This is a genomic window from Parageobacillus sp. G301 (assembly GCF_030268025.1).
GTDB classification, from domain to species: Bacteria; Bacillota; Bacilli; order Bacillales; family Anoxybacillaceae; genus Parageobacillus_B; species Parageobacillus_B toebii.
In genome coordinates this window covers 230,685-283,500 of record NZ_BSDB01000003.1, presented here as the reverse complement: position 1 = coordinate 283,500, position 52,816 = coordinate 230,685, and the positions used below count along the sequence as shown (strand labels likewise).

The following is a 52,816-nucleotide window of genomic DNA, read 5'->3' as shown; positions in this document are numbered from 1 at the left end:
GGTCAAATTTATACAGGATTATATCGCTATAACGGCGTACAACTAGAGTGTATAGAAAGTGACCGAATCGTTTTGGCCGATGAATGGGCGCACAAACTGCAGGAAAGGCAGGAGAAAGTGTTATTTATCGGAGCCGATATCGCCTTATATAAAGAAACGTTTCAGCAACGACTTGGCGATTTTGCGGAATTTGCGCCGTCTTCGTTACAATTGCCTCGCCCAGGTGAGTTAGCGCTGCTTGGAAAAAATAAAGAAAAAGAGAATATTCATACTTTTGTGCCTAATTACGTTCGCCTTGCCGAGGCAGAAGCAAAATGGCTTGCCAAGCAAAAAGGGGAAAACAAATATGGGGATGAAAATTCGATTTCGCTCAATGACCTTAAATGATATTGATGCAGTATTGCAAGTGGAGCATGCTTCTTTTACGTCTCCTTGGAACAGAGAAGCATTTTATAATGAGCTTGTTTATAATCGTTATGCCAAATATATCGTAATGGAACATAACGGCCGCATCATTGGCTATGCGGGAATGTGGGTCGTCATTGATGAAGCGCATATTACAAATGTAGCTGTATTGCCTGAATATCGCGGCAAAAAATTAGGGGAAGCGCTAATGCGCAAATTAATGGAAACAGCAAAACAACTTGGGGCTGTCACTATGACATTGGAAGTTCGTGTTTCTAATCATGTAGCCCAATCTTTATATCGAAAATTAGGATTTCTTAATGGCGGTATCCGCAGACATTATTATCCAGATAATTTAGAAGATGCTCTTGTAATGTGGGTGAAATTATCATGAATCATGACATATATGTTCTTGGAATTGAAACGAGCTGCGATGAAACCGCGGCGGCAGTTGTGAAAAATGGAACGGAAATTTTGTCTAATATTGTGGCTTCCCAAATGGAAAGCCATAAACGCTTTGGAGGAGTCGTGCCAGAAATCGCCTCGCGCCACCATGTCGAGCAGATTACGCTTGTTATTGAAGAAGCGATGCGTAAGGCGGATGTTTCGTTTCAACAGTTGAGTGCTATTGCAGTGACGCAAGGTCCAGGATTAGTCGGCGCTCTTTTGATTGGTGTGAACGCGGCGAAAGCGTTAGCGTTTGCCCATGGTCTTCCGCTTGTAGGCGTTCATCATATCGCCGGGCATATTTACGCGAATCAGCTTGTTACGGAAATGAAATTTCCGTTGTTATCTCTTGTTGTTTCAGGAGGACATACGGAACTTGTGTACATGGAGGAGCATGGCAAGTTTCAAGTCATCGGCGAAACGAGAGACGATGCGGCGGGAGAAGCGTATGACAAGGTGGCGAGGGCATTAAACCTTCCTTATCCGGGCGGACCGCATATTGACCGTCTTGCACAGGAAGGAAAGGTGACTATTGATTTGCCTCGTGCATGGCTAGAAGAAGGGTCATATGATTTTAGTTTCAGCGGGTTGAAATCAGCGGTATTAAACACGCTTCATAACGCGAATCAGCGTGGAGAAATCATCGACCCGAAAGATATGGCAGCCAGCTTTCAAGCGAGCGTAATCGATGTGCTTGTGACCAAAACCGTCAACGCAGCAAAAGAATATAATGTCCGTCAGGTGCTGCTTGCGGGCGGAGTCGCCGCAAACAGAGGATTACGAGCGGAGTTGGAGCGAAAAATGGCTGAATTAAACCATATCGAATTGGTTATTCCGCCTTTATCGCTTTGTACCGACAATGCGGCGATGATTGCGGCGGCAGGAACTGTTTTATTCGCACAAGGAAAACTTGCCGACATGGCATTGAACGCAGATCCAAGTTTAGAACTAGAGTAAACGTTAGTGAAAGGACTTTCTTTCAAGATATGTCTTGAAGGAAGTTCTTTTTTTATATAAAAAATATGTAACTTTTTTCGGCTCAACGGAGTGAAAGGAAGAGAGATAAAGTATCTTTGAACAGATTAGCTATGAGCGTTTGGCATGGTAGAAAAAAGAAAAACCAATTTTTTATTGAAAAAATAATCATGTGAATATATTTATCCACAAATTGTGGATATTGTGGAAAAAGAGAAAGAATCTTATTTTATTAGGGATGAAATAACCACAAATTTTTTCACATAAAAACGGATTTTTTTGTGGATAATGTGGAAAAATCCGTGAATAACTTAAATTGTGGGAAAAAAATTGGGGATAAGTTTGTGGGTATGTGACTAACTAAAAAACATCCACGGGTATGCACAACCGTGGATGTTTTTTCGCAATTATTATTGTAATGTATGAAGTGTTTCCCATTCTTCTAGTAATTTTTCTAATTTTTCCTTCATTTCGTCATTCTCTTTTGTCAATTTTTGTACTTTCTCATGATCTTGATAAATTTCTGGATCGCATAATTGTTCGTCGATGTATGCGATTTGCTGTTCTAATTCGCTAATTTCTGTTTCAATTTCTTCAATGCGCCGCTTGCTCTGTCGTTCTAGTTTTTTCGCCTCTTTTTCCTGTTCGTAGCTAAGTTTCGATGATGCCTCTTCATGAGAACGGCCTGTTTGTTTCTCGGAAGCGAGACGTTCTAGCTCCAGCATTTCCGCCTTTTTTGCGACATAGTAGTCATAATCGCCTAAATACTCGGTAATTCCGTCACTAGAAAGCTCATATACTTTCGTGGCAATTCGATTAATAAAATAGCGGTCGTGAGAAACGAATAAAATAGTTCCGGGATATTCGATTAAGGCGTTTTCGAGCACTTCTTTACTGTCTAAATCAAGATGGTTTGTCGGTTCGTCTAAAATAAGGAAATTGGCTTTTTGCATCATCAGTTTGGCAAGCGCCAGTCTCGCTTTTTCACCGCCGCTTAAGGCCGATACAGGTTTTAATACATCGTCTCCAGAGAATAAGAAACTTCCGAGCACGGTGCGGATTTCTTTTTCCGTTTTGTCAGGGTATTCATCCCAAAGTTCATCGAGCACTCGCTTATTCGAGGACAAATCGGCCTGGTTTTGGTCGTAATAGCCGATTTGCACGTTCGAACCGTAACGGAAATGTCCTGATTGCAGCGGAAGTTTGTTTACAATCGCTTTTAACAACGTTGATTTTCCGATTCCGTTCGGTCCGACCAAGGCGATGCTTTCACCGCGCGTGATGCGGAAACGAATATTGCGAATGAGCGGCTTGTTCTCATCATATCCGACTGCGACATCTTCAGCGATTAATACGTCATTTCCGCTTTGCCGTTCGATGTCAAAAGAAAAGGAAGCAACTTTTTCGTCTCCTGCTGGTTTTTCCATTCTCTCCATTTTTTCTAACTGTTTTCTCCGGCTTTGTGCACGTCTTGTTGTGGAGGCACGGGCAATATTGCGTTGAATAAAGTCTTGGAGTTTTGCGATTTCTTCTTGTTGTTTTTCATACAGTTTTCGTTCTCGTTCATATTCGGCTGCTTTTTGTTCTAAGTAACGGCTATAATTTCCTGTGTATCGTTTCAATGTTGTCCGTGACAGCTCATATACTTGGGTGACAACTTTATCAAGAAAGTAGCGGTCGTGGGATACGATAAGAATAGCGCCAGGATATGTTTGCAAGTATTGTTCGAGCCATGTTAATGTTTCAAGGTCTAAATGGTTTGTCGGTTCGTCCAAAATAAGCAAATCAGGCTTCATTAAAAGCAGTTTTCCAAGCGCCAGACGAGTTCGTTGTCCGCCGCTTAACGATTGAACGGGAGTCGTCATATAGTCATATTTCGCAAATTGTAAGCCGTGTAAAATCGAACGAATATCCGCTTCGTATTGATAACCGCCTTGTTCTTTATAGCGTTCTTGCAATGCATCATAATCTTTCAATAATTTTTCATAGCGGGAAGAATCAGCGATTAGATCAGGGTCTCCCATTTGCAGCTCCATCTGGCGCAATTGTTTTTCTATTGTTTTTAGAGGAGCAAATACTGTCATCATTTCTTCCCAAATGGATAAAGAGGAGTGTAGACCGCTATCTTGAGCAAGATATCCGATCGATACTTCTTTTGGTTTGATGATTTCTCCACTATCGTAAGACATCTCACCAGCAATAATTTTTAACAGTGTCGATTTTCCTGCTCCGTTTCTTCCGACGAGCGCAATCCTATCTTTGGATTGTATTTCTAATTTTATATTCGATAAAATAAGGTCAGCACCGAAATATTTTGTCAGTTGATTGACTTGTAAAATAATCATTGTTGTTCACCTCTCGTTTAACAATAATAGTGTAGCGTAATTTGTTTTCTTATCGCAATAAAACAAAACGATAAAAGACAGATGCCCAAAAATAGTGTATAGTTTATAAATGGGGGAGATATGCGTGTCATCATTTACACATTTTAATGAACAAGGCCGTGCAAAAATGGTCGATATTACGGAAAAAGAGGATACCATTCGAGTAGCGGTAGCACAAACGAGCGTGACCGTAAATAAAGAAATTTACGAGAAAATGACAAATCGCATGATTGAAAAAGGGGATGTGCTTGCTGTTGCGCAAGTAGCTGGCATTATGGCCGCAAAAAAAACGTCTGATTTAATTCCAATGTGCCACCCTCTTATGTTAAAAGGTGTCGACATCCAATTTGCATGGCATGTCGAGGAAGAAAAAGCGCTTTACCAATTACTGATCACCGTAACGGTAAAAACAAAAGGAAGTACAGGTGTGGAGATGGAAGCGCTAACGGCTGCTTCTGTTTGTGCACTGACCGTGTATGATATGTGTAAGGCGCTAGATAAAGGGATGGTGATTGGCCCAACCTATTTAGTGGAAAAATCAGGTGGGAAATCAGGCCATTATCAACGAGAAAACAGTAGTGTTGGGGGATTTGCGAATGAACAATGAACAACCAAAAATTCCGCAAGCAACTGCAAAACGTTTGCCACTATATTACCGTTTTTTGAAAAATTTACATGCTTCAGGAAAACAACGAGTTTCTTCCGCGGAATTAAGTGAGGCAGTAAAAGTTGATCCCGCGACCATTCGTCGTGATTTTTCCTATTTCGGTGCGCTTGGCAAAAAAGGATACGGATATAATGTCAATTATTTATTATCTTTTTTTCGCAAGACGCTTGATCAAGATGAAATTACCGAAGTGGCGTTATTTGGAGTCGGGAACTTAGGGACAGCGTTTTTAAATTATAATTTTACAAAAAATAATAATACAAAAATTGTGATGGCATTTGATGTCGATCAAAAGAAAGTAGGAAAAGAAGTTGGCGGTGTGCCAGTATATCATTTGGATGAATTGGAAAATCGCCTTCACGAAGGAATTCCTGTTGCGATTTTGACCGTACCGGCTCCTGCCGCTCAATGGATTACGGACCGTCTCGTTCAAAAAGGGATTAAAGGAATTTTAAACTTTACACCCGCTCGATTGAACGTACCGAAACATATTCGTGTCCATCATATTGATTTAGCGGTTGAATTGCAATCATTAGTCTATTTCTTAAAAAATTATCCGGCCGATAAAGGAGAGAATCAAAAGTGAAATATTTGTTAATTGTGCTTGTTATTTTATTATTGTTTGGAACGAAAAAACTTCCGGAGCTGGGCAAATCGCTCGGTCAATCGCTGCGGGAATTTAAGGATGCCACTAAAGGATTAACAGACGAGGATGAAAAAAAACCAGACCAATTATGATTTGTTAGGATGATTGAAGTATGGACGATAAAGAAATGTCGGTGTACGAACACCTGGGAGAATTACGAAAGCGACTTATTATTGTTCTTGTGTTTTTTGTCATTGCCCTTATTGCTAGTTTCTTTTTCGTGGAGCCCGTCATTTTATATTTGCAGCGAACGGACGAAGCGAAGGAATTAACGATGAACGCCTTTCGTTTAACAGATCCAATAAAAATTTATGTTCAATTTGCGTTTGTTCTTGCGTTTGTTCTTACCGCGCCAGTTCTGCTTTATCAAATTTGGGCGTTTGTCAGTCCTGGGCTGTATGAAAAGGAACGAAGAGTCACGTTAAGCTACATTCCGATTTCGATCTTTCTCTTTTTAGCTGGCATTAGTTTTGCGTATTTCATCTTATTTCCTTTCGTCGTTCGTTTTATGCAAAATTTAGCGTCCCGTCTCGGCATTCATCAGGTGATAGGGATTAATGAATACTTTGAATTTTTGCTTCACCTGATCTTGCCATTTGGAATTGTATTTCAGCTTCCGGTAGTTGTAATGTTTTTAACAAGGCTTGGCTTGATTACACCGATGTTATTAATCAAGGTGCGCAAATATGCTTATTTAGCGCTATTGATTTTAGCGGCGGCCATTACGCCGCCAGATGTGCTGTCACAAGTCATTGTTATGATTCCGCTTTCGATTTTATATGAAGTGAGCATTTGGATTTCGAAAATAGCTTATCGCAAAGCGCTATTGGCGCAGACGGAACAAGAAAACCTCCCGTGAATGCGGCGGGAGGTTCATTTTTTAAAGTAAAGTACTAACAGACGTATCGCAGTTCCAAAATCAAGCGTAGCTATTATCGCAAGAACGATCGTGAAAAAATTCCAAATGGTTTCATCCGCACTTTGAATCGACAAGTAAGTGAATAAGATGCCCATAAGGAAATAGAAAAAAGCGAATTGTAATGGTGACCTTTTCATCGTACTAAAAGCCTCCAATAATGAGTTGTATCTGTTCTGTTTGCCGCATCATTTTTTCTATCTCATCCGCAAATATCGTTTGTATTAATACGACGAACGTATTCATAGTGACGTGGGCAAAAATCGGAACGAAAATACGCTTTGTTTTCGCGTAAAGAAACGCAAAGGTAAATCCCATTGTCGCATACAGCAGCAGGTGTTCGAACTCCATGTGGACAACCGCAAATAAAAGAGAACTAACTAGTGCGGAAATGAAGAAATTATATTTTTGATATAGTGTTCCGAAAATAATTTTGCGAAAGATAATTTCTTCTAAAATCGGTCCGATGACAGAAGTAACGACCATCAATAATGGGGTGACTCGAATAATCTCGACAATTCGTTTTGTATTTTCTGAACCGGGCTCGATGCCGAGCAAGCGCCATTCAATATTAGCGGCAATGCTTTGGGTAAACAAGGCTAAAAAGACGCCGCCAATGGCCCACATCCATGCCGTAGACAACGGAACGCTATAACGGGTGTGCCGCTGTTTTATATCTTCACGTAAGAAAATGAGAATGATGAGAAAGGCGATGGAAAAGCTGATAACCGCCCAATAGCCAGAGGCGATCTCTGTTGCAACAAAGTCATTTTTTGCATGTTTTCCAACACCAAGAAAATGCAACAATGGGACCCCTGCAATGCCTGATAGCTGCATGATGACATACGTAATAATGACATACCAGTAGCGTCGTTTCAATGAAACTTACCCCTTTATCGAAAAAATTATAGTGATACTTTTTCGTTATTGTAGCACATCTTCTATAAAAAATGATAAAAAAGAGTTGGTGACGGTTGTTTAAGCTTTGTAGAAATGTGAAATAATTAAAAAGGGCAGGAAACGAGAAAAAACATATTATTTTTTGGTGTTTCCCACTTGCAAAAAAAAGAGAAGTTCATTAATATTATAAGTGTGTTAGCACTCAGTTAAGACGAGTGCTAATAAGAACGGAGAAAATTATTATCAAGGAGGTTGTTTTCCGTGTTAAAGCCATTAGGTGATCGCGTTGTCATTGAAGTGATTGAAACAGAAGAAAAAACTGCAAGCGGCATCGTATTGCCAGACACTGCGAAAGAAAAACCACAAGAAGGCAGAGTAGTTGCTGTTGGTAAAGGTCGCGTGCTTGACAGCGGTGAACGTGTAGCTCCAGAAGTAGAAGTTGGCGATCGTATTATCTTCTCGAAATATGCTGGTACAGAAGTAAAATATGATGGCAAAGAATACTTAATTTTACGTGAAAGCGATATTTTAGCTGTTATTGGTTAATATAGCGTTGATAACATAGATATGCAAAAATAATACTTAACAAAATACTTAACCAAAATACTTAACGATTCTATTTCATAAGGAGGTAACGGGGTATGGCAAAAGAAATTAAATTCAGCGAAGAAGCTCGTCGTGCGATGTTACGTGGTGTGGACAAATTAGCTGATGCGGTAAAAGTAACGTTAGGTCCAAAAGGCCGTAACGTTGTATTAGAGAAAAAATTCGGTTCTCCATTAATTACGAATGACGGTGTAACGATCGCGAAAGAAATCGAATTAGAAGATCCATTTGAAAACATGGGTGCGAAGCTTGTTGCTGAAGTTGCAAGCAAAACAAACGATGTTGCTGGGGACGGTACAACAACGGCAACAGTTTTAGCGCAAGCAATGATCCGCGAAGGATTGAAAAACGTTACAGCTGGCGCTAACCCAATGGGCATCCGTAAAGGTATTGAAAAAGCGGTCGCTGTGGCAGTAGAAGAATTAAAAGCAATCTCCAAACCAATCAAAGGAAAAGAATCGATTGCTCAAGTTGCGGCTATCTCTGCAGCTGACGAAGAAGTTGGCCAATTAATCGCAGAAGCAATGGAACGCGTTGGTAACGACGGTGTTATCACATTAGAAGAATCAAAAGGCTTCACAACAGAATTAGATGTTGTGGAAGGTATGCAATTTGACCGCGGTTATGCGTCTCCATACATGATTACAGATACTGAAAAAATGGAAGCAGTGCTTGAAAATCCATATATCTTAATCACAGACAAGAAAATCTCTAACATCCAAGACATCTTGCCTATCTTAGAACAAGTAGTTCAACAAGGCAAACCATTATTAATCATCGCAGAAGATGTCGAAGGCGAAGCACTTGCGACATTAGTAGTGAACAAACTTCGCGGTACATTCACTGCCGTAGCAGTTAAAGCTCCTGGCTTCGGTGATCGTCGTAAAGCAATGCTTGAAGACATTGCAATCTTAACTGGCGGTGAAGTCATCTCCGAAGAGCTAGGACGTGAATTAAAATCTGCAACAATCGCATCACTTGGCCGCGCTTCAAAAGTTGTTGTAACAAAAGAAAATACAACAATCGTAGAAGGCGCTGGCGATTCTGAACGCATTAAAGCCCGCATCAACCAAATCCGTGCGCAATTAGAAGAAACTACTTCGGAATTCGACCGCGAAAAATTGCAAGAACGTCTAGCAAAATTAGCTGGCGGCGTAGCGGTAATCAAAGTTGGTGCGGCTACAGAAACAGAATTGAAAGAACGCAAATTGCGCATTGAAGACGCGCTTAACTCTACTCGTGCCGCTGTCGAAGAAGGTATCGTAGCCGGCGGTGGTACAGCATTAATGAACGTATACAACAAAGTTGCTGCGATTGAAGCAGAAGGCGATGAAGCAACTGGTGTGAAAATCGTTCTTCGCGCAATTGAAGAGCCAGTTCGCCAAATCGCGCAAAACGCTGGTTTGGAAGGCTCTGTCATTGTTGAACGCTTAAAAACAGAAAAACCTGGTATCGGCTTCAACGCTGCTACTGGTGAATGGGTAGACATGATTGAAGCTGGTATCGTTGACCCAACAAAAGTAACTCGTTCCGCACTTCAAAACGCAGCTTCTGTTGCCGCTATGTTCTTAACAACTGAAGCAGTTGTCGCTGACAAACCAGAAGAAAACAAAGGCGGCAACAACGGAATGCCTGACATGGGCGGAATGATGTAATAACTAGCCGCAGATAAACACAAGGACTGCCTCCGATAAAAAGGAGGTAGTCCTTTTTTGTTGCTGGAATTTGTATATCAATATCTTATACCAAATTTTGATTTATTAATTAGTTTAAAAATATTTGATATTATATTAAAATAAAATACATTGATTTGCCCCCGTGGAATTGATCTATCAAGCAGCCTTTTGTCTCCCTATGGTTACTACATACTTATGAAAGGGGTAAAATGGATGAATACTATGCACCGAAAGATGGGAACTTTCGCGCTTATGATGACGGGGCTCGGCTCCATCATAGGATCTGGCTGGTTATTTGGCGCCTGGAAGGCCGCCGAAATCGCCGGTCCAGCGGCTATTTTTTCTTGGGTTATTGGTATGGTTGTTATCCTATGCATCGCTCTTTCTTATAGTGAACTAGGTGCCATGTTTCCCGAAGCCGGGGGAATGGTAAAGTATACACAGTATTCTCATGGATCTTTTGTGGGATTTCTTGCTGCCTGGGCGAACTGGATTGCTATTGTTTCCGTTATTCCGGTGGAGGCAATCGCTTCTGTGCAATATATGAGCTCGTGGCCATGGGATTGGGCAAAATGGACACATAGTTTAGTAGAAAACGGAACGCTTACGCCAAAAGGTCTTGCTATTGCTTCTGTGTTAATGCTTATTTATTTTTTCCTCAATTACTGGACTGTAAGTTTGTTTGCAAAAGCAAACTCACTGATAACCGTATTTAAAATTATCATCCCGGGATTAACCATTGGTGCGCTCTTGTTTGTTGGCTTTCACGGAGAAAACTTTACCTATGGTCATAGTGTGGCGCCTTATGGATGGTCAAGTGTGTTGACGGCGGTGGCTACGTCCGGTATTGTGTTTGCGTTTAATGGATTTCAAAGTCCAGTTAATATGGCGGGGGAAGCTAAAAAACCGGGCCGCTCCATTCCTATTGCGGTAGTGGGTTCTGTTCTCATTGCGACGGTTATATACGTCCTGTTGCAGGCTGCCTTTATCGGTTCTGTCGATCCTTCCATGCTTGCGCGCGGTTGGCATAACTTAAACTTTAACTCTCCGTTTGCTGATTTAGCAATTGCTTTAAATATAAATTGGCTAGTAATCTTATTATACCTTGATGCTTTTGTTTCTCCTTCCGGCACAGGAACAACTTATACTGCTACAACAGCGCGTATGATTTACGGTATGCAAAAGAATGGATATTTGCCGAATGTTTTAGGCAAGCTGCATCCTATTTACGGAGTTCCACGTCCAGCTATGTTTTTTAATTTGGCCGTATCTTTTTTATTTTTGTTCTTATTTAGAGGCTGGGGAGTATTGGCAGAGGTTATTTCTGTTGCTACCTTAATTTCTTATATTACTGGTCCTGTTACCGTCATGACATTAAGACGAACAGGAAAGCATCTGTACCGTCCTCTTCGTCTCAAAGGGCTGCGTATTATTGCGCCATGTGGATTTATTTTTGCTTCTTTAACACTATATTGGGCGCGTTGGCCGCTTACAGGACAAGTATTGTTCATTATGATCATCGGGCTTCCTATTTATTTTTACTATCAAGCAAAAATGAAATGGAAGGGTTTTCACCAAGATTTCCGGGCAGGTATTTGGATGGTGGTCTACTTGTTATCCATGATGTGTATCTCCTATTTGGGCAGTGAAAAGTTCGGGGGTATAAACGTCATCCCATATGGTTGGGATATGATCATTATTGCATGCTTATCTCTCGGTTTTTATGTTTGGGCCGTAAAAAGCGGGTTTGAAACAGAATACCTAGAAGAAGCTAATAAAGTAAATAAAGAGATGAGAGACAGAGACATGGTAATGATGGCTGATTCCAAACAGAAAGCAGCTTTGTAAAAAAGCCCTTAATCCATAGTTGTGACGAATCATAGTACCAATGCTTCGGATATTTCAGGATATGGAAAGAAAAGCCGGTGTTCAGCCGGCTTTTTCCTATAGAAAAGGAAATTTTTCAATTGAACGTATTTAAGCGGGTTATTCTGTATAATGCGATGCAGTCGCTGCAACTGTTAGGCGACGCCATTCATACTTTTGATATTCACTGCTCGAAAGGCCTTGAAGCGAATGAAGACAAAATGAAGGAATATGTCGACCGCTCACTCATGCTGGTGACCGCCTTAAGCCAGCACATTGGTTATGATCGAGCGGCTGAACAGCGAAACTGGCGTTTAACGAGGGATTGGCGCTAAAAGAAGCGGCGCTGAAAATGGGATATGTCATCGCCGCGCAATACGATCAGTGGGTGAAAATGGAGAACATGGTGGACGATAGAAAAAAACATCCTGGTAGCTCCAGGATGTTTTTTATTCAGGCAAAAAGGTTGCGCAGTTCGTTCACCGCCAATACGGCAAACAAGACGAGGCAAAGAATCAACAATAAGTTGGACAGCCAATGGTTGCGTCTTCCTTCCGGTAGCTCTTTTTTCGAATTTAAAAGCCACAGTAGCGTAATCGCCAAAAACGGCATAAATAATGCTCCTAACGCACCGTAGACGATAATTAATCCAACCGGTTTGCCGATAAAATGCAAAAGCATCGGTGGAAATGTGAGCCAAAAGACGTAAAAGCGGAATGCTTTTGTTTGATTGAGTTTTTCTTTATCAATGTTCAATTTTCGTACATTACGGATAAAATCGGCGAACAAATATGATACTCCGTTCCATACGCCGATTACCGACGTAAAGGAGGCAGACCAAAATCCAAGCAAAAACAGCCAGCGCGCTGCCGGATGCAGCTCATTGCCCATAATGGAGGCGAAGGAGACAAGCCCTTGCTCGCCGCTGATGCTTGTGTCTGTTCCGTATAACAAGGCGGCACCAAGCACAAGTAGCGACAACGTAAAGATAGCTGTTACAATGTAAGCGATAGCGGAATCATAGCGCATCGGCGAAATGTAGGAGGGTCCTTTCCAGCCGTTTTCTTGAATCCAATAGCCGTATGATGCCATTGTAATCGAGCCGCCGACGCCGCCGATTAATCCGAGCGCGTAAAGGAGGGATCCTTTCGGCAGGTCAGGAACGGCCGTATGCCATAGTCCGTTCAGCTGCGGAAGAACGAGAATGGCCGAGCCGACTACAGTAATAAACATGAGACCGACTAGTACGTTCATGACACGCTCAAATAGTTGAAAACGGCCCGACCAAGTGATCGCAAACCCAGCGATTCCATGGATAATTGCCCAAGCCCAGAGAGGAATGGCCGGAACCATCGCTGACATCGCCAAGGCGCACGAAGATGTACCGGCGGCGCCGTATACAAAGCCCCAAATAAGCGCATAGACGCCAAAATAGCCGGAGGCCCATTTCCCCATCGACTGCCAGCCTTCAAAAATGGTTTTGCCGCTCAGCAAATGCCAGCGTCCTACCCCTTCATTTAACACAAATTTAAAGATAGCTCCAACGATGATTGCCCATGCGAACACAAGAGCGTAATTCGTGCCAGCGACAAGCGCGGCGACGAGGTCCCCTGCCCCGACACCGGTAGCCGCGACAATGAGACCGGGACCAATAATGGTCCATTTTTTCTTGTTGGTTTGGCTATTTGATGTTTTCATCTCCATCCTCCTTAATAATAAAAATTATTTCAAAAATTATGTATATTAGTTATTATAATATTAAATAAATATTGAGGAAATGAAATGTCCACAGCCAAAAGTTTTATCATCATAACAATATGACTGCCATCCTAAAAGTAAAGGAGCTTCATTCATGACGGTAAAAGAAATGTTACAACCTTCTATAGAACAAGTTGTAGAAAATATTGAGAAAGTGATTGTGGGGAAAAGAAACGTAGCGATATTAAGCCTTGTTGCACTGCTGGCCAAAGGGCATGTGCTTTTGGAAGACGTTCCCGGCGTCGGCAAAACGATGCTGGTGCGTGCGCTGGCCAAATCGATCAACGCGCAGTTTAAGCGGATTCAATTCACCCCTGACTTGCTTCCGAGCGATGTGACAGGCGTGTCTATTTATAACCCGAGAGAGAGGCAATTTGAATACAAGCCTGGGCCAATTATGGGGAACATCGTGCTGGCCGATGAAATCAACCGTACGTCGCCGAAAACGCAATCGGCGCTTTTGGAAGCGATGGAAGAGGGAAGTGTTACCGTGGATGGGGCGACAAGACCGTTGCCGCGTCCGTTTTTCGTCATGGCAACGCAAAACCCGATTGAATATGAAGGAACATATCCGCTCCCGGAAGCCCAGTTAGACCGCTTTTTATTGAAGCTAAACATGGGATATCCATCCCCTGAGGAAGAGGTGGGAATATTAAGCCGAGTGGAAAAATTGCCGCCTATTGAGGGAATTCGCCCTGTAATGGCTTTGGATGAGCTGCTGGAGCTGCAGCGGCAGGTGACGAAAGTATACGTTAGCGATCCTATTAAGCGTTACATCGTTGACATCGTGCAACGAAGCCGTTCGAACGCGTCCGTTTACCTAGGAGTAAGTCCGCGGGGGTCTGTTGCGCTGATGAAAGCGGCACAAGCGTATGCGTTTATGCATGGACGGGAATTCGTTGTCCCTGATGATGTGCAGTTTTTAGCGCCATATGTATTGTCTCATCGCATGATCATTAAATCAGAAGCAAAGTTTGACGGGCTCACAGCGGAAGAGATTGTCGCCCAAATTATCGCTAGAACTCCTGTTCCAATTCAAAGGTAGTGAAACGGATGAGAAAACGAACGCGCTTTATTCGGCAAGTTTTTGGTTTATTTAGTTTATTTGTGATCCTTTTTTCGTATGCGATGTTTCAGGGAGGCTTTGTCAGTTGGTTTTTGTTTTATAGTTTTCTTCCATTTGGTCTTTATTCACTAGCAATTGCCGTCTATCCGTTTCATCGCGTCATTGTGAGGCGAGTGATTCATCAGCGGCAGTTTCATGCCGGCGATTCGCTTACGGCAACGGTCGAAGTGCGTTTTCCGATTTGGTTTCCATTTGTGGCGTTGACGATGGAGGAAGCCGCTGTTCCTTTACTTAAGATGGAACAGACAAAAGCAACGATTCCATTTATTTGGAAACGAACGTTTTCTTACACGTATGAATTGCGCGAGCTGCCGCGAGGGGAACATGTATTTTCCGCGCTTCGCCTTACCGCTACGGACTTTTTCGGACTAATAGAAAAGAATTCGCTCCATTTCGCAGAAGAAACGATTTTAGTATATCCTCGCTATATCGATATCATGTACCGAAAAGTGGGACAACAGTTTGACCAAGGAATGGCCGCTTCCTTGCTACAGATTCATCGAGATATGACGATGGCTGTCGGGGTTCGTGAATACGCGCCAGGCGACCGCTTTTCATGGGTTCATTGGAAAGCATCTGCCCGCAAGCAACGGTTGATGACAAAAGAGTTTGAAGAACGGCAGCGGGATGATTTGATCGTTGTACTTGATCGTACACCAACATCATTGTTTGAAGAGATCGTGACATTTGTTGCTTCTTTTTTGCGGGCCGCTATTAAACAAGGGGTGCAGACAGGGCTTGTATCCGTTGGCAGCGACCGCACCATCTTTCCTGCTCGAAATGGTCAGGAGCATCTACAGCGCTTGTTTTATCATCTGGCAAAAGTAGCTTGTGATAGTCATGAGCCATTTGCGCGCGTTATTTCCAATGAAAGAGCAAACTGGAGAGCGGCCGTTGCTTTTTGCTATGTTACTTCTTATTTACAGAAAGAGCTGGTTTTCACGTTAGGCGAAATGTCTGCACGCCGCCATGAGGGAACCGTGTTTCTTATCAAGGATGATTTGACGAAAGAGGAGCGGAATTGGATGGAAGCGCTGCGCCATAAAGGAATCCATGTTGTGGTCGTATCGCCGCGAAATATAATGACGACCTTGCATAAAGGCAGGGATGAATGATGAATTCAATTAAAAATCTCGGGAAGAATCTGCTTATATATGGGTTGGCTTGCTGGCTGCTGATCGAATGGCTTCTTCCGCTAGAAACGGTGTCTGATACCGGGAATGTGCAAGTCTTTATTTGGTTTGTGTCTGTCTGTTTTCTTTTTTATTTGTTGCGGATTCCAGTGTGGCTTTCTGCTTTTATAAAGATTGCATATATGGTCTGTGTGTTAAACACATTGTTTTACCATGTTTCTTATCTGCAGGTGCTGAAGCTGCTTGTTCGGGAAATTGTTGATCACGTCCCTATTTTATTTTCGATGCATTGGGCGGAACTGACCAACTCGTTTCGCAGCTTTCTTTTTTTTCTTTTGCTATGGATGATGGCGTATTTACTGCATTATTGGCTATTTACGCAAAAACGGCTGTTTTTCTTTTATGTCCTGACTGTTACGTACATTACGGTACTAGATACGTTTACCATGTTTCATGGAAACGGTGCGATTATTCGTTTAGTCGTCTTTGGTTTTTTCTTCTTAAGCTTCCTCCATATGGAACGGTGGCGTGGAAAGGCGTCGATTGCAGGCGGAATCAGAAAATGGACGGTTTTCTGCTTATGCCTAATTGGACTAGCTTTCATCTGCGGATATTTTAGTCCCAAACTGCCGCCTAAATGGCCGGATCCGGTAGCGTTTGTGAAAAGCTATGCAGCCCCGCAAGAAGAAAAAAGGAATGATCCTGCTTTAGCGAAGGTGAAAAAAATCGGCTATGGGCAAAATGATTCGCGACTTGGCGGTCCGTTTATTGCCGATGATACGGTAGTTTTTATTGCCGAAGACAAAAAGCGGCATTATTGGCGTGTCGAAACGAAAGATATTTATACAGGAAAAGGATGGGAAATCCCGGATAGTGTGCAAGTAAAAACATTTGAGGAAAACACGGATATCGGTTATTCTTGGTGGAATCCATCGGTGAAAAAACAAACGATGACAGCTAGCATCCATATAAAGGAGCCTTATTTCCATATTGTTTATCCTCTTGGGCTAAAGACAATAGATACGCCTGAAGATATTGTGCTTCGTTTGGACACGGCAACGGAAAAAATGTATGCAACTGATCGTTCGGCTTATGCGATTATGTTAAGGACATATAATATTACTTATGAATATCCGACGTTTTCCATTGATAAATTAAACGCCGCGCCGCCAGTGCAAGATGAGGGGTTAAAAAAGCGATATACGCAGCTTCCTGAAAGCTTGCCGAAACGAGTACGAGATTTGGCGAAGCAAATCGTAAAAGGAAAGCAAACACAGTATGAACAAGTAAAAGCAATTGAGCAATATTTTCACATGAACGGATATGTGTATGAAACGAGTGATGTTGCTATTCCAGGGGAAAAAGATGACTACGTCGATCAGTTTTTATTTGAAACAAAAAAAGGATATTGTGATAATTTTTCCACTTCGATGGTTGTGCTCCTACGTTCTCTTGGTATTCCAGCACGTTGGGTGAAGGGATATACGTCGGGGCAACTAATAGAAGGAGCAACTTTGGGAGAGGAAGAAGGAAAAAATGTATATCAAGTGACGAACAAGGATGCGCATTCATGGGTGGAAGTGTATTTTTCCGGAATCGGCTGGGTTCCGTTTGAGCCAACGCAAGGGTTTGCGAACCCATATGAGTTTACCGATTTGCAATCTACGCCGGAAACAGTGTCGGTTCCTCGACAGCGTAGGCTCGAGCAAAACCGTGTTCCTATAAAAGATGTGATGGAGCAAGATCGTTCTTCTTCATCAAGTGTGAAAGAAACATTCGCCAGCTTTTTGGACATTTTGTCGTGGAAGCGCATCACGATTGTAGTGTTCATATTGCTTGTTTGTGTATTGGTGTTGTACAAAACGAGACGGAAATGGTGGCCGTATGTTACATTGTTTCTATTCAAATATAAGCGGGGGAATGACCGATTTACGAAAGCGTATCTTTCTTTACTCCGTCACTTGGATGATTATGGATTAAAACGGAAACAAGATCAAACGCTAAGACAATACGCCGCATATGTCGACGATTGGTTTCAAACAAAGGAAATGACGAAGTTGACATTGTTATATGAAAAGGTGATTTATCAACAAGAAACCGTTCGGGTTGAATGGGCGGAAGTGAAAGAATTATGGGAAAATTTAATTAAAAAAACGGCATCTTGACCGCTGATAGATAGAGTTGATAGAATGGATTAAAATTTAATGAAATCATCATATGTACCTTCATATATCCTCGGTAATATGGTCCGAGAGTCTCTACCGGGTCGCCGTAAACGACCCGACTATGAAGGCGGAATTAACTAGAATTTTGCCTTTATAGTTGTCGGGGGCGATTCTAGTTTTTTATTTTGCGATGAGGTGATGACATGGAACAAAAACAGGAAATGATTATTGTTCTAGATTTTGGAAGCCAGTATAACCAATTAATTACTCGCCGCATTCGCGAGTTTGGGGTATACAGCGAATTGCATCCACATACGATTACAGCGGAAAAAATTCAAGAAATGAATGTAAAAGGAATCATTTTTTCTGGCGGTCCAAACAGCGTATATGATGATAATGCGTTTACGTGTGATCCGAAAATTTTTGAGCTTGGTTTGCCGATTTTAGGAATTTGTTATGGCATGCAGTTAATGACCCATCATTTGGGTGGAAAAGTAGAAAAAGCAACACATCGTGAGTACGGAAAAGCAATGATTCAAGTAAAGAACGCTTCCGCCCTTTTTGAACGTCTCCCAGACGAGCAAGTGGTCTGGATGAGCCACGGCGATTTAGTCACTGCTCCGCCAGAGGGATTTACTGTAGATGCTGTTAGCGCTTCTTGTCCAATTGCGGCAATGAGCAATGAGGCGAAAAAGTTTTACGCGGTGCAATTCCATCCAGAAGTGCGCCATTCCGTTTACGGAAACGATATCTTAAGAAATTTCGTATTTGACGTGTGCCAATGTAAAGGCGATTGGACAATGGAAAGCTTTATCGATAGCGAAGTGCGCAAAATTCGCGAGCTTGTTGGAGATAAAAAAGTGCTTTGCGCGTTAAGCGGCGGTGTCGATTCTTCCGTGGCGGCTGTGCTTGTGCATCGCGCCATCGGCGATCAACTCACATGTATTTTTGTCGATCACGGACTCCTTCGCAAAGGGGAAGCGGAAAGCGTCATGAAAACATTCCGCGAAGGATTCCATATGAACGTTATTAAAGTGGATGCGAAAGAGCGCTTTTTATCAAAATTAAAAGGGGTAACCGACCCGGAACAAAAACGCAAAATCATCGGCAACGAATTTATTTATGTGTTTGATGATGAAGCGGCAAAATTAGAAGGAATAGAGTTTTTAGTACAAGGGACGCTTTATACGGATATTATCGAAAGCGGCACGGCGACAGCACAGACGATCAAGTCTCATCATAACGTCGGCGGATTGCCGGAAGATATGAAATTCAAACTCATCGAACCGCTTAATACGCTGTTTAAAGATGAAGTACGCGCGCTTGGAACGGAATTAGGCCTTCCAGATGAAATTGTTTGGCGGCAGCCGTTCCCAGGTCCAGGATTAGGCATTCGCGTGCTTGGCGAAGTGACAGAAGAAAAATTAGAAATCGTCCGTGAATCGGACGCGATTTTACGGGAAGAAATTAAAAAAGCGGGACTTGATCGGGAAATTTGGCAATATTTCACGGTGCTTCCGGACATTCGCAGCGTCGGTGTGATGGGTGATGCCCGCACATATGACTATACGGTCGGCATTCGCGCTGTTACATCGGTGGATGGCATGACAGCGGATTGGGCGCGCATTCCTTGGGAAGTGCTCGAGAAAATTTCTACGCGTATCGTCAATGAAGTGCCGCATGTCAATCGAGTCGTATACGATATTACAAGTAAGCCGCCGGCAACGATTGAATGGGAATGATTCCTGTAAAACGAACAAAAGACGGACATTTATCGTTAAATGTTCGTCTTTTTTATTGACATAAAGCGATCGTGCTGATACAATGTACCTAGATCGCGAATATTGTCAAAATACGTCGTATAATCCCGGGAATATGGCTCGGGAGTTTCTACCAAGCTACCGTAAATAGCTTGACTACGAGGTATAATGGGGTAGAGAGTGCATTTTTTTGTCCTCTCTATATTCATTATCCCTCTTTAGTCAACGCTTCTGGTAGCTTACTAGAAGCGTTTTTATTTTTATAGGGGGGACATTAAGTGAAAAAGTATTTCCAATTTGAAGAGCTCGGCACGAATTACCGTACGGAGATCATCGCTGGGATTACAACGTTTTTGTCGATGGCGTATATTTTGTTCGTTAACCCGTTTACCCTGTCATTAGGAGCGGTAAAAGATTTTCCTAATGAGCTGCGGATTGACCAAGGTGCGGTATTTGTTGCGACCGCGCTTGCTGCGGCGTATGGATGTATTTTAATGGGTATTTTAGCACGTTACCCGATTGCGCTAGCGCCAGGGATGGGGCTAAATGCGTTCTTTGCATTCACAGTTGTTTTGCATATGCACATCCCATGGCAGACGGCATTAGCGGGAGTGTTCGTATCAGGGGTTATTTTTACGATTTTATCTTTAACAGGCATCCGCGAAAAAATTATTGATGCGATTCCGGTAGAGTTGAAGTACGCCGTTGGATCGGGAATCGGGCTATTTATCACATTTATCGGCTTGCAAAATGCAAAAATCATTGTCGATAATCCGGCAACGTTAGTAGGTTTAAGCGATTTAAAAGACGGAAATACGCTATTAGCTATTTTTGGTTTGTTTGTGACGATAATATTAATGGTAAGAAAAGTAAATGGCAGCGTATTTTACGGTATGGTCATTACAGCGATTGTCGGAATGATTTTTGGTTTAATCAAAGTACCAGATAAAATCGTCGGAGCTGTTCCGGATATTTCTCCGACATTTGGCGTTGCGCTTCAGCATTTACCGGACATTTTCTCGTTAAAAATGCTTGGAGTAGTGTTAACTTTCTTCATCGTCGACTTTTTTGACGCAACAGGGACGCTATTAGCAGTAGCGAATCAAGCAGGGCTGTTAAAGGATAATAAACTGCCTCGCGCGGGGAAAGCATTGCTTGTTGATGCAACGGCGGTCATGGTTGGCGCCGTGCTTGGAACATCGACGACGACTTCTTATGTCGAATCATCGGCAGGGGTCGCAGCTGGCGGACGTTCCGGTTTTTCTGCGGTAGTAACAGGAATTTTGTTTTTGCTGTCGCTATTTTTCTCGCCGTTATTAAGTGTTGTTACCGCGCCTGTCACCGCCCCAGCGCTGATTATTGTTGGCGTGTTAATGGTATCTTCCATTGGAGAAATCGATTGGAAAAAACTCGAAGTAGCGATTCCGGCATTTTTCACGTTAATTACGATGCCGCTTTCGTATAGCATTGCGACAGGGATTGCGGTTGGATTCATCTTTTATCCGATTACGATGATTTTAAGAGGACGCGGTAAAGAAGTTCATCCGATTTTATATGTGTTGTTTGTCATCTTTATCTTATACTTTCTCTTTTTAAGAGAATAGAAAAAGTCCGCCAAAACGGCGGGCTTTTTTATTTGGATTTGGTATAATAGTAGGAAAATTTATAAAACTGGGAGAGGAACGCTATGTTTATCCACCGCCTGGATGAAGAATCGTGGCTGAAGTTGCTTACAGTGGAAGATGCAGAACGGTTATTTGCATTAGTTGATTCATGCCGTCCGCATTTGCGGAAGTGGCTTCCGTGGGTGGATTCAACAAAAATAGTAGAGGATTCGAAAGCGTTTATCGCAGGGGGATTGCAGAAATTTGCCGCTGGAAACGGCTTTGAAGCAGGGATTTGGCATAAAGGACAATTAGCGGGAGTCATTGGACTTCATTATATTGATCGCGCTAATAAAAAAACAAGCATTGGCTACTGGCTGGGGGAGCAGTTTCAAGGGCTTGGATTAATGACGAAAGCGTGCAAAGCGTGTATCGACTATGCTTTTGGTGAATTGAAATTGCATCGGTTGGAAATCCGTTGCGCAGTGGAAAATAAAAAAAGCAGGGCAATTCCTGAGCGATTAGGGTTTACAAACGAAGGGACGATCCGGGAAGCAGAGTGGCTTTACGACCATTTCGTTGACCACGTTGTTTATGGAATGTTGGAGAGAGAATGGAAACGTTAAAGCGAACTAGAGGGTGCCATACGAATGATCTTTTGTGGCATCTTTCTTTTTGTTTATACTAGAGATTTGACGGCTAAATATATTGCAAACACAAAGAAAAAGTTATTTACCTAATAGTGTTAGGTTGAGGTTATAAACGAAGGTATTGCCGCTAATATTGTACTTGGCGGCTATATAAGGATAAAACGCATGTGCTGTTTGTTTGGCTGTATGTGTGATCGTGGTGAATATAGAATATAGAGTACAGAAAGTGTTGTTTGGTTGGATAAAAATACCTATGGTAAATGGTTGACATTTAATAAGCGATGATGTTATATTAGTAAAGCCGCTTTGATGCGGACGAAAAAAATTAAAAAAACATATTGACATGTTAAATTGAAAGTGATATATTATAAGAGTCGCTTTTAAAGAACAAAACAAATGTTCCTTGAAAACTGAACAAAACGAAGCGTCCAAATAGAAAAGCGAAGGCAAGCGGATAACGCCGAAAGGAAAATGTTCTTCCGACGAGACATGCTTGCATGTCGACGGAGGAAGGTTATTTTCCGCAAGGCGTTGCGAGCCGGAGCTGGACAATAAGAAATGCTGAAGCGCCGCGATCAGCTCTCGAAGCCAAATGTTCTTCACCCGTTGAAGTGCTTGCACTTCGAGGGGGAAGGTTATTTGGCACAAGAGAGCTAGGCGCTGAAGCTGGACAATAAGAAAAGCGAAGGCGGCTTGACACCTTCGGTGTCAGTGCCGAAAATTAAATAAGCCAATCAACTTTCTTTTTGGAGAGTTTGATCCTGGCTCAGGACGAACGCTGGCGGCGTGCCTAATACATGCAAGTCGAGCGGACCGAACGGAAGCTTGCTTCTGTTCGGTTAGCGGCGGACGGGTGAGTAACACGTGGGTAACCTGCCCGTAAGACCGGGATAACTCCGGGAAACCGGGGCTAATACCGGATAACACCGAAGACCGCATGGTCTTCGGTTGAAAGGTGGCTTTTGCTACCACTTACGGATGGGCCCGCGGCGCATTAGCTAGTTGGTGAGGTAACGGCTCACCAAGGCGACGATGCGTAGCCGGCCTGAGAGGGTGACCGGCCACACTGGGACTGAGACACGGCCCAGACTCCTACGGGAGGCAGCAGTAGGGAATCTTCCGCAATGGACGAAAGTCTGACGGAGCGACGCCGCGTGAGCGAAGAAGGTCTTCGGATCGTAAAGCTCTGTTGTTAGGGAAGAAGAAGTACCGTTCGAATAGGGCGGTACGGTGACGGTACCTAACGAGAAAGCCCCGGCTAACTACGTGCCAGCAGCCGCGGTAATACGTAGGGGGCGAGCGTTGTCCGGAATTATTGGGCGTAAAGCGCGCGCAGGCGGTCCCTTAAGTCTGATGTGAAAGCCCACGGCTCAACCGTGGAGGGTCATTGGAAACTGGGGGACTTGAGTGCAGAAGAGGAGAGCGGAATTCCACGTGTAGCGGTGAAATGCGTAGAGATGTGGAGGAACACCAGTGGCGAAGGCGGCTCTCTGGTCTGTAACTGACGCTGAGGCGCGAAAGCGTGGGGAGCAAACAGGATTAGATACCCTGGTAGTCCACGCCGTAAACGATGAGTGCTAAGTGTTAGAGGGGTTAAACCCTTTAGTGCTGTAGCTAACGCGTTAAGCACTCCGCCTGGGGAGTACGGCCGCAAGGCTGAAACTCAAAGGAATTGACGGGGGCCCGCACAAGCGGTGGAGCATGTGGTTTAATTCGAAGCAACGCGAAGAACCTTACCAGGTCTTGACATCCCCTGACAACCCTGGAGACAGGGCGTTCCCCCTTCGGGGGGACAGGGTGACAGGTGGTGCATGGTTGTCGTCAGCTCGTGTCGTGAGATGTTGGGTTAAGTCCCGCAACGAGCGCAACCCTCGCCCCTAGTTGCCAGCATTCAGTTGGGCACTCTAGGGGGACTGCCGGTGACAAACCGGAGGAAGGTGGGGATGACGTCAAATCATCATGCCCCTTATGACCTGGGCTACACACGTGCTACAATGGGCGGTACAAAGGGCTGCGAACCCGCGAGGGGGAGCGAATCCCAAAAAGCCGCTCTCAGTTCGGATTGCAGGCTGCAACTCGCCTGCATGAAGCCGGAATCGCTAGTAATCGCGGATCAGCATGCCGCGGTGAATACGTTCCCGGGCCTTGTACACACCGCCCGTCACACCACGAGAGCTTGCAACACCCGAAGTCGGTGAGGTAACCCTTTAAGGGAGCCAGCCGCCGAAGGTGGGGCAAGTGATTGGGGTGAAGTCGTAACAAGGTAGCCGTACCGGAAGGTGCGGCTGGATCACCTCCTTTCTAAGGATGATATCGTACTGATAGAAAGTGGGCGCTTCGAGTTTGTTCAGTTTTGAGAGAACATGCTATATGTTCTTTCAAATAAATGTTGTTCCTTGAAAACTAGATAACCGAAAAGAAAAGCGGAGGCGCCGCGGTTAGCTCTCGAAGCCAAATGTTCTTCACCCACAGAAGTGCTTGCACTTCGAGGGGGAAGGTTATTTGGCACAAGAGAGCTAGGCGCCGAAGCTAGACATAGGAAGAAGCCGAGAAGCGAAGGCGGCAAGCGTGAAGCTGTTTTCGCATGGTTAAGTTAGAAAGGGCGCACGGTGGATGCCTTGGCACTAGGAGCCGATGAAGGACGGGGCAAACGCCGAAACGCTTCGGGGAGCTGTAAGCAAGCGTTGATCCGGAGATGTCCGAATGGGGAAACCCACTGCCCGTAATGGGGCAGTATCCATACCTGAATCCATAGGGTATGGAGGGCACACCCGGGGAACTGAAACATCTAAGTACCCGGAGGAGAAGAAAGCAACCGCGATTCCCTGAGTAGCGGCGAGCGAAACGGGAACAGCCCAAACCAAGAGGCTTGCCTCTTGGGGTTGTAGGACCACTCATGATGGGAGTTACAAAGGAACGGGGTAGACGAAGCGGTCTGGAAAGGCCCGCCAGAGAAGGTGACAGCCCTGTAGTCGAAACTTCGTTCCCTCCCGAGTGGATCCTGAGTACGGCGGGACACGGGGAATCCCGTCGGAAGCAGGGAGGACCATCTCCCAAGGCTAAATACTCCCTAGTGACCGATAGTGAACCAGTACCGTGAGGGAAAGGTGAAAAGCACCCCGGAAGGGGAGTGAAAGAGAACCTGAAACCGTGTGCCTACAAGTAGTCAGAGCCCGTTTATGGGTGATGGCGTGCCTTTTGTAGAATGAACCGGCGAGTTACGATGACGTGCGAGGTTAAGTCGAAGAGACGGAGCCGCAGCGAAAGCGAGTCTGAATAGGGCGTTAAGTACGTCGTCGTAGACCCGAAACCAGGTGATCTACCCATGTCCAGGGTGAAGGTAGGGTAACACCTACTGGAGGCCCGAACCCACGCACGTTGAAAAGTGCGGGGATGAGGTGTGGGTAGGGGTGAAATGCCAATCGAACCTGGAGATAGCTGGTTCTCCCCGAAATAGCTTTAGGGCTAGCCTCAAGGGAAGAGTCTTGGAGGTAGAGCACTGATTGAGCTAGGGGCCCTCATCGGGTTACCGAACTCAGTCAAACTCCGAATGCCAATGACTTATCCTTGGGAGTCAGACTACGAGTGATAAGATCCGTGGTCGAGAGGGAAACAGCCCAGACCACCAGCTAAGGTCCCAAAGTGCACGTTAAGTGGAAAAGGATGTGGAGTTGCCCAGACAACCAGGATGTTGGCTTAGAAGCAGCCATCATTTAAAGAGTGCGTAATAGCTCACTGGTCGAGTGACTCTGCGCCGAAAATGTACCGGGGCTAAACGTGCCACCGAAGCTGTGGGATGACCGCCCGTCATCGGTAGGGGAGCGTTCTAAGCGCGCCGAAGCGAGACCGGAAGGACTCGTGGAGCGCTTAGAAGTGAGAATGCCGGTGTGAGTAGCGAAAACAGAGGTGAGAATCCTCTGCACCGAAAGCCTAAGGTTTCCTGAGGAAGGTTCGTCCGCTCAGGGTTAGTCGGGACCTAAGCCGAGGCCGAAAGGCGTAGGTGATGGGCAACAGGTTGAGATTCCTGTACCACCTCCTCACCGTTTGAGCAATGGGGGGACGCAGGAAGGTAGGGCGAGCAGGCTGCTGGAATAGCCTGTCCAAGCGGTTAGGCTGCCAGATAGGCAAATCCGTCTGGCGCAAAGGCTGAGCCGTGATGGCGAAGGGACCATCGGTCCCGAAGTCCCCGATCCTACACTGCCAAGAAAAGCCTCTAGCGAGGTGAGAGGTGCCCGTACCGCAAACCGACACAGGTAGGCGAGGAGAGAATCCTAAGGTGCGCGGGAGAACTCTCGTTAAGGAACTCGGCAAAATGACCCCGTAACTTCGGGAGAAGGGGTGCTCTCTTGGGTGATGAGCCCGAGAGAGCCGCAGTGAAAAGGCCCAAGCGACTGTTTATCAAAAACACAGGTCTCTGCGAAGCCGAAAGGCGAAGTATAGGGGCTGACACCTGCCCGGTGCTGGAAGGTTAAGGGGAGCGCTTAAGCCGCAAGGCTGAAGGTGCGAACCGAAGCCCCAGTAAACGGCGGCCGTAACTATAACGGTCCTAAGGTAGCGAAATTCCTTGTCGGGTAAGTTCCGACCCGCACGAAAGGTGTAACGACTTGGGCACTGTCTCAACGAGAGACCCGGTGAAATCATACTACCTGTGAAGATGCAGGTTACCCGCGACAGGACGGAAAGACCCCGTGGAGCTTTACTGCAGCCTGATATGGAATTTTGGTATCGCTTGTACAGGATAGGTGGGAGCCTGAGAAGCCGGAGCGCCAGCTTCGGTGGAGGCGCCGGTGGGATACCACCCTGGCGGTATTGAAATTCTAACCCGCACCCCTTATCGGGGTGGGAGACAGTGTCAGGTGGGCAGTTTGACTGGGGCGGTCGCCTCCCAAAAGGTAACGGAGGCGCCCAAAGGTTCCCTCAGAATGGTTGGAAATCATTCGTAGAGTGCAAAGGCACAAGGGAGCTTGACTGCGAGACGGACAGGTCGAGCAGGGACGAAAGTCGGGCTTAGTGATCCGGTGGTTCCGTATGGAAGGGCCATCGCTCAACGGATAAAAGCTACCCCGGGGATAACAGGCTGATCTCCCCCAAGAGTCCACATCGACGGGGAGGTTTGGCACCTCGATGTCGGCTCATCGCATCCTGGGGCTGTAGTCGGTCCCAAGGGTTGGGCTGTTCGCCCATTAAAGCGGTACGCGAGCTGGGTTCAGAACGTCGTGAGACAGTTCGGTCCCTATCCGTCGCGGGCGCAGGAAATTTGAGAGGAGCTGTCCTTAGTACGAGAGGACCGGGATGGACGCACCGCTGGTGTACCAGTTGTCCCGCCAGGGGCACTGCTGGGTAGCTATGTGCGGAAGGGATAAGCGCTGAAAGCATCTAAGCGTGAAGCCCCCCTCAAGATGAGATTTCCCATCGCGTCAAGCGAGTAAGATCCCTCGAAGATGACGAGGTCGATAGGTCCGAGGTGGAAGCGTGGCGACACGTGGAGCTGACGGATACTAATCGATCGAGGACTTAACCAAGCGAAAAGCGGAGGTGCCGCGCTTAGCTCTCGAAGCCAAATGTTCTTCGCCCGTAGAGGTGCTTGCACCTCAAGGGAGAAGGTTATTTGGCGCAAGAGAGCTAGGCACCGGAGCTAGACAACGGAAAAGCGGAAGCCGCCTATGCAAAACGGCTTCTTCCAAACAGACGGTTATCTAGTTTTGAGGGAACGAAATCCCTCTTGACAAACGTGATGATTGGAATATAATAATATGTGGCCAATTGAAGTGCTTGCCTAGTGACAATAGCGGAGAGGAAACACCCGTTCCCATCCCGAACACGGAAGTTAAGCTCTCCAGCGCCGATGGTAGTTGGGGCCAGCGCCCCTGCAAGAGTAGGTCGTTGCTAGGCAGGCAAAAAATTAGAGAGCTGACAAGTTCTCTAATTTTTTTGCCCAGCTTATATAAAACCATTGAGTTTTTAATGACGCCATTTAAATCCTCTCCCCCAAAACTAGAAGCGTTATCATCGTTTCCTAGACCCCCTTTTTGATTTAGTATAGGAAACGGAAGCTGTGAAAAGAGGGTGTCCCAAAAATTTGTGGACACCCTCCCTTTTTTATATTTAGAAGGAGAAAGGAGTGATCACTTGCAGGGAAAGCGATGTACTGTAACCCATTTTTATCATACATATTTTCTTACCAATGATTGGTTTGTTTTTGAATGATCATGTTTTTATTGCGCTTTTACGGTAGTTGAAAACATGTCGAATGTAAAAAACTATTCTCCTTTTTTGATTTCGATTTTCTTTTTTGTCCCATCAGGGATTAGGCGATGAAGATGAATAAACAATAGACCATTGTGATATGTTGCCTCAATTCGATCTTCCTTTACTGCAAAGGGAAGCGGGATCGTTGTTTCCCATTCTCCTTGAAAAATTCCTTCTTCGATTAATTCGAACCCTTTGAATTGTAAATTAATATTTGCTTTAATTTCTAATGTTTTATAGTACACATAAAGTTCAACATCTTCCATTTTTTCTAATCCCGGTAAACTGACAACGATTAATAGCTCGTTGTCCTTTTTGTATATATTTATGCCAGATTGCTTTTTCGTTGTCGGTAAGAATGATTGGAAATTCCCCCAAAAATCTCCTTGAAAAAACTGTTCCCATTGTTTTGTCCATTCGGGAAACGGGTTAAACGGGTTTGACTTCACGGCAACTCCCTCCTCCGCTATTTCATCATATGTTTTCTACACCGTTTTGTGAGAATGAATAGAAAACACGAACATTAATAGTATAAATAAATTAAATGTTCGATTTTATATTGACATCTTCTGAAAAAGGTTGGTAAGATAATAGTAACTTCATAAAGTGAATCACCCTCATATAATTTTGGGAATATGGCCCAAAAGTCTCTACCCAATAACCGTAAATTATTGGACTATGAGGGAAAGGATCGTATTGGCTTTTTTCGTCACCTTATAGCCGAGGTATGCCCAGAACGATGCTTTCCCTTATCAATAGAGGGAACGTTCGTTCTGGTTTTTTATATAAAGAGAATCAAAGAGGTGAATGCCACATGCAGCCGCTTGTTGGTGTGATTATGGGAAGTCAATCGGATTGGGAGACAATGAAATATGCTTGCGATATATTAGAAGAATTGCAAATTCCGTTTGAAAAAAAAGTAGTTTCCGCCCATCGAACTCCAGATTACATGTTTGAGTATGCGGAGACGGCGGAAGAAAGAGGAATTAAAGTCATTATTGCTGGAGCAGGGGGAGCGGCGCATTTACCAGGAATGATTGCCGCTAAAACAACGCTGCCTGTGATTGGTGTGCCAGTGCAGTCAAAAGCGTTAAACGGATTAGACTCGCTTTTGTCCATTGTACAAATGCCGGGAGGTGTACCAGTAGCGACAGTCGCCATCGGCAAAGCGGGAGCTACGAACGCGGGACTTTTAGCAGCCTCGATGTTAGGCATTCATTACCCGCAGTACATGGAGGCGCTAAAAAAACGCAGGGAAACGATAAGAAAACAAGTAATGGAAAGCAGTGATCAACTTGTGTAATCGACAAATCATTCCTGGACAAACGATTGGAATTATTGGTGGTGGACAACTTGGGCGGATGATGGCAATCGCTTCGAAAGAAATGGGATTTCGCGTTGCCGTTCTTGATCCAACCCCAGATTCTCCATGTGGCCAAGTGGCGGATATCGAGATTACGGCAGAATATAACGATCTTGAAGCAATTCGAAAGCTTGCTGCGGTGAGTGATGTCATTACGTATGAATTTGAAAATATTGATGCGAATGCTTTAAATTGGCTCGTGGAACATGCGTATGTGCCGCAAGGAAGCAAGCTGCTTGCCATTACGCAAGACCGTGCGACGGAGAAAAAGGCGATTACAGATGCGGGACTTCCTGTTGCACCGTACGTCGAAGTGCAATCCAAAGAGGAGCTGGTTTCGGCCATTGAAACGGTCGGTCTTCCTTGTGTACTCAAAACACGCCGCGGCGGCTATGACGGCAAAGGACAATTCGTCATCCGCAACAAAGAAGATGCCAAGGAAGCGCTATCCTTATTAGCGGTTGGCCCTTGTGTATTAGAACGCTGGCTTTCGTTTGATAAAGAAATTTCCGTTATCGTAACAAGAAATGGATTTGGGGAGAGGGCCGTATTTCCGGTTGCGGAAAATATTCATGTCGATAATATTTTGCATGAAACGATTGTTCCAGCACGAATTTCCGGGCACATAGCGCAAAAAGCGGTTCGTTATGCGGAAACGCTCGCTGACTATTTTGGTCTCGTCGGAACGTTAGCGGTTGAAATGTTTTTAACAAAAGAAGGGGATATTTATATTAATGAGCTTGCCCCTAGACCGCACAACTCAGGTCATTATACAATTAATGCTTGTGTGACATCTCAATTTGAGCAGCATATCCGTGCCATCTGCAACTGGCCGTTAGGAAGCACGGAGCTGCTAAAACCAGCCGTGATGGTGAACATTTTAGGTGAGCATATGGAACCAATCCTTCAGAATATCGAAAAACTAAGTCACGCTCACCTTCATCTTTACGGCAAAAAAGAAGCAAAACCGAAAAGAAAAATGGGGCACGTGACGGTGCTCGCGGAACATGTCGATGTAGCACTTAAAATGATTGATTCATGGCAAATTTGGAATGATCGGAGGCTGGAACACGTATGATTGAACGTTACACAAGACCGGAAATGGGAGCGATTTGGACGGAAGAAAACCGTTTCAAAGCATGGCTTGAAGTTGAAATTTTAGCTTGTGAGGCATGGGCGGAGCTTGGGGTAATTCCAAAAGAAGACGTCGAGCTTATCCGTAAAAATGCATCGTTTGATATTCAGCGTATCAAAGAAATTGAGGAAGAAACGCGCCATGATGTGGTTGCTTTTACGCGCGCAGTTTCAGAAACGCTAGGCGAAGAGCGAAAATGGGTGCATTACGGTTTAACGTCTACCGATGTTGTTGACACAGCGTTATCGTATTTGTTAAAACAGGCGAACGAGATTTTGTTGAGAGATTTAGAAAACTTTATTCAAGTATTGAAAGAAAAAGCGCAGGAACATAAATATACGGTGATGATGGGGCGCACGCACGGCGTTCACGCCGAACCGACGACATTCGGTCTTAAAATGGCACTTTGGTATGCGGAGATGCAACGTAATTTAGAACGTTTTAAACAAGCGGCGGAAACGGTGCGCGTCGGGAAAATTTCCGGTGCGGTTGGAACGTATGCAAATATTGATCCGTTTGTTGAACAATACGTATGCGAAAAACTCGGGTTAAAACCAGCATTGATTTCCACACAAACGTTGCAGCGTGACCGCCATGCGTACTATATGGCGACATTAGCGCTCATTGCGACGTCGATTGAAAAATTCGCTGTTGAAATTCGTGGTTTGCAAAAAAGCGAAGTACGCGAAGTGGAAGAGTTTTTCGCCAAAGGTCAAAAAGGTTCGTCGGCGATGCCGCACAAACGCAATCCGATCGGTTCGGAAAATATGACAGGAATGTCGCGCGTTCTTCGCGGTTATATGTTAACGGCCTATGAAAACGTGCCTCTTTGGCATGAGCGTGATATTTCCCATTCTTCTGCTGAGCGCATCATTTTGCCGGATGCGACGATCGCGTTGAACTATATGCTAAATCGCTTTACGAACATCGTGAAAAACTTGAAAGTCTATCCGGAAAACATGAAGAAAAATATGGATCGCACATTAGGGCTTATTTATTCGCAACGCGTATTGCTCTCGTTAATTGATGCCGGCATGACGCGCGAAGAAGCGTACGACTTAGTGCAGCCAAAAGCGATGGAAGCTTGGGAAAAACAAGTGCCGTTCCGTTCGCTCATTGAAGCGGATGAGCGGATTACAAGCCGCTTAACGAAAGAACAAATCGATGACTGTTTTGATTATCGCTACCACTTAAAGCATGTGGATACGATTTTTGAACGGTTAGGATTGTCGTAATGATATATCGGCAAGGAATCCCTTGCCGATGTACAACTAAAAAAATTCCCAATATTCTGGATTAGGGGGCCTTTTTGATGGTCAAAAAGCTAGCATTGCTATATGAAGGAAAAGCGAAAAAAGTGTATATGACTGATGATGCGAATGTATTATGGGTCGAGTATAAAGATAGCGCCACTGCGTTTAACGGGGAAAAGAAAGCGACGATTGCGGGGAAAGGGCGTCTTAATAACGAAATTACAAGTTTATTATTTTCAAAGCTTTATGAAGCAGGAATTCCAAATCATTTTATTCAAAAATTATCTGCTACGGAGCAGCTTGTCAAGAAAGTGACGATTATTCCTCTAGAAGTGGTTGTCCGCAATGTTGTTGCTGGGAGTCTAGCAAAACGGCTTGGCATCCCAGAAGGAACCCGCTTGGAAAAGCCTCTCATTGAATTTTATTACAAAAACGATGACCTCGGTGATCCTCTCTTATTAGAAGATCACATCGCGATTTTAAAGCTGGCTACCTCAGAACAAATTGCTGTTTTGAAGGAACTAGCTTTAAAAGTGAATGACGTATTAACGAAACATTTCGCAGACCGCCGTGTGAGATTAATTGATTTTAAATTAGAGTTTGGAGTTGATTCAGAAGGAGCGATTTTGCTTGCCGATGAAATTTCCCCAGACACTTGCCGTTTGTGGGATATGGAAACGAACGAAAAGCTCGATAAAGACGTATTTCGCCGTGATTTAGGAAGCTTAACGGATGCCTATGAAACGATTTTACAACGATTAGGAGGAGAGTCAGCGTGTACAAAGTAAAAATATATGTTACGTTACGAGAAAGTGTGCTAGACCCGCAAGGAACGGCGGTGAAGGGAGCGCTCCATAGCTTGTCTTATAAGGAAGTGCAGGATGTACGAATCGGAAAATTTATGGAGCTTGTCATCGAAAAAAGCGAGCGCGATATTGATGTCCTTGTTCGTGAAATGTGTGAAAAGCTCCTAGCGAATACAGTGATTGAAGACTACCGCTATGAAATTGAGGAGGTAGTCGTACAGTGAAATTCGCGGTCATTGTGTTTCCTGGTTCCAACTGTGACGTTGATATGTATCATGCGATTGCCGATGAATTAGGAGAAGAAGTGGAATATGTATGGCATGATGCGGAAAACCTTGATCGATTTGACGCCATTTTGCTTCCGGGAGGATTTTCCTATGGAGATTATCTTCGCTCCGGAGCGATCGCCCGCTTTTCCAATGTCATGAAAGCAGTGAAAAAAGCGGCAGATGAAGGAAAGCCGGTGCTAGGCGTATGCAACGGGTTTCAAATTTTGCTAGAAGCAGGACTGCTTCCAGGAGCGATGCGCCGCAATAACAGTTTGAAATTTATTTGCCGTCCGGTTTCATTAAGAGTCGAAAATAACGAAACGATGTTTACGTCCGCTTACAAACAAGGGGAAGTGATTACGATTCCAATCGCCCACGGTGAAGGCAATTATTACTGTGATGAGCAAACACTGAAGCGGCTGATCGAAAATCGGCAAATCGTCTTTCGCTATCATGGGGAAAACCCAAATGGGAGCTTGGACGACATCGCTGGAATTGTCAATGAAAAAGGGAACGTACTTGGAATGATGCCGCATCCGGAGCGAGCTGTTGATTCGCTTCTTGGCAGCGCTGACGGATTAAAATTGTTTCAATCGATCGTGAAATATTGGAGGGAAACACATGTCGTTACTGCTTGAGCCAACCCCAACAATGATTAAAGAAGAAAAACTGTATCGGGAAATGGGATTAACGGATGAAGAGTTCGCGATGATCGAGAAAATTCTTGGACGTCTGCCAAACTATACAGAAACGGGAATTTTCTCGGTCATGTGGTCAGAACATTGCAGCTATAAAAATTCTAAACCTGTACTAAAAAAGTTTCCGACGGAAGGAAAACATGTGCTTCAAGGTCCAGGGGAAGGAGCGGGCATCGTTGACATCGGAGATGGGCTGGCGGTGGCGTTTAAAATCGAAAGCCATAATCATCCGTCCGCCATTGAACCGTATCAAGGAGCGGCGACTGGTGTCGGCGGGATCATCCGTGATGTATTTTCGATGGGAGCGCGCCCTATCGCTTTGTTAAACTCGCTTCGGTTCGGGGAATTGACTTCTCCGCGCGTAAAATATTTATTTGAGCATGTCGTTGCGGGAATCGCTGGGTATGGCAATTGCGTCGGCATTCCAACCGTTGGCGGCGAAGTGCAATTTGATGCGGCTTATGAAGGAAATCCGCTCGTTAACGCTATGTGTGTCGGCATCATCCGTCATGAAGACATCCAGCGTGGAATCGCATCGGGTGTAGGGAATACGGTCATGTACGTCGGAGCAAAAACAGGACGCGACGGCATTCATGGAGCGACGTTCGCTTCCGAGGAATTGACCGAGCAATCAGAAGCGAAACGACCGGCTGTTCAAGTCGGCGATCCGTTTATGGAAAAATTATTGCTTGAAGCGTGCTTGGAAGTAGTGAAATCCGATGCGCTTGTTGGCATTCAAGATATGGGAGCGGCGGGCTTGACGAGTTCTTCGGCGGAAATGGCGAGCAAAGGCGGTTTTGGCATCGAGATGAACTTAGATCTTGTTCCACAGCGCGAGGCAGGCATGACTCCGTATGAAATGATGCTGTCCGAATCGCAAGAACGGATGCTGCTTGTCGTCAAACAAGGACGCGAGCAAGAAATTTATGAGTTGTTTGCAAAATATGGGCTTGAAGCGAAAGCGATTGGCAAAGTGACCGATGACAAAATGCTCCGCCTTTATTTTCATGGGGAAGTGGTCGCTGAAATCCCGGTCGACGCCTTAGCCAAAGATGCGCCAGTATACCATAAACCGTCGAAAGAACCAGCATATTATCGCGAATTTCAAGCGATGGAACCGTATGTTCCGGCTGTCTCCAACTATGAAGAAACGCTGCTTTCGTTATTAGCCCAGCCAACGATTGCAAGCAAAGAATGGGTGTATCAACAATATGATTACATGGTGCGGACGAATACGGTCGTTGCCCCAGGATCGGACGCTGCGGTCTTGCGCATCCGCGGCACGAACAAGGCGCTGGCGATGACGACCGATTGCAACTCGCGCTACATTTATTTAGATCCAGAAACGGGCGGAAAAATCGCTGTGGCGGAAGCGGCGCGAAACGTTGTCTGTTCAGGAGCGAAACCGCTGGCGATTACGGACTGCTTAAATTTCGGCAATCCAGAGAAACCGGAAATTTTTTGGCAGCTAGAAAAAGCCGTTGACGGAATGAGCGAAGCTTGCCGAGTGTTAGGAACTCCAGTCATTAGTGGAAACGTTTCTTTATATAACGAAACAAATGGAGAAGCCATTTATCCGACACCTGTTATCGGCATGGTTGGACTCGTGGAGGACATTCGTCATATTACTACACAAGCGTTTCAACAAGCAGGCGATCTCATTTATGTGATTGGGGAAGCGAAGCAGGAGTTCGGCGGAAGCGAACTGCAAAAATTGCTAGAAGGCCGTATTTTTGGAAAAGCACCGGAAATTGATTTAGCAACGGAAGCAAAGCGGCAGCAAGAATTGCTGACGGCGATTCAAGCAGGAGTCGTTGCATCCGCGCACGATATCGCAGAAGGCGGTTTTGCGGTCGCGCTGGCGGAATGCGTGATGAGCACAAACGGCCTTGGCGCGAAAGTAACAGTGGATGGGGATATAACGGCTCAATTATTTAGTGAAACGCAATCTCGTTTCATCGTTTCCGTGAAAAAAGAAAATCAAGAAAAGTTTGAACAGCTTGTGGAAGCGGAGCTTATTGGCGAAGTAACAAACGATGGCAAGCTTCTTGTTGAGCGGGCGAGCGGAGAAGTTGTCATTCAGCTTTCAGTCGAGCAAATGAAAAGCGTTTGGAAAGGGGCTATTCCATGCTTGCTGAAATCAAAGGCTTGAACGAAGAGTGTGGTATTTTCGGCATTTGGGGACACGAAAATGCGGCGCAAATAACATATTACGGTTTGCATAGTCTTCAGCATCGTGGTCAAGAAGGAGCGGGAATTGTTGTCGCCCATCAAAAAATGTTGCAAGGACATAAAGGATTAGGGCTTGTTACCGAAGTGTTCAGCAACGGAGAGCTTCAAGCGCTAAAAGGATCGGCCGCCATCGGTCATGTTCGTTATTCAACCGCGGGAGGAGGCGGCTATGAAAACGTTCAGCCGCTTCTGTTCCGTTCGCAAACCGGAAGCATTGCGCTTGCACATAACGGCAATCTTGTCAACGCGATGGACTTAAAGCTTCAGCTGGAGGAGCAAGGTAGCATTTTCCAAACGACATCGGATACGGAAGTGTTTGCTCATCTCATTCGCCGCAGCCATGCGCCGACATTCAAAGAGCGAATTAAAGAAGCGCTCACATATGTCGAAGGGGCGTTCGCTTTCCTGCTATTGACGGAAACAGCGTTGTATGTGGCGCTTGACCCGCATGGGTTTCGCCCGCTTTCCATCGGACGGCTTGGCAATGCATATGTTGTCGCTTCCGAAACGTGCGCGTTTGATGTCGTTGGCGCGACATATGAACGGGAAGTGGAACCGGGAGAGCTAATCATCATCAGCGCGGAAGGAATGAGCTCTGAACGATTTGCACAAGCGCAATCACGTTCGATTTGCAGCATGGAATACATTTATTTTGCTCGTCCAGACAGCAATGTCGATGGCATCAACATTCATACGGCAAGAAAAAATCTGGGGAAACGCCTGGCGCTTGAAGCTCCGGTGGAAGCGGACATTGTCACTGGCGTGCCGGATTCAAGCATTTCCGTTGCGATTGGTTACGCGGAAGCCACGGGTATTCCGTATGAGCTTGGGCTCATTAAAAACCGATATGTCGGACGTACATTTATTCAGCCGTCCCAGTCACTTCGCGAACAAGGAGTAAAAATGAAACTTTCCCCGGTGCGCGGCGTTGTCGCGGGAAAACGCGTCGTCATGGTCGATGATTCGATCGTGCGCGGCACGACAAGCAAACGCATTGTTGCGATGCTTCGTGAAGCAGGAGCGACGGAAGTGCATGTCCGCATCAGCTCGCCGCCGATCACTCATCCTTGTTTTTACGGGATTGATACATCCACAAAAGAGGAATTGATTGCGTCTAATCATACGGTAGAAGAAATCCGCCAAATCATCGGAGCAGATTCCTTGGCGTTTTTAAGTCAGGAAGGGCTGTTAGAAGCGATTGGGCGCCCTCCTCATCTACCATTACGCGGGCAATGTATGGCATGTTTTACCGGAAACTATCCGACAGATATTCATAAAGCGCGGTCGCTGTTTATGGCAACAAAGTAAAAAAGGGGGACTCGACGTGGCAGAAGCATATAAACAAGCGGGTGTGGATATTGAAGCAGGGTATAAGGCGGTCTCCTTGATAAAGCAGCATGTGCAAAAAACAATGCGTCCTGAAGTGCTCGGCGGATTAGGCGGTTTTGGCGGGATGTTCGATTTATCTTCACTCGGCTATCGCGAACCGGTGCTTGTTTCCGGGACGGACGGAGTGGGGACAAAACTAAAAATCGCGTTTATGATGGACTGCCATGATACGATTGGAATCGATTGTGTGGCAATGTGTGTCAATGATATCGTTGTGCAAGGAGCAGAGCCGCTCTTTTTCCTTGACTATATCGCGTGCGGCAAAGCAATACCGGAAAAAATCGCGCAAATTGTCAAAGGAATCGCGGACGGCTGCGTCGAGGCCGGCTGCGCTCTTATTGGGGGAGAAACGGCGGAAATGCCGGGAATGTATGACGAAAATGAATATGATGTTGCCGGCTTTGCGGTCGGTATTGCCGAAAAGTCGAAGCTTGTTACCGGCAGCGCCATTCAAGCGGGAGACGCCCTCATCGGGCTTGCATCAAACGGCATTCATAGCAACGGCTATTCGCTCGTTCGCCGCATCGTTTTCGAACAGGCGAAACTTGCGCTTGATCGCGTCTATGAACCGCTTAGTGTTCCATTAGGAGAAGAACTATTAAAACCGACGCGCATTTATGTAAAACCGTTGCTTAACGTGATGAAACAATTTGAAATCAAAGGAATGGCGCATATTACTGGCGGCGGTTTTATAGAAAACATTCCACGTATGCTTCCGAAAGGATTAGGTGCGGAAATTGATTACGGTTCGTGGCCGATTCCGCCGATTTTTGACTTGCTGCAAGAAAAAGGAAACCTTCTTCGCCGTGATATGTTTTCGATTTTTAATATGGGTATTGGCATGGTGCTGGCGGTAGAGAGTGAAATGATTCATCCAGTGATCGCACGCTTAGAAGAGCTTGGTGAGAAAGCGTATTTAATCGGCCGCGTGAAACAAGGAGAAGGCGTTTCGTTTGCCGGAGGGGCGATGTCATGAAAAATATCGCCATATTTGCTTCCGGCAGCGGAACGAATTTTCAAGCGATTGTCGACGCGGTGAAAAACGGAATTGTGCCAGCAAGAGTAGCGTTATTAGTATGCGACAAGCCGGGAGCGAAAGTGATCGAACGGGCGGAGCGGGAGCGAATCCCTACGTTCGTTTTTTCTCCGAAAGATTACGACTCAAAAGCCGAATTTGAACAAGCGATTTTAGCTGAGTTGCGAAAACACGAGATCGAATTTATCGCTCTTGCCGGTTATATGCGGCTCATTGGTCCAACATTGCTTGATGCATATGAAGGGAAAATCGTCAATATTCATCCTTCGCTGTTGCCGGCGTTCCCGGGAAAAGACGCGATTGGGCAGGCGTACCGCGCAGGAGTAAAAATAACTGGTGTGACGATCCATTATGTTGATGAAGGAATGGATACAGGACCAATCATTGCTCAACGCGCGATTGCCATTCACGAAGGAGAATCGCTAGCACAGCTAGAGGAGCGCATTCATGAAGTGGAACATGAGCTATATCCAGCTGTATTAAAAACATTACTCGAACATGATGGAAAGGATCGAGAATAATGGCAGTAAAACGGGCATTATTAAGTGTGTCGAACAAAGAAGGAATCGTATCATTGGCGAAACAGTTAGTGGAACTCGGTGTAGAAATTATTTCAACAGGTGGAACGAAAAAAACGTTAGAAGAAGCGGGAGTTCCTGTCGTAGGGATTTCCGATGTTACCGGATTTCCGGAAATTTTAGATGGACGCGTCAAAACATTGCATCCGATGATTCACGGAGGACTTCTTGCGATTCGCGACAATGAGCGCCATCAAAGCGAGCTTCGCGAGCATCACATTACCCCAATTGACCTTGTTGTCGTCAATTTGTATCCGTTTCAACAAACGATCGCCAAAAGCGACGTGACGTTTGCCGAAGCGATCGAAAATATTGATATTGGCGGTCCGACGATGCTGCGGGCGGCGGCGAAAAACCATCAATATGTGACGGTTGTCGTTGACCCGGCCGACTATGATACGGTAGTGCAAGAACTAAAAGAACACGGAGATGTCTCGGCAGAAACGAAATTAAAGCTTGCGGCAAAAGTATTTCGCCATACGGCTGCGTACGATGCGATGATTGCGGAGTACTTAACGAATAAAACTGGAGAAGAGTATCCGGAATCATTGACGATCACTTTCGAGAAAAAACAAGCGTTGCGTTATGGGGAAAACCCTCACCAAACTGCGGCGTTTTACAAAAAACCGTTAGGCGCATCTTTCTCGATTGCCCAAGCAATGCAGCTGCATGGAAAAGAATTGTCGTATAACAACATTAACGATGCAAATGCGGCATTGCAAATTGTAAAAGAATTTACTGAACCAGCCGCGGTGGCAGTGAAGCATATGAATCCGTGCGGTGTCGGCGTTGGTGCAACGATTTATGAAGCGTTCACCAAAGCGTACGAAGCGGATCCAACCTCGATTTTTGGCGGCATTATCGCTTTAAACCGCGAGGTCGATAAAGAAACCGCCGAAAAAATGCATGAAATCTTTTTAGAAATCGTGATTGCCCCATCGTTTAGCAAAGAAGCGCTCGATATTTTAACACAAAAGAAAAACATTCGCCTTCTTACCGTTGATTTCACGGCGCCAAACACGAAAGAGAAGCTGCTTGTTTCCGTACAAGGCGGATTGCTTGTTCAAGAAACGGATACGCATACGCTCGATGACGCGGAGATTAAAGTTGTAACGAAACGCGAGCCGACGGAACAAGAATGGGAAGCGTTGCGGTTTGCATGGAAAGTGGTGAAACATGTGAAATCGAACGCGATCGTGCTTGCAAAAGACGGAATGACCATCGGCGTTGGTGCCGGTCAAATGAATCGCGTCGGCGCGGCGAAAATTGCGATTGAACAAGCAGGGGAAAAAGCAAAAGGAGCCGTGCTTGCCTCTGACGCGTTTTTCCCAATGGATGATACGGTGGAGGCGGCAGCGAAAGCAGGAATCACAGCAATCATCCAGCCAGGCGGCTCGATTCGCGACGCAGATTCGATCAAAAAAGCAGATGAATACGGAATTGCCATGGTCTTTACAGGAATCCGCCATTTTAAACATTAAGTTGGAGGGAATAACATGAAAGTGCTTATTATCGGACGCGGCGGCAGGGAGCATGCGATTGCCTGGAAAGCCGCGCAAAGCCCGCTCGTAAGTAAGTTATATGCCGCCCCAGGCAATCCGGGGATCGCTCAAGTCGCCGAGCTCGTTTCGATTGATGAGCAAGATGTCGAAGCGCTTGTTCAGTTTGCGAAACAAGAGGGTATCGATCTTACTATCGTCGGTCCGGAAGCCCCGTTGCTTGCCGGTATTGTCGACCGTTTTGTGGAGGAAGGGTTGCGCATTTTCGGGCCACGCAAAGAAGCGGCATTGATCGAAGGAAGCAAGGCGTTCGCGAAAGAGATGATGAAAAAGTACGGCATTCCAACGGCGGAACATGCAACTTTCACTTCGTATGAAGAAGCAAAAGCGTATGTCGAGAAAAAAGGAGCGCCGATTGTCATTAAAGCGGACGGATTAGCGGCAGGAAAAGGGGTTATTGTTGCTATGACGCTACCAGAAGCAATCGAGGCGCTAAGCGCGATGATGGTTGAAAAACGATTCGGTGAAGCGAGTAAGCAAGTAGTAATTGAAGAATATTTGGAAGGCGAAGAATTTTCGTTCATGGCGTTTGTCCATGGAGAGCGCGTTTATCCGATGGTAATTGCCCAAGATCATAAGCGGGCATATGACAATGATCAAGGACCAAATACAGGCGGAATGGGGGCATACTCTCCTGTACCGCAAATTTCAGCGCAAACCATCGATGCAGCGCTTTCACAAATTATCGAGCCGATGGCGAAAGCGATGGCCGCGGAAGGCAGGCCGTTTACCGGCGTGCTGTACGCTGGACTAATGGCAACGAAACAAGGACCAAAAGTCATCGAGTTTAACGCGCGCTTTGGCGATCCGGAAGCGCAAGTCGTTTTGCCGCGTTTACAAAACGATTTGATCCAAGTGATTTTGGACTTGCTTGCGGACCGCGAAATAGAGCTTACATGGTCAGAAGAAGCGGTGATTGGCGTTGTCTTAGCAGCGAAAGGTTATCCGGGAAAATATGAACGCGGAGCGGTTATTAAAGGATGGGAACAGTTAGGAGAAAATACACTGTTGTTCCACGCGGGCACGATGATGGAAAACGGCGCGTTATGCACAAACGGAGGACGCGTGCTGCTTGTTGCGGCGAAAGGGAAGACGCTAAAGCAAGCACAACAAACGGTATATGAGCAAATTTCCTATATTACATGCGATCAGCTGTTTTATCGCCGCGACATTGGAAATAAAGCTATCGAACGCGCTTTTTCCGCACGTACACAAATGCAAGAGCAATAATGCCGCCGATGAGAGCTGCAAGTACAAATGACATATCTGTTATATATTCGAGTAACATTTCGGACACTCCTTCGGAAAGACTGGCGTCATCAAGCGCCAGTCTCTTTTTTAAGTAGGATTGAACGTCGTTTCATCTTTTATACGTATCGCTTGCTCGCGGCGATTATTTTCAAATAAAGCAGTCATTGGACAAAAACGTGTAATCCCTTCTCCTACTTTCATTGCGGCAAGCACCGCTACAATAAGATAAGAAGCACACCAAGGCCGTCTTGTCATTTTTGCCGTTGCCCATGCAAGCATGGTCAAACCAAAAGTAATACGAATGAGTGCATTGACGATACCGATATTAGCCATCTCCATTTTTCCCTCCTTTTTCATTGTGAAAATGACTTTAATGCGGTAAAATGATTACATGGCATGATTAGGAAAAAAGGGGACGAGATATAGATGAGCGAACAACGTTATCGTTGGAAAAGTTACGAATTGCGTGAACATGTTGCGATTATTGATGGAAAAAAATCACCGACAAAAGTGTTAACGAACGCGACTTATTTACATTCGTATTTTCGTGAATGGTTAAAAGGAAATATTTGGATATATAATGATCGAATTGTGTATGTCGGGGAACGGTTTCCCGATCAGGTCGATGATCAATGTGAAATCATCGATTGCAGCGGTTATATATTAGTTCCTGGCTATATTGAACCACATGCACATCCATTTCAATTATATAATCCCCATTCGTTTGCCCACTATGCATCGAAATATGGAACGACAACATTGATTAACGATAATTTATTCTTTATGTTGCACTTATCAGATGATCAAGCATTTTCTTTTTTAAAGAAAATGAATACGCTTCCGTCATCGATGTACTGGTGGTGTCGATTGGATGGACAGACGGAGCTGGAGAGAGAAGAAGAACAGTTATCCAACGCCAGAGTAAAGCGGTGGCTGGAACAGGAAACGGTATTGCAAGGTGGCGAGCTAACAGGCTGGCCGAAGCTGCTTGCTGGGGATGATCTGATACTTCATTGGATTCAAGAAGCAAAGCGGTTAAGACGAAAAATTGAAGGGCATTTTCCTGGCGCTTCGGAGAAAACGCTTACAAAAATGATGCTTCTTGGTGCTGATAGCGATCATGAAGCGATGACAGGCAAAGAAGTATATATGCGGCTTTTGCACGGATATACCGTGTCATTACGCCATTCGTCCATTCGACCAGATTTACCGACACTTCTAAAAGAAATAAAGGAACTTGGCATTCATCAGTATGATAAGTTGATTCTCACGACGGACGGATCGCCGCCATCGTTTTATGAAGAAGGAGTCATGGACCGCTTGATTCGCATTGCGTTGGAGCATGGTATTCCTGTTATTGACGCATACAATATGGCTACGGTGAACGTCGCTCGCCATTACGGAATAGAGCACCTTCACGGCAGCATTGCGACAGGAAGAATAGCAAACATTAACTTTTTGCGTGCGAAAGAAGATCCAACCCCTGTGCAAGTGCTTGCGAAAGGACAATGGGTAAAGAGAGAGGGAGGGGACTCGATTACATGGCCATCGATCTCATGGAACGACTATAGAATAGAGCCGCTTCGCTTATCCTGGCATTTAACAATGGATGATTTGCAATTTTCAATGCCGATGGGAATGTATATGGAAAACGCGGTGATTATGAAGCCATATTCTATTTCGATCGATACTTCTCGTGACGAGCTGTCCACCGATCATGATGAAAGCTTTTTAGTACTGATGGATCGTCATGGAAAATGGCGTGTCAATACGATATTGAAAGGATTTGCTGTTGGTGTTCACGGACTTGTTAGCTCCTATTCGACTACAGGGGATATTATTTTAATCGGAAAAAGCAAGCAGGATATGTTTCTTGCTTTCCAACGAATGAGTGAAATCGGCGGCGGAATTGTGTTAGTGGAAAATGGAGAAATCATTCACGAAATTCCGCTATCTCTCCATGGCATGATGTCGGAGCAAAGCGTAGAACAGCTGATCGATGAGGAGAAAAAGTTCGTTGAATTATTAAAACAGCGTGGATATCGTTTTGTGGACCCAATTTATTCGCTATTCTTTTTACAATCGACACATTTGCCGTATGTGCGTATTACACAACGGGGAATTTATGATGTAATGAACAAAACAGTACTCTTTCCGCCGATAATGCGTTAAAATAGAAAAGAAAAAGGTTGTGTGGCTGTTGAGAAAACGTTGGCTTATTTTATTTAGTGCACTGTGCCTTTTCATGGGCGGTTGTATGCATGAAGTAAAAGCACCTCAGCCGAAACCGGCACCCGTAGAAACACCAAAACACCAGAACATTTCCACACAGCAAGTGTTTCCGCTAACCGGGCTGCCAGCGGAAGGGGCGGTGAACCATCGCGTTATTGCGGTAATGGTGAACAATCATCCAAAAGCGCGGCCGCAGTCAGGACTGCAAAAGGCAGATATCGTTTATGAGGTGCTCGCTGAAGGGGATATTACACGGCTTTTAGCGTTATATCAAAGCGAATTTCCGAAAAAAGTAGGTCCTGTGCGCAGTGCGCGCGACTACTATATCGAGCTAAGCAATGGTTATCATGCGCTTTACGTTTGCCACGGTTGGAGTCCAGAGGCAAAAGCGATGCTGGAATCAGGGACAACCGATTATTTAAACGGTTTGTTTTACGACGGAACGTTGTTTAAGCGTGTTTCCTTTCGAACAGCGCCGCATAATTCATATATCACGTTTGCCAATATTGAAAAGGGAGCGGCTGAGAAAGGATATTTGCTTCAAGATCATATAGACCCGCTTCCGTTCCGCGTCGATGCCCCGAAAGGAGAACAGGCGGACAAAATCGACATTATTTATTCTCACCGTGGCTATGCTCAAGTGCAGTACAAATATGTGCCGGATCAAAAAAGCTATTTCCGCTATAGTGCGGGCGAACAAACAATCGATTATGATACGCATGACCCTATCCAAATTCAAAACGTATTGGTTATTGCGGCGAAGCATAATGTTATCGATTCATCGGGGCGACGCAGCATTGATCTAGCTTCTGGCGGAAGCGGATATTTATTTCAAAACGGAATCGTCAAGCAAATCGAATGGAAAAATGTGAACGGGCGCATTTTGCCATATGAAAACGGAGCACCGGCCGGCTTTATGCCAGGCAAAACGTGGATCAATGTCGTTCCGGACTTAAACATAGTAAAATGGTAAAGGAGGAAAGGTTATGCAAATCGATAAATTACGCGGCAGGGAAGTGGACCAGCTGTTTAAAGCGATTCTTTCCCTGCGTGACTTAGAGGAGTGCTACCGCTTTTTTGACGATTTATGCACGGTCAATGAAATTCAATCGCTAGCGCAGCGCCTGGAAGTAGCGCGTATGCTTCGCGAAGGATATACGTATCATAAAATCGAAACGGAAACAGGAGCGAGCACCGCGACGATTTCACGTGTGAAACGTTGTTTAAACTATGGAAACGACGCTTATGCAATGGCGTTAGACCGCATTAAAGAAGAAGAGAAACAACATTCCGAAGAAGCAAATAACGCACAGCAGAAGTAAGCAAGGAGATTCCTTCCAAAGAAAAGGAACTCCTTTTCTTTTTGCCGATTTGTTATAATGAAAAAATGGATAAATCAATGGAGGTTTTTCTATATGTACGATATTCGCCAATGGCGTCATGTGTTTAAGTTAGACCCAAACAAAGAAATTAGTGATGAACAGCTTGAGCGCATTTGTGAATCAGGGACGGATGCAGTCATTGTCGGCGGAACGGACGGTGTCACATTGGAAAACGTTCTGGAGCTTTTGGCGCGAATCCGCCGTTTTTCCGTTCCGTGTGTCCTGGAAATATCAAATCTTGAGTCAGTGACACCGGGATTTGATTTTTATTTTGTCCCAATGGTATTAAACAGCCGCGAAAAGAAATGGATTATCGATTTGCATCATGAAGCGGTAAAACAATTTGGCGACATGATGAACTGGGATGAAATTTTTATGGAAGGGTATTGCATCTTACATAAAAATTGCAAAGCAGCAATGCTTACGGATGCGAATACGGAACTTCAAGAAGATGATGTTGTTGCGTATGCGCGCATAGCGGAGCATATGTATCGGTTTCCAATTTTTTATTTAGAATATAGCGGTTCGTACGGAAATCCTGAGCTAGTGCAGCGCGTAAAACAAGTGTTAAAACAAACTCAATTGTTTTACGGCGGAGGAATCGAAACGGAAAAACAGGCAAAAGAAATGGCACAATACGCTGACACGATCGTCGTAGGCAATGTCATTTACGAAGATATAAAAAAGGCGCTTGCGACCGTAAAAGCAGTGAAACAGTAAATTTGTCGATACGGAAAAAGTAATGTAAAATAGAACATATGTTTTCTGGTGGTGATCAATGTGAATTTTTTGTCGGAAAAATTACTCGCTAACTTAAATGAGCAGCAACAAGCAGCGGTAAAGACGACGGAAGGGCCGCTTCTCATTATGGCGGGGGCGGGGAGCGGGAAAACGCGTGTATTGACGCATCGGATCGCTTATCTAATGGCGGAAAAACGCGTCGCACCGTGGAATATTTTAGCGATTACATTTACAAATAAGGCGGCGCGTGAAATGAAGGAGCGCGTGCAGGGGCTTCTTGGCGGAGCAGCCGAGGAAATTTGGATTTCCACGTTTCACTCCATGTGTGTCCGCATTTTGCGCCGCGATATTGATCGCATCGGCATTGACCGCAATTTTTCCATTTTAGATACGACCGACCAACTCTCTGTTTTAAAAAATATTTTAAAAGAAAAAAACATCGATCCGAAAAAATTTGATCCACGCGCGATACTCGGCACGATCAGCAATGCGAAAAATGAATTGCTCACCCCTGAAAAATTCGCGAAAAAGGTGAGCAGCTACTATGAAAAAATCGTCAGCGACGTATACGAAGAATATCAGAAGCGGCTTTTGCGCAACCATGCGCTCGATTTTGACGACTTAATTATGACAACCATTCAATTGTTTGAGCGTGTGCCGGAAGTGTTGGAACATTATCAATATAAATTTCAATACATTCATATTGACGAGTATCAAGATACAAACCGGGCGCAATATGTGCTTGTCAAAATGCTTGCGTCGCGTTTTAAAAACATATGTGTTGTCGGTGATGCGGATCAGTCGATTTATCGCTGGCGCGGAGCCGATATTCAAAACATTTTATCGTTTGAAAAAGATTATCCGAACGCGAAAGTCATCTTGCTTGAGCAAAACTATCGCTCCACCAAGCGGATTTTGCAAGCGGCAAACGAAGTCATTGAACACAACGTGAACCGTAAGCCGAAAAAACTATGGACGGAAAATCCGGAAGGACAAAAAATCGTCTATTACGAAGCGATGAACGAATCGGATGAAGCGCAATTTGTCGCTGGTAAAATAAAAGAATATGTGGACAGCGGAAAACGACGATATTCTGATTTTGCCATTTTATATCGCACAAATGCGCAATCGCGGGTCATGGAAGAAGTGCTTTTGAAGTCGAACATTCCTTACAAAATTGTCGGCGGTTTGAAGTTCTATGACCGTAAAGAAATTAAAGATGTTTTGGCATATTTGCGGGTGATTGCAAACCCGAATGATGATATTAGTTTGCTGCGCATCATTAATGTGCCGAAACGCGGTATCGGTGTTTCCTCGATCGATAAAATCGTAAGCTATGCTTCCGAAAACGGATTATCGGTATTTGAAGCGCTCGGTGAACTGGAACATATCGGACTTTCTGCCCGCACCGCTGCTTCATTGATCGAATTTCGACGTCAGCTCGAACAATGGGCGCAGCTGCAAGAATATGTTTCTGTCACAGAACTAGTCGAAGAAGTGTTGGACAAGTCTGGTTATCGAGAGATGCTGAAAGCGGAAAAAACGTTGGAGGCGCAAAGCCGATTAGAAAACATCGATGAGTTTTTATCGGTAACGAAACATTTTGAAAATGTAAGCGAAGATAAGTCATTAATTGCGTTTTTAACAGACTTGGCATTAATTTCTGACATTGACCAGCTAAATGAAATGAACGGTGAAGACCAGGATGCGGTAGTGTTAATGACGCTCCATTCGGCAAAAGGGCTGGAATTTCCGGTTGTCTTTTTAATCGGGATGGAAGAAGGGATTTTTCCTCATAGCCGTTCACTTGACGATGAAGATGAGATGGAAGAAGAACGTCGCCTCGCTTACGTGGGGATCACCCGCGCGGAAGAAGAGCTGTTTTTAACGAGCGCGCAAATGCGGACATTGTTTGGATATACAAATATAAATCCGGTATCCCGTTTTATTCGCGAAATTCCAGAAGAGCTAGTGGAACGAGTAAACAAACGAACGTCATGGACATCGGCCGCGGCGGGAAAACAAACGACTGTCCGTAAAATCGCAATCGCCTCTTCTACTGGCGGAGAAGCGATCCCTTGGAAAGTTGGAGATAAAGTCGAACATAAAAAATGGGGAATCGGCACCGTTGTCAGCGTTCGCGGAGAAGGAGATGATAAAGAGCTTGACATCGCGTTCCCAAGCCCGATTGGAATTAAACGGCTGCTTGCGAAATTTGCTCCGATTACAAAGGTGTAAGAAAGGAGAAACCGAAAATGGACCGACAAGCTGCGATGAAACGAATCGAAGAGCTTCGAGAGCTTTTAAATAAATACAATTATGAATACTATGTTCTGGACCGTCCGTCTGTACCGGATGCGGAATATGATCGGCTGATGCAAGAGCTCATCGCATTAGAAGAACAATATCCGGATTTAAAAACGAAAGATTCTCCGTCGCAACGCGTGGGCGGGCAGGCGTTAGATGCGTTTCAAAAAGTGGAACATCGCACGCCGATGCTAAGCCTTGCGAACGCGTTTAACGAAGATGATTTGCGCGATTTTGACCGCCGCGTGCGTCAAGAAGTCGGCGATGATGTCGCCTATGTGTGCGAGCTGAAAATCGATGGGCTGGCTGTTTCCGTCCGCTACGAAGACGGATATTTTGTCCAAGGAGCAACGCGCGGCGACGGGGTGACCGGCGAAGATATTACGGAAAACTTAAAAACGATTCGTTCCTTGCCGCTTCGTCTGAACGAACCCGTGACATTAGAAGCGCGCGGCGAAGCCTACATGCCGAAAGCATCGTTTGAGCGATTGAACGAACAGAGACGCAATCGCGGGGAAGAGCTGTTTGCTAATCCGCGCAACGCCGCCGCAGGTTCTTTGCGTCAGCTGGATCCAAAAATCGCGGCATCGCGTCACCTGGATTTATTTGTATACGGCCTTGCCAACGCGGAAGAATTAGGAATTGATTCTCATAGCGCGGCGCTCGATTATTTGCAGCAGCTTGGGTTTAAAACAAATCCGGAACGCCGCCGTTGTGCTAATATCGATGAAGTCATCCAATTTGTGAATGAATGGCATGAAAAACGCTCGCATCTACCTTATGAAATCGATGGGATTGTAGTGAAGGTGGATTCATTTGAGCAGCAAGAACAACTAGGTGCGACCGCGAAAAGTCCACGTTGGGCCATTGCTTATAAATTCCCAGCTGAGGAAGTGGTAACGAAACTGATTGGCATCGAATTAAGCGTCGGACGCACAGGTGTCGTTACTCCGACAGCGATTTTAGAGCCGGTACGTGTAGCAGGTACAATAGTACAACGCGCCACCCTTCATAATGAGGATTTTATTCGCCAGAAAGATATCCGCATTGGTGATTCGGTCATCATCAAAAAAGCGGGGGATATTATTCCAGAAGTAGTGAATGTCGTGCCAGACCGGCGGACGGGAGAAGAATTGCCGTTTGTCATGCCAACCCATTGCCCGGAATGCGCAAGTGAACTAGTTCGTTTAGATGGTGAAGTAGCGCTACGGTGTATTAACCCGAAATGTCCAGCGCAAATTCGCGAAGGATTAATTCACTTCGTATCACGTCAAGCGATGAACATCGAGGGACTTGGCGAAAAGGTCATTTCCCAGCTATTCCGTGAAGGACTCATTCATGATGTTGCGGATATTTATCGATTGACGAAGGAGCAGCTCATCCCTTTAGAACGTATGGGGGAAAAATCGGCAACCAATTTACTCCATGCCATTGAAGCGTCCAAACAAAATTCGCTAGAACGTCTTCTCTTCGGTCTCGGCATTCGCCATGTTGGTGCAAAAGCTGCTAAAGTGTTAGCGGAACATTTTGAAACAATGGACCGTCTGCAAACAGCGACAAAAGAAGAATTAATGGCAATTCACGAGATTGGTGAAAAAATGGCCGATTCGATTGTCACGTATTTTGCGAAACCGGAAGTAAAAGAACTTCTAAACGAACTGCGTGCTTACGGTGTCAACATGGAATACAAGGGCCCGAAAACGCCAAAACCTGGCGATGTTCATTCATATTTTGCAGGAAAAACAGTTGTATTAACAGGAAAACTTGAATCATTGTCGCGTAATGAAGCAAAAGAAAAAATTGAACAGCTTGGCGGCAAAGTCACTGGCAGTGTAAGCAAAAATACAGATTTAGTCATTGCCGGAGCAGATGCAGGCTCGAAGCTTGCGAAAGCACAGCAGCTTAACATCGAGATTTGGGATGAAGCGAGATTTCTTCAAGAAATTGAACAAAATAAGTAGGTGTGGAAAAATGAAGAAACAGATGATCATATTCACTGCACTTCTTCTTTTCCTTTCTTCCTGCGCTCCAAAATTTGATGAGGAAGAGGTAGTACAGGAGAAAGACAATAAGGAGCAAAAAGCAGTGATTCCAAAATACAACATTTCCGATTCTTATTACCGTATTGTGCTGCCGTTTAAAGTATCAGGAGCACGGGGAGAAATAGTAGAAGATTTAAATACTCGTTTGGATGTGGATGAATTTGAAACAGGGCTTATGCGTATAGCACAAGACCGCTTTTCTCCAGAAGAATATTTATTCCAAGAAGGGCAATACTTAGATAAAAAAACGGTGAAACGTTGGCTGAAAAGAGAACGGACTCCTAGTCAGCTAAAAAGAGAAAAGATGAAGCCTTCCGAAAACGTCGGCTTAAATCCACCTATTAGCGACAGCGGAACGAATGAAGAAAAAAATAAAAAAAGCCCGATTTATTTAGCAAGCATTTTGGAGCATGATTATTTAGTCAAAACGAAAGACAATGAAGTACAATTAGGCGGAGTAGCCATTGGATTAGCATTAAATTCCGTTCATTACTACGAAACGGAACAAGGCTATCCGCGCGAGGTAAAAATCAAAGATGATGTTATTGAAAAGCAAGGAAAACGAATTGCCGCTGAAGTTCTTTCCCGCCTTCGCCATATCAAAGAGTTGAAAGATGTTCCGATTACGATCGCACTGTTCAAACAAGCGCCAAAATCTTCGGTTATTCCAGGCAACTTTTTCGCTGTTGCGCATGTGGATGAAGGAAGCGATACGATTGACGAATGGAAAGCCATTCATGAAGAGTACTATTTATTTCCATCTGATGAAGCGCAAAAAAACCATCGGGATGACTGGTTAAAGTTTAACAATTTTAAATCGGATATTGAGGAATTTTTCCCAAATTACACAGGAGTTGTCGGAAAAGCGCTATACCGTAATGATCAACTGCAACAGCTGACGATTAACATCTCGATGCCGTTTTACGGAAAAGCGGAAGTGATAGGATTTACCCAATATGTTACAGGCTTGGTCATGGAAAAGTTTCCAAATTATATTAATGTAAACGTCTATATTTCTTCTGTAGGTGGACCGGAAAGCATTATTATTCGTCAAGCGAAGGCAGATCAACCTTTTGTTCATATTTACCAATAATTTTTTTGCTTTTACAAAAAATTGAATAACGTTTCTTTATCCGTTAGAATGATAGATGTAGGCTGTAAACGCTTTTTTCGTAATCTGACCAAAGGGGGAAAATCATTGATGGTACAACCTTATAAGCATGAACCACTTACAGACTTTACCGTAGAAGCGAATCGAAAAGCGTTTGAAGAGGCGTTGAAAAAAGTCGAGGCGGAACTTGGCAAAGACTATCCTTTAATTATTGGCGGTGAACGGGTTACAACCGACGAGAAAATCGTTTCAATTAACCCTGCGAATAAGACAGAAGTAATCGGCCGTGTGTCGAAAGCGAATAAAGAACTTGCGGAAAAAGCGATGAAAGTTGCCGATGAAGCGTTTAAATGGTGGAGCAAAACAAAACCGGAGGCGCGTGCAGATATTTTGTTCCGTGCTGCTGCGATTGTGCGCCGCCGCAAACATGAATTTTCGGCGTTGATGGTAAAAGAAGCAGGAAAGCCGTGGAAAGAAGCGGATGCGGATACGGCGGAAGCGATTGACTTTATGGAATATTACGCTCGCCAAATGTTGAAATTAAAAGACGGCATTCCAGTAGAAAGCCGTCCAGGTGAAACAAACCGTTTCTTCTATATTCCGCTTGGCGTCGGCGTTGTCATTTCGCCGTGGAACTTCCCGTTTGCGATTATGGCTGGTACGACCGTCGCATCGCTTGTTACCGGCAATACGGTACTGCTCAAGCCAGCGAGCGCTACCCCAGTAGCTGCTTACAAATTCGCAGAAGTATTGGAAGAAGCAGGGCTTCCTGCGGGAGTATTAAACTACATTCCAGGAAGCGGTGCGGAAGTTGGCGATTACTTAGTAGACCATCCGCGCACTCGCTTTATTAGCTTTACTGGTTCCCGCGATGTCGGCATCCGCATTTATGAACGTGCGGCGAAAGTGCATCCAGGCCAAATTTGGCTCAAACGCGTTATCGCCGAAATGGGCGGTAAAGATGGTATTGTTGTCGACAAAGAAGCGGATTTAGAATTAGCGGCACAATCGATTGTCGCATCAGCGTTTGGTTTCTCCGGCCAAAAATGTTCGGCTTGTTCGCGCGCCATTATCGTCGAAGATGTGTATGATCAAGTATTAAATCGCGTTGTGGAGTTGACAAAGCAATTAAAAGTCGGCGATCCAGCGGAACAAAGCACATTTATGGGTCCAGTCATCGACCAATCAGCATACAACAAAATTATGGAATATATCGAAATCGGCAAAAAAGAAGGACGTCTCATGACAGGCGGCGAAGGGGACGATTCCAAAGGCTTTTTCATTCAACCAACCGTATTTGCTGATGTCGATCCGAACGCACGCATCATGCAAGAAGAAATTTTTGGTCCAGTTGTCGCGTTTACGAAAGCGAAAGATTTCGATCATGCGCTTGAAATTGCCAACAACACCGAATACGGCTTAACTGGCGCCGTCATCTCCCGCAATCGCGCCAACCTTGAAAAAGCGCGCGAAGAATTCCATGTCGGCAACCTTTACTT

Annotated in this window: 43 protein-coding genes, 3 rRNA genes, 1 pseudogene and 3 riboswitches (1 of these 50 running past the window's edge); of the genes and pseudogenes, 40 read left to right on the top strand and 7 right to left on the bottom strand. The window is 45.0% G+C overall.

The genetic code is table 11. From position 1 onward, the window contains the following. The 3 genes from QSJ37_RS17165 to tsaD form a co-directional block, all read left to right on the top strand. Positions 1 to 387, top strand: a 387-nt coding sequence (locus QSJ37_RS17165) for a tRNA threonylcarbamoyladenosine biosynthesis protein TsaB (RefSeq protein ID WP_483313619.1), incomplete at its 5' end; no start/stop codon positions are given. Then, positions 347 to 799, top strand: a complete 453-nt coding sequence (gene rimI / locus QSJ37_RS17160) for a ribosomal protein S18-alanine N-acetyltransferase (protein WP_285756401.1) — start codon at positions 347 to 349, stop codon at positions 797 to 799. The genes QSJ37_RS17165 and rimI, both read left to right, overlap by 41 nt. Then, positions 796 to 1,809 carry a tRNA (adenosine(37)-N6)-threonylcarbamoyltransferase complex transferase subunit TsaD gene (tsaD, locus tag QSJ37_RS17155; RefSeq protein WP_285756400.1) on the top strand — a complete coding sequence of 338 codons (1,014 nt, stop codon included), beginning with the start codon at positions 796 to 798 and terminating at the stop codon, positions 1,807 to 1,809. The genes rimI and tsaD overlap by 4 nt, the downstream gene beginning before the upstream one ends. 428 nt (positions 1,810 to 2,237) lie before the next feature. Here the strand turns inward: tsaD and QSJ37_RS17150 are convergent, their stop codons facing one another. After that, positions 2,238 to 4,172, bottom strand: a complete 1,935-nt coding sequence (locus QSJ37_RS17150; RefSeq protein ID WP_285756399.1) for an ABC-F family ATP-binding cassette domain-containing protein — start codon at positions 4,170 to 4,172, stop codon at positions 2,238 to 2,240. Positions 4,173 to 4,296: 124 nt separating this feature from the next. Here QSJ37_RS17150 and moaC point away from each other — a divergent pair, with 124 nt between their 5' ends. From moaC to tatC, 4 genes are read left to right on the top strand one after another with little or no spacing between them, the layout of a single operon-like run. Beyond that, positions 4,297 to 4,818 carry a cyclic pyranopterin monophosphate synthase MoaC gene (moaC, locus tag QSJ37_RS17145; protein ID WP_012748974.1) on the top strand — a complete coding sequence of 174 codons (522 nt, stop codon included), beginning with the start codon at positions 4,297 to 4,299 and terminating at the stop codon, positions 4,816 to 4,818. Beyond that, complete coding sequence (locus tag QSJ37_RS17140; RefSeq protein WP_285756398.1) at positions 4,808 to 5,464, top strand: redox-sensing transcriptional repressor Rex; 657 nt, start codon at positions 4,808 to 4,810, stop codon at positions 5,462 to 5,464. The genes moaC and QSJ37_RS17140 overlap by 11 nt, the downstream gene beginning before the upstream one ends. Continuing rightward, positions 5,461 to 5,616, top strand: a complete 156-nt coding sequence (locus tag QSJ37_RS17135; protein WP_012748976.1) for a twin-arginine translocase TatA/TatE family subunit — start codon at positions 5,461 to 5,463, stop codon at positions 5,614 to 5,616. The genes QSJ37_RS17140 and QSJ37_RS17135 overlap by 4 nt, the downstream gene beginning before the upstream one ends. A 20-nt stretch (positions 5,617 to 5,636) precedes the next feature. Continuing rightward, positions 5,637 to 6,383 (top strand): twin-arginine translocase subunit TatC, encoded by a 747-nt coding sequence (tatC, locus tag QSJ37_RS17130; protein ID WP_285756397.1) that lies wholly within the window; start codon positions 5,637 to 5,639, stop codon positions 6,381 to 6,383. Between the two features lie 14 nt (positions 6,384 to 6,397). Here the strand turns inward: tatC and QSJ37_RS17125 are convergent, their stop codons facing one another. Together QSJ37_RS17125 and QSJ37_RS17120 are read right to left on the bottom strand one after the other, a co-directional pair. After that, complete coding sequence (locus QSJ37_RS17125) at positions 6,398 to 6,538, bottom strand: YdiK family protein (RefSeq protein WP_375781777.1); 141 nt, start codon at positions 6,536 to 6,538, stop codon at positions 6,398 to 6,400. A gap of 46 nt (positions 6,539 to 6,584) precedes the next feature. Beyond that, the gene (locus tag QSJ37_RS17120; protein ID WP_285756396.1) at positions 6,585 to 7,319 is read right to left on the bottom strand and encodes a CPBP family intramembrane glutamic endopeptidase; all 735 of its coding nucleotides are present in this window, start codon (positions 7,317 to 7,319) and stop codon (positions 6,585 to 6,587) included. A gap of 282 nt (positions 7,320 to 7,601) precedes the next feature. On the opposite strand from QSJ37_RS17120, the gene groES reads away from it, so the two are divergent. The 4 genes and pseudogenes from groES to QSJ37_RS17100 form a co-directional block, all read left to right on the top strand. Further along, positions 7,602 to 7,886 (top strand): co-chaperone GroES, encoded by a 285-nt coding sequence (gene groES, locus QSJ37_RS17115; protein ID WP_043903404.1) that lies wholly within the window; start codon positions 7,602 to 7,604, stop codon positions 7,884 to 7,886. 95 nt (positions 7,887 to 7,981) lie between these two features. Beyond that, positions 7,982 to 9,601 (top strand): chaperonin GroEL, encoded by a 1,620-nt coding sequence (groL, locus tag QSJ37_RS17110; RefSeq protein WP_285756395.1) that lies wholly within the window; start codon positions 7,982 to 7,984, stop codon positions 9,599 to 9,601. A gap of 234 nt (positions 9,602 to 9,835) precedes the next feature. Then, positions 9,836 to 11,470: a glutamate/serine transporter AimA gene (locus QSJ37_RS17105; protein ID WP_285756394.1), complete on the top strand. Its 1,635-nt coding sequence runs from the start codon at positions 9,836 to 9,838 to the stop codon at positions 11,468 to 11,470. 113 nt (positions 11,471 to 11,583) lie between these two features. Beyond that, positions 11,584 to 11,897: pseudogene (locus tag QSJ37_RS17100) on the top strand (class II fumarate hydratase); the annotation flags it as partial. 44 nt (positions 11,898 to 11,941) lie between these two features. Here QSJ37_RS17100 and QSJ37_RS17095 read toward each other — a convergent pair. Further along, the gene (locus QSJ37_RS17095) at positions 11,942 to 13,186 is read right to left on the bottom strand and encodes an Nramp family divalent metal transporter (RefSeq protein ID WP_285756393.1); all 1,245 of its coding nucleotides are present in this window, start codon (positions 13,184 to 13,186) and stop codon (positions 11,942 to 11,944) included. A 154-nt stretch (positions 13,187 to 13,340) separates the two neighbouring features. Here QSJ37_RS17095 and QSJ37_RS17090 point away from each other — a divergent pair, with 154 nt between their 5' ends. The 9 genes from QSJ37_RS17090 to rrf all read left to right on the top strand — a co-directional run bounded on the left by QSJ37_RS17090 (position 13,341) and on the right by rrf (position 27,576). Beyond that, the gene (locus tag QSJ37_RS17090) at positions 13,341 to 14,291 is read left to right on the top strand and encodes an AAA family ATPase (RefSeq protein WP_285756392.1); all 951 of its coding nucleotides are present in this window, start codon (positions 13,341 to 13,343) and stop codon (positions 14,289 to 14,291) included. An 8-nt stretch (positions 14,292 to 14,299) separates the two neighbouring features. Continuing rightward, entirely contained in the window at positions 14,300 to 15,487 is a 1,188-nt protein-coding gene (locus QSJ37_RS17085; RefSeq protein ID WP_285756391.1) for a DUF58 domain-containing protein, read from the top strand. Beyond that, a complete protein-coding gene (locus QSJ37_RS17080) occupies positions 15,484 to 17,670 on the top strand; it encodes a DUF4129 domain-containing transglutaminase family protein (RefSeq protein WP_285756390.1) in 2,187 nt (728 codons plus the stop codon). Before QSJ37_RS17085 ends, QSJ37_RS17080 begins: the two co-directional genes overlap by 4 nt. Positions 17,671 to 17,710: 40 nt before the next feature. Next, a riboswitch (purine riboswitch) is annotated at positions 17,711 to 17,812 on the top strand. Positions 17,813 to 17,873: 61 nt separating this feature from the next. Then, a complete protein-coding gene (gene guaA, locus QSJ37_RS17075) occupies positions 17,874 to 19,412 on the top strand; it encodes a glutamine-hydrolyzing GMP synthase (RefSeq protein ID WP_285756389.1) in 1,539 nt (512 codons plus the stop codon). Positions 19,413 to 19,507: 95 nt separating this feature from the next. Beyond that, positions 19,508 to 19,609, top strand: a riboswitch (purine riboswitch). A 99-nt stretch (positions 19,610 to 19,708) separates the two neighbouring features. Then, positions 19,709 to 21,034, top strand: coding sequence for an NCS2 family permease (locus QSJ37_RS17070; protein ID WP_089096755.1), 1,326 nt, complete (start codon positions 19,709 to 19,711; stop codon positions 21,032 to 21,034). Between the two features lie 83 nt (positions 21,035 to 21,117). Then, positions 21,118 to 21,660: a GNAT family N-acetyltransferase gene (locus tag QSJ37_RS17065; RefSeq protein ID WP_285756388.1), complete on the top strand. Its 543-nt coding sequence runs from the start codon at positions 21,118 to 21,120 to the stop codon at positions 21,658 to 21,660. Positions 21,661 to 22,427: 767 nt separating this feature from the next. Further along, a 16S ribosomal RNA gene (locus QSJ37_RS17060) occupies positions 22,428 to 23,985 on the top strand. Positions 23,986 to 24,270: 285 nt separating this feature from the next. After that, positions 24,271 to 27,206: ribosomal RNA gene (locus QSJ37_RS17055) — 23S ribosomal RNA — on the top strand. A gap of 253 nt (positions 27,207 to 27,459) precedes the next feature. Continuing rightward, positions 27,460 to 27,576 (top strand): 5S ribosomal RNA (gene rrf, locus QSJ37_RS17050). Together the 16S, 23S and 5S rRNA genes form the textbook arrangement of a ribosomal RNA operon. Before the next feature lie 368 nt (positions 27,577 to 27,944). On the opposite strand, the gene QSJ37_RS17045 is transcribed toward rrf, so the two are convergent. Then, positions 27,945 to 28,382 carry an Hsp20/alpha crystallin family protein gene (locus tag QSJ37_RS17045; RefSeq protein ID WP_285756387.1) on the bottom strand — a complete coding sequence of 146 codons (438 nt, stop codon included), beginning with the start codon at positions 28,380 to 28,382 and terminating at the stop codon, positions 27,945 to 27,947. 148 nt (positions 28,383 to 28,530) lie between these two features. Beyond that, positions 28,531 to 28,632, top strand: a riboswitch (purine riboswitch). A gap of 115 nt (positions 28,633 to 28,747) precedes the next feature. Here QSJ37_RS17045 and purE point away from each other — a divergent pair. From purE to purD, 12 genes are all read left to right on the top strand, one after another. Continuing rightward, the gene (gene purE, locus QSJ37_RS17040; RefSeq protein WP_285756386.1) at positions 28,748 to 29,236 is read left to right on the top strand and encodes a 5-(carboxyamino)imidazole ribonucleotide mutase; all 489 of its coding nucleotides are present in this window, start codon (positions 28,748 to 28,750) and stop codon (positions 29,234 to 29,236) included. Beyond that, positions 29,220 to 30,374, top strand: a complete 1,155-nt coding sequence (gene purK, locus QSJ37_RS17035) for a 5-(carboxyamino)imidazole ribonucleotide synthase (RefSeq protein ID WP_285756385.1) — start codon at positions 29,220 to 29,222, stop codon at positions 30,372 to 30,374. The genes purE and purK overlap by 17 nt, the downstream gene beginning before the upstream one ends. Continuing rightward, positions 30,371 to 31,666: an adenylosuccinate lyase gene (gene purB, locus QSJ37_RS17030; protein ID WP_285756384.1), complete on the top strand. Its 1,296-nt coding sequence runs from the start codon at positions 30,371 to 30,373 to the stop codon at positions 31,664 to 31,666. Before purK ends, purB begins: the two co-directional genes overlap by 4 nt. 77 nt (positions 31,667 to 31,743) lie before the next feature. Further along, on the top strand, positions 31,744 to 32,472 hold the full coding sequence (gene purC, locus QSJ37_RS17025; RefSeq protein WP_285756383.1) for a phosphoribosylaminoimidazolesuccinocarboxamide synthase: 729 nt from the start codon (positions 31,744 to 31,746) through the stop codon (positions 32,470 to 32,472). Further along, positions 32,460 to 32,714: a phosphoribosylformylglycinamidine synthase subunit PurS gene (gene purS / locus QSJ37_RS17020; protein ID WP_285756382.1), complete on the top strand. Its 255-nt coding sequence runs from the start codon at positions 32,460 to 32,462 to the stop codon at positions 32,712 to 32,714. The genes purC and purS overlap by 13 nt, the downstream gene beginning before the upstream one ends. Next, on the top strand, positions 32,711 to 33,397 hold the full coding sequence (gene purQ / locus QSJ37_RS17015; RefSeq protein WP_012749004.1) for a phosphoribosylformylglycinamidine synthase subunit PurQ: 687 nt from the start codon (positions 32,711 to 32,713) through the stop codon (positions 33,395 to 33,397). The genes purS and purQ overlap by 4 nt, the downstream gene beginning before the upstream one ends. Next, positions 33,381 to 35,609, top strand: coding sequence for a phosphoribosylformylglycinamidine synthase subunit PurL (purL, locus tag QSJ37_RS17010; protein ID WP_285756381.1), 2,229 nt, complete (start codon positions 33,381 to 33,383; stop codon positions 35,607 to 35,609). Before purQ ends, purL begins: the two co-directional genes overlap by 17 nt. Further along, on the top strand, positions 35,585 to 36,997 hold the full coding sequence (gene purF / locus QSJ37_RS17005; RefSeq protein WP_285756380.1) for an amidophosphoribosyltransferase: 1,413 nt from the start codon (positions 35,585 to 35,587) through the stop codon (positions 36,995 to 36,997). The genes purL and purF overlap by 25 nt, the downstream gene beginning before the upstream one ends. Before the next feature lie 16 nt (positions 36,998 to 37,013). Then, a complete protein-coding gene (purM, locus tag QSJ37_RS17000; RefSeq protein ID WP_285756379.1) occupies positions 37,014 to 38,054 on the top strand; it encodes a phosphoribosylformylglycinamidine cyclo-ligase in 1,041 nt (346 codons plus the stop codon). Beyond that, positions 38,051 to 38,635, top strand: coding sequence for a phosphoribosylglycinamide formyltransferase (purN, locus tag QSJ37_RS16995; RefSeq protein ID WP_285756378.1), 585 nt, complete (start codon positions 38,051 to 38,053; stop codon positions 38,633 to 38,635). The genes purM and purN overlap by 4 nt, the downstream gene beginning before the upstream one ends. Beyond that, positions 38,635 to 40,173, top strand: coding sequence for a bifunctional phosphoribosylaminoimidazolecarboxamide formyltransferase/IMP cyclohydrolase (purH, locus tag QSJ37_RS16990; protein ID WP_285756377.1), 1,539 nt, complete (start codon positions 38,635 to 38,637; stop codon positions 40,171 to 40,173). The genes purN and purH overlap by 1 nt, the downstream gene beginning before the upstream one ends. 15 nt (positions 40,174 to 40,188) lie before the next feature. Continuing rightward, on the top strand, positions 40,189 to 41,481 hold the full coding sequence (gene purD / locus QSJ37_RS16985; protein ID WP_285756376.1) for a phosphoribosylamine--glycine ligase: 1,293 nt from the start codon (positions 40,189 to 40,191) through the stop codon (positions 41,479 to 41,481). Here the strand turns inward: purD and QSJ37_RS18000 are convergent. After that, complete coding sequence (locus tag QSJ37_RS18000) at positions 41,435 to 41,539, bottom strand: EYxxD motif small membrane protein (protein ID WP_352177386.1); 105 nt, start codon at positions 41,537 to 41,539, stop codon at positions 41,435 to 41,437. The genes purD and QSJ37_RS18000 overlap by 47 nt on opposite strands. 50 nt (positions 41,540 to 41,589) lie before the next feature. Beyond that, positions 41,590 to 41,835 (bottom strand): YgaP family membrane protein, encoded by a 246-nt coding sequence (locus QSJ37_RS16980; protein WP_285756420.1) that lies wholly within the window; start codon positions 41,833 to 41,835, stop codon positions 41,590 to 41,592. Positions 41,836 to 41,928: 93 nt separating this feature from the next. Between QSJ37_RS16980 and QSJ37_RS16975 the strand changes: the two genes are divergently transcribed. The 8 genes from QSJ37_RS16975 to pruA form a co-directional block, all read left to right on the top strand. Continuing rightward, positions 41,929 to 43,674 (top strand): adenine deaminase C-terminal domain-containing protein, encoded by a 1,746-nt coding sequence (locus tag QSJ37_RS16975; protein ID WP_285756374.1) that lies wholly within the window; start codon positions 41,929 to 41,931, stop codon positions 43,672 to 43,674. 73 nt (positions 43,675 to 43,747) lie between these two features. Further along, positions 43,748 to 44,707 (top strand): DUF3048 domain-containing protein, encoded by a 960-nt coding sequence (locus QSJ37_RS16970; RefSeq protein WP_483313622.1) that lies wholly within the window; start codon positions 43,748 to 43,750, stop codon positions 44,705 to 44,707. Positions 44,708 to 44,720: 13 nt separating this feature from the next. Continuing rightward, complete coding sequence (locus tag QSJ37_RS16965) at positions 44,721 to 45,056, top strand: YerC/YecD family TrpR-related protein (protein WP_062755932.1); 336 nt, start codon at positions 44,721 to 44,723, stop codon at positions 45,054 to 45,056. 93 nt (positions 45,057 to 45,149) lie between these two features. Beyond that, the gene (gene pcrB, locus QSJ37_RS16960; protein WP_285756372.1) at positions 45,150 to 45,836 is read left to right on the top strand and encodes a heptaprenylglyceryl phosphate synthase; all 687 of its coding nucleotides are present in this window, start codon (positions 45,150 to 45,152) and stop codon (positions 45,834 to 45,836) included. 60 nt (positions 45,837 to 45,896) lie between these two features. Beyond that, complete coding sequence (pcrA, locus tag QSJ37_RS16955) at positions 45,897 to 48,095, top strand: DNA helicase PcrA (protein WP_285756371.1); 2,199 nt, start codon at positions 45,897 to 45,899, stop codon at positions 48,093 to 48,095. 17 nt (positions 48,096 to 48,112) lie between these two features. Further along, positions 48,113 to 50,125 carry an NAD-dependent DNA ligase LigA gene (ligA, locus tag QSJ37_RS16950; protein WP_285756369.1) on the top strand — a complete coding sequence of 671 codons (2,013 nt, stop codon included), beginning with the start codon at positions 48,113 to 48,115 and terminating at the stop codon, positions 50,123 to 50,125. A gap of 10 nt (positions 50,126 to 50,135) precedes the next feature. Further along, positions 50,136 to 51,299, top strand: coding sequence for a CamS family sex pheromone protein (locus tag QSJ37_RS16945; protein ID WP_285756367.1), 1,164 nt, complete (start codon positions 50,136 to 50,138; stop codon positions 51,297 to 51,299). 108 nt (positions 51,300 to 51,407) lie between these two features. Then, positions 51,408 to 52,816 carry the 5' portion of an L-glutamate gamma-semialdehyde dehydrogenase gene (gene pruA, locus QSJ37_RS16940; protein WP_285756418.1) on the top strand. 139 nt of this gene lie beyond the right edge of the window, so 1,409 of the gene's 1,548 nt are visible here — the first part of the coding sequence; its start codon is at positions 51,408 to 51,410; the stop codon falls past the right edge of the window.

What these genes read in the sequence shown, in the direction of transcription:
- rimI (WP_285756401.1), top strand. Translation starts at nt 347, where the DNA reads ATGGGGATGAAAATTCGATTTCGCTCAATGACCTTAAATGATATTGAT.
- tsaD (WP_285756400.1), top strand. Translation starts at nt 796, where the DNA reads ATGAATCATGACATATATGTTCTTGGAATTGAAACGAGCTGCGATGAA.
- QSJ37_RS17150 (WP_285756399.1), bottom strand. Translation starts at nt 4,172, where the DNA reads ATGATTATTTTACAAGTCAATCAACTGACAAAATATTTCGGTGCTGAC.
- QSJ37_RS17140 (WP_285756398.1), top strand. Translation starts at nt 4,808, where the DNA reads ATGAACAATGAACAACCAAAAATTCCGCAAGCAACTGCAAAACGTTTG.
- tatC (WP_285756397.1), top strand. Translation starts at nt 5,637, where the DNA reads ATGGACGATAAAGAAATGTCGGTGTACGAACACCTGGGAGAATTACGA.
- QSJ37_RS17125 (WP_375781777.1), bottom strand. Translation starts at nt 6,538, where the DNA reads ATGGGCATCTTATTCACTTACTTGTCGATTCAAAGTGCGGATGAAACC.
- groL (WP_285756395.1), top strand. Translation starts at nt 7,982, where the DNA reads ATGGCAAAAGAAATTAAATTCAGCGAAGAAGCTCGTCGTGCGATGTTA.
- QSJ37_RS17105 (WP_285756394.1), top strand. Translation starts at nt 9,836, where the DNA reads ATGAATACTATGCACCGAAAGATGGGAACTTTCGCGCTTATGATGACG.
- QSJ37_RS17095 (WP_285756393.1), bottom strand. Translation starts at nt 13,186, where the DNA reads ATGAAAACATCAAATAGCCAAACCAACAAGAAAAAATGGACCATTATT.
- QSJ37_RS17090 (WP_285756392.1), top strand. Translation starts at nt 13,341, where the DNA reads ATGACGGTAAAAGAAATGTTACAACCTTCTATAGAACAAGTTGTAGAA.
- QSJ37_RS17085 (WP_285756391.1), top strand. Translation starts at nt 14,300, where the DNA reads ATGAGAAAACGAACGCGCTTTATTCGGCAAGTTTTTGGTTTATTTAGT.
- QSJ37_RS17080 (WP_285756390.1), top strand. Translation starts at nt 15,484, where the DNA reads ATGATGAATTCAATTAAAAATCTCGGGAAGAATCTGCTTATATATGGG.
- guaA (WP_285756389.1), top strand. Translation starts at nt 17,874, where the DNA reads ATGGAACAAAAACAGGAAATGATTATTGTTCTAGATTTTGGAAGCCAG.
- QSJ37_RS17065 (WP_285756388.1), top strand. Translation starts at nt 21,118, where the DNA reads ATGTTTATCCACCGCCTGGATGAAGAATCGTGGCTGAAGTTGCTTACA.
- purE (WP_285756386.1), top strand. Translation starts at nt 28,748, where the DNA reads ATGCAGCCGCTTGTTGGTGTGATTATGGGAAGTCAATCGGATTGGGAG.
- purB (WP_285756384.1), top strand. Translation starts at nt 30,371, where the DNA reads ATGATTGAACGTTACACAAGACCGGAAATGGGAGCGATTTGGACGGAA.
- purC (WP_285756383.1), top strand. Translation starts at nt 31,744, where the DNA reads ATGGTCAAAAAGCTAGCATTGCTATATGAAGGAAAAGCGAAAAAAGTG.
- purL (WP_285756381.1), top strand. Translation starts at nt 33,381, where the DNA reads ATGTCGTTACTGCTTGAGCCAACCCCAACAATGATTAAAGAAGAAAAA.
- purF (WP_285756380.1), top strand. Translation starts at nt 35,585, where the DNA reads ATGCTTGCTGAAATCAAAGGCTTGAACGAAGAGTGTGGTATTTTCGGC.
- purN (WP_285756378.1), top strand. Translation starts at nt 38,051, where the DNA reads ATGAAAAATATCGCCATATTTGCTTCCGGCAGCGGAACGAATTTTCAA.
- purH (WP_285756377.1), top strand. Translation starts at nt 38,635, where the DNA reads ATGGCAGTAAAACGGGCATTATTAAGTGTGTCGAACAAAGAAGGAATC.
- purD (WP_285756376.1), top strand. Translation starts at nt 40,189, where the DNA reads ATGAAAGTGCTTATTATCGGACGCGGCGGCAGGGAGCATGCGATTGCC.
- QSJ37_RS18000 (WP_352177386.1), bottom strand. Translation starts at nt 41,539, where the DNA reads ATGTTACTCGAATATATAACAGATATGTCATTTGTACTTGCAGCTCTC.
- QSJ37_RS16980 (WP_285756420.1), bottom strand. Translation starts at nt 41,835, where the DNA reads ATGGCTAATATCGGTATCGTCAATGCACTCATTCGTATTACTTTTGGT.
- QSJ37_RS16975 (WP_285756374.1), top strand. Translation starts at nt 41,929, where the DNA reads ATGAGCGAACAACGTTATCGTTGGAAAAGTTACGAATTGCGTGAACAT.
- QSJ37_RS16970 (WP_483313622.1), top strand. Translation starts at nt 43,748, where the DNA reads ATGGGCGGTTGTATGCATGAAGTAAAAGCACCTCAGCCGAAACCGGCA.
- QSJ37_RS16965 (WP_062755932.1), top strand. Translation starts at nt 44,721, where the DNA reads ATGCAAATCGATAAATTACGCGGCAGGGAAGTGGACCAGCTGTTTAAA.
- pcrB (WP_285756372.1), top strand. Translation starts at nt 45,150, where the DNA reads ATGTACGATATTCGCCAATGGCGTCATGTGTTTAAGTTAGACCCAAAC.
- ligA (WP_285756369.1), top strand. Translation starts at nt 48,113, where the DNA reads ATGGACCGACAAGCTGCGATGAAACGAATCGAAGAGCTTCGAGAGCTT.
- QSJ37_RS16945 (WP_285756367.1), top strand. Translation starts at nt 50,136, where the DNA reads ATGAAGAAACAGATGATCATATTCACTGCACTTCTTCTTTTCCTTTCT.